This window comes from Mesorhizobium sp. M1334, assembly GCF_040317995.1.
Lineage (GTDB): Bacteria > Pseudomonadota > Alphaproteobacteria > Rhizobiales > Rhizobiaceae > Mesorhizobium.
Map to the genome: position 1 here is coordinate 394,320 of NZ_JAMYLM010000003.1, position 57,671 is coordinate 451,990.

At 63.2% G+C, this 57,671-nt stretch carries 44 protein-coding genes (1 of these 44 only partly in view); 16 read left to right on the top strand and 28 right to left on the bottom strand.

Annotated elements, in window-relative coordinates; translation table 11 throughout:
- Positions 1–299: 299 nt before the first annotated feature.
- Positions 300–1,091: an ABC transporter ATP-binding protein gene (locus NKH17_RS08960; protein WP_352453396.1), complete on the bottom strand. Its 792-nt coding sequence runs from the start codon at positions 1,089–1,091 to the stop codon at positions 300–302.
- 146 nt (positions 1,092–1,237) lie between these two features.
- On the opposite strand from NKH17_RS08960, the gene NKH17_RS08965 reads away from it, so the two are divergent.
- Entirely contained in the window at positions 1,238–1,642 is a 405-nt protein-coding gene (locus NKH17_RS08965) for a cupin domain-containing protein (protein ID WP_352505563.1), read from the top strand.
- Between the two features lie 35 nt (positions 1,643–1,677).
- Here NKH17_RS08965 and NKH17_RS08970 read toward each other — a convergent pair whose 3' ends face one another.
- The 5 genes from NKH17_RS08970 to aptA form a co-directional block, all read right to left on the bottom strand.
- Positions 1,678–2,019: a hypothetical protein gene (locus NKH17_RS08970; protein ID WP_352899982.1), complete on the bottom strand. Its 342-nt coding sequence runs from the start codon at positions 2,017–2,019 to the stop codon at positions 1,678–1,680.
- Positions 2,020–2,048: 29 nt separating this feature from the next.
- The gene (hydA, locus tag NKH17_RS08975; RefSeq protein WP_352475407.1) at positions 2,049–3,500 is read right to left on the bottom strand and encodes a dihydropyrimidinase; all 1,452 of its coding nucleotides are present in this window, start codon (positions 3,498–3,500) and stop codon (positions 2,049–2,051) included.
- An 88-nt stretch (positions 3,501–3,588) separates the two neighbouring features.
- Positions 3,589–3,954, bottom strand: coding sequence for an endonuclease domain-containing protein (locus tag NKH17_RS08980; RefSeq protein WP_352799464.1), 366 nt, complete (start codon positions 3,952–3,954; stop codon positions 3,589–3,591).
- 259 nt (positions 3,955–4,213) lie between these two features.
- Positions 4,214–5,464 (bottom strand): Zn-dependent hydrolase, encoded by a 1,251-nt coding sequence (locus tag NKH17_RS08985; RefSeq protein ID WP_352970593.1) that lies wholly within the window; start codon positions 5,462–5,464, stop codon positions 4,214–4,216.
- Between the two features lie 71 nt (positions 5,465–5,535).
- Complete coding sequence (aptA, locus tag NKH17_RS08990; RefSeq protein ID WP_352899976.1) at positions 5,536–6,864, bottom strand: omega-aminotransferase AptA; 1,329 nt, start codon at positions 6,862–6,864, stop codon at positions 5,536–5,538.
- 243 nt (positions 6,865–7,107) lie between these two features.
- On the opposite strand from aptA, the gene NKH17_RS08995 reads away from it, so the two are divergent.
- Positions 7,108–7,749 (top strand): TetR family transcriptional regulator C-terminal domain-containing protein, encoded by a 642-nt coding sequence (locus NKH17_RS08995; protein ID WP_254819042.1) that lies wholly within the window; start codon positions 7,108–7,110, stop codon positions 7,747–7,749.
- 22 nt (positions 7,750–7,771) lie between these two features.
- On the opposite strand, the gene NKH17_RS09000 is transcribed toward NKH17_RS08995, so the two are convergent.
- On the bottom strand, positions 7,772–8,644 hold the full coding sequence (locus tag NKH17_RS09000) for a helix-turn-helix transcriptional regulator (RefSeq protein WP_352899973.1): 873 nt from the start codon (positions 8,642–8,644) through the stop codon (positions 7,772–7,774).
- A gap of 105 nt (positions 8,645–8,749) precedes the next feature.
- Here NKH17_RS09000 and NKH17_RS09005 point away from each other — a divergent pair, with 105 nt between their 5' ends.
- Both NKH17_RS09005 and NKH17_RS09010 read left to right on the top strand, forming a co-directional pair.
- Entirely contained in the window at positions 8,750–9,601 is an 852-nt protein-coding gene (locus NKH17_RS09005) for an SDR family NAD(P)-dependent oxidoreductase (RefSeq protein ID WP_352899970.1), read from the top strand.
- Positions 9,598–10,320, top strand: a complete 723-nt coding sequence (locus tag NKH17_RS09010) for an SDR family oxidoreductase (RefSeq protein ID WP_352799456.1) — start codon at positions 9,598–9,600, stop codon at positions 10,318–10,320. The genes NKH17_RS09005 and NKH17_RS09010 overlap by 4 nt, the downstream gene beginning before the upstream one ends.
- Before the next feature lie 27 nt (positions 10,321–10,347).
- Here the strand turns inward: NKH17_RS09010 and NKH17_RS09015 are convergent, their stop codons facing one another.
- From NKH17_RS09015 to NKH17_RS09035, 5 genes are all read right to left on the bottom strand, one after another.
- Entirely contained in the window at positions 10,348–10,725 is a 378-nt protein-coding gene (locus tag NKH17_RS09015) for a DoxX family protein (RefSeq protein ID WP_352475415.1), read from the bottom strand.
- A 51-nt stretch (positions 10,726–10,776) separates the two neighbouring features.
- Complete coding sequence (locus tag NKH17_RS09020) at positions 10,777–11,235, bottom strand: carboxymuconolactone decarboxylase family protein (RefSeq protein WP_352899967.1); 459 nt, start codon at positions 11,233–11,235, stop codon at positions 10,777–10,779.
- A gap of 13 nt (positions 11,236–11,248) precedes the next feature.
- On the bottom strand, positions 11,249–11,767 hold the full coding sequence (locus NKH17_RS09025) for an RrF2 family transcriptional regulator (RefSeq protein ID WP_352644794.1): 519 nt from the start codon (positions 11,765–11,767) through the stop codon (positions 11,249–11,251).
- A 109-nt stretch (positions 11,768–11,876) separates the two neighbouring features.
- Positions 11,877–13,190 carry an NAD-dependent dihydropyrimidine dehydrogenase subunit PreA gene (preA, locus tag NKH17_RS09030; protein ID WP_352644796.1) on the bottom strand — a complete coding sequence of 438 codons (1,314 nt, stop codon included), beginning with the start codon at positions 13,188–13,190 and terminating at the stop codon, positions 11,877–11,879.
- 2 nt (positions 13,191–13,192) lie between these two features.
- A complete protein-coding gene (locus NKH17_RS09035) occupies positions 13,193–14,557 on the bottom strand; it encodes an NAD(P)-dependent oxidoreductase (protein ID WP_352740676.1) in 1,365 nt (454 codons plus the stop codon).
- Between the two features lie 471 nt (positions 14,558–15,028).
- Between NKH17_RS09035 and NKH17_RS09040 the strand changes: the two genes are divergently transcribed.
- Together NKH17_RS09040 and NKH17_RS09045 are read left to right on the top strand one after the other, a co-directional pair.
- The gene (locus tag NKH17_RS09040) at positions 15,029–15,805 is read left to right on the top strand and encodes a VOC family protein (RefSeq protein ID WP_352807350.1); all 777 of its coding nucleotides are present in this window, start codon (positions 15,029–15,031) and stop codon (positions 15,803–15,805) included.
- 156 nt (positions 15,806–15,961) lie between these two features.
- Positions 15,962–16,354 (top strand): DoxX family protein, encoded by a 393-nt coding sequence (locus NKH17_RS09045; RefSeq protein WP_352703416.1) that lies wholly within the window; start codon positions 15,962–15,964, stop codon positions 16,352–16,354.
- 105 nt (positions 16,355–16,459) lie between these two features.
- On the opposite strand, the gene NKH17_RS09050 is transcribed toward NKH17_RS09045, so the two are convergent.
- Positions 16,460–18,901, bottom strand: coding sequence for a GcvT family protein (locus tag NKH17_RS09050; protein WP_352807346.1), 2,442 nt, complete (start codon positions 18,899–18,901; stop codon positions 16,460–16,462).
- Positions 18,902–18,975: 74 nt separating this feature from the next.
- On the bottom strand, positions 18,976–20,514 hold the full coding sequence (locus NKH17_RS09055; RefSeq protein ID WP_352475422.1) for a trimethylamine methyltransferase family protein: 1,539 nt from the start codon (positions 20,512–20,514) through the stop codon (positions 18,976–18,978).
- 217 nt (positions 20,515–20,731) lie between these two features.
- On the opposite strand from NKH17_RS09055, the gene NKH17_RS09060 reads away from it, so the two are divergent.
- The gene (locus NKH17_RS09060; RefSeq protein WP_352475423.1) at positions 20,732–21,322 is read left to right on the top strand and encodes a transglycosylase SLT domain-containing protein; all 591 of its coding nucleotides are present in this window, start codon (positions 20,732–20,734) and stop codon (positions 21,320–21,322) included.
- 14 nt (positions 21,323–21,336) lie between these two features.
- On the opposite strand, the gene NKH17_RS09065 is transcribed toward NKH17_RS09060, so the two are convergent.
- The 6 genes from NKH17_RS09065 to NKH17_RS09090 all read right to left on the bottom strand — a co-directional run bounded on the left by NKH17_RS09065 (position 21,337) and on the right by NKH17_RS09090 (position 36,171).
- Complete coding sequence (locus NKH17_RS09065; protein WP_352475424.1) at positions 21,337–23,760, bottom strand: dipeptide ABC transporter ATP-binding protein; 2,424 nt, start codon at positions 23,758–23,760, stop codon at positions 21,337–21,339.
- A gap of 95 nt (positions 23,761–23,855) precedes the next feature.
- Positions 23,856–25,013: an ABC transporter permease gene (locus tag NKH17_RS09070; protein WP_352475425.1), complete on the bottom strand. Its 1,158-nt coding sequence runs from the start codon at positions 25,011–25,013 to the stop codon at positions 23,856–23,858.
- Positions 25,014–25,025: 12 nt separating this feature from the next.
- The gene (locus NKH17_RS09075) at positions 25,026–26,060 is read right to left on the bottom strand and encodes an ABC transporter permease (protein ID WP_352475426.1); all 1,035 of its coding nucleotides are present in this window, start codon (positions 26,058–26,060) and stop codon (positions 25,026–25,028) included.
- Positions 26,061–26,278: 218 nt separating this feature from the next.
- A complete protein-coding gene (locus NKH17_RS09080) occupies positions 26,279–27,931 on the bottom strand; it encodes an ABC transporter substrate-binding protein (RefSeq protein ID WP_352475427.1) in 1,653 nt (550 codons plus the stop codon).
- 261 nt (positions 27,932–28,192) lie between these two features.
- Positions 28,193–34,243 (bottom strand): translocation/assembly module TamB domain-containing protein, encoded by a 6,051-nt coding sequence (locus NKH17_RS09085; protein WP_352970598.1) that lies wholly within the window; start codon positions 34,241–34,243, stop codon positions 28,193–28,195.
- On the bottom strand, positions 34,243–36,171 hold the full coding sequence (locus NKH17_RS09090) for an autotransporter assembly complex protein TamA (protein WP_352644813.1): 1,929 nt from the start codon (positions 36,169–36,171) through the stop codon (positions 34,243–34,245). The genes NKH17_RS09085 and NKH17_RS09090 overlap by 1 nt, the downstream gene beginning before the upstream one ends.
- Positions 36,172–36,444: 273 nt before the next feature.
- Between NKH17_RS09090 and NKH17_RS09095 the strand changes: the two genes are divergently transcribed.
- The 7 genes from NKH17_RS09095 (at position 36,445) to NKH17_RS09125 (ending at position 49,099) form a co-directional block, all read left to right on the top strand.
- A complete protein-coding gene (locus NKH17_RS09095) occupies positions 36,445–41,925 on the top strand; it encodes an alpha-2-macroglobulin family protein (protein ID WP_352899955.1) in 5,481 nt (1,826 codons plus the stop codon).
- A gap of 213 nt (positions 41,926–42,138) precedes the next feature.
- The gene (gene pbpC, locus NKH17_RS09100; protein WP_352899952.1) at positions 42,139–44,229 is read left to right on the top strand and encodes a penicillin-binding protein 1C; all 2,091 of its coding nucleotides are present in this window, start codon (positions 42,139–42,141) and stop codon (positions 44,227–44,229) included.
- A 9-nt stretch (positions 44,230–44,238) separates the two neighbouring features.
- Positions 44,239–44,988 carry a M15 family metallopeptidase gene (locus NKH17_RS09105; RefSeq protein ID WP_352970601.1) on the top strand — a complete coding sequence of 250 codons (750 nt, stop codon included), beginning with the start codon at positions 44,239–44,241 and terminating at the stop codon, positions 44,986–44,988.
- 221 nt (positions 44,989–45,209) lie between these two features.
- Positions 45,210–46,238 (top strand): sulfate ABC transporter substrate-binding protein, encoded by a 1,029-nt coding sequence (locus NKH17_RS09110; RefSeq protein ID WP_352505538.1) that lies wholly within the window; start codon positions 45,210–45,212, stop codon positions 46,236–46,238.
- Positions 46,239–46,256: 18 nt separating this feature from the next.
- On the top strand, positions 46,257–47,108 hold the full coding sequence (gene cysT, locus NKH17_RS09115; protein ID WP_023720880.1) for a sulfate ABC transporter permease subunit CysT: 852 nt from the start codon (positions 46,257–46,259) through the stop codon (positions 47,106–47,108).
- On the top strand, positions 47,101–47,985 hold the full coding sequence (gene cysW / locus NKH17_RS09120) for a sulfate ABC transporter permease subunit CysW (RefSeq protein ID WP_254819066.1): 885 nt from the start codon (positions 47,101–47,103) through the stop codon (positions 47,983–47,985). Before cysT ends, cysW begins: the two co-directional genes overlap by 8 nt.
- Before the next feature lie 73 nt (positions 47,986–48,058).
- The gene (locus NKH17_RS09125) at positions 48,059–49,099 is read left to right on the top strand and encodes a sulfate/molybdate ABC transporter ATP-binding protein (RefSeq protein ID WP_254819067.1); all 1,041 of its coding nucleotides are present in this window, start codon (positions 48,059–48,061) and stop codon (positions 49,097–49,099) included.
- A 14-nt stretch (positions 49,100–49,113) separates the two neighbouring features.
- Here NKH17_RS09125 and NKH17_RS09130 read toward each other — a convergent pair whose 3' ends face one another.
- Positions 49,114–49,512, bottom strand: a complete 399-nt coding sequence (locus tag NKH17_RS09130) for a type II toxin-antitoxin system VapC family toxin (RefSeq protein WP_502910582.1) — start codon at positions 49,510–49,512, stop codon at positions 49,114–49,116.
- The gene (locus NKH17_RS09135) at positions 49,512–49,784 is read right to left on the bottom strand and encodes an antitoxin (RefSeq protein WP_352899943.1); all 273 of its coding nucleotides are present in this window, start codon (positions 49,782–49,784) and stop codon (positions 49,512–49,514) included. The genes NKH17_RS09130 and NKH17_RS09135 overlap by 1 nt, the downstream gene beginning before the upstream one ends.
- Positions 49,785–50,068: 284 nt before the next feature.
- Between NKH17_RS09135 and NKH17_RS09140 the strand changes: the two genes are divergently transcribed.
- A complete protein-coding gene (locus NKH17_RS09140) occupies positions 50,069–51,055 on the top strand; it encodes a sulfate ABC transporter substrate-binding protein (protein ID WP_254819070.1) in 987 nt (328 codons plus the stop codon).
- Positions 51,056–51,300: 245 nt separating this feature from the next.
- Positions 51,301–51,750 carry an RrF2 family transcriptional regulator gene (locus tag NKH17_RS09145; protein ID WP_006202816.1) on the top strand — a complete coding sequence of 150 codons (450 nt, stop codon included), beginning with the start codon at positions 51,301–51,303 and terminating at the stop codon, positions 51,748–51,750.
- Here the strand turns inward: NKH17_RS09145 and NKH17_RS09150 are convergent.
- The 6 genes from NKH17_RS09150 to gntR form a co-directional block, all read right to left on the bottom strand.
- Positions 51,747–52,226, bottom strand: a complete 480-nt coding sequence (locus NKH17_RS09150) for a gluconokinase (RefSeq protein WP_352970604.1) — start codon at positions 52,224–52,226, stop codon at positions 51,747–51,749. The genes NKH17_RS09145 and NKH17_RS09150 overlap by 4 nt on opposite strands.
- A gap of 71 nt (positions 52,227–52,297) precedes the next feature.
- Complete coding sequence (locus NKH17_RS09155; RefSeq protein WP_352899937.1) at positions 52,298–53,284, bottom strand: ABC transporter permease; 987 nt, start codon at positions 53,282–53,284, stop codon at positions 52,298–52,300.
- The gene (locus NKH17_RS09160) at positions 53,281–54,261 is read right to left on the bottom strand and encodes an ABC transporter permease (protein WP_352475436.1); all 981 of its coding nucleotides are present in this window, start codon (positions 54,259–54,261) and stop codon (positions 53,281–53,283) included. Before NKH17_RS09160 ends, NKH17_RS09155 begins: the two co-directional genes overlap by 4 nt.
- On the bottom strand, positions 54,258–55,799 hold the full coding sequence (locus tag NKH17_RS09165) for a sugar ABC transporter ATP-binding protein (protein WP_352899933.1): 1,542 nt from the start codon (positions 55,797–55,799) through the stop codon (positions 54,258–54,260). Before NKH17_RS09165 ends, NKH17_RS09160 begins: the two co-directional genes overlap by 4 nt.
- An 80-nt stretch (positions 55,800–55,879) precedes the next feature.
- Positions 55,880–57,004, bottom strand: a complete 1,125-nt coding sequence (locus NKH17_RS09170; RefSeq protein ID WP_352807309.1) for a sugar ABC transporter substrate-binding protein — start codon at positions 57,002–57,004, stop codon at positions 55,880–55,882.
- 296 nt (positions 57,005–57,300) lie between these two features.
- Positions 57,301–57,671: the 3' end of an HTH-type transcriptional regulator GntR gene (gntR, locus tag NKH17_RS09175; RefSeq protein ID WP_352900581.1), read on the bottom strand. Its footprint extends 658 nt past the window's final position; 371 of the gene's 1,029 nt are visible here — the last part of the coding sequence; its start codon lies off the right edge, out of view; the stop codon is at positions 57,301–57,303.

The window sequence follows — 57,671 nt, forward strand, 5'->3', positions numbered from 1 at the left end:
GGCGCAGCGAGGAGCGAAGCGACGCGGCGCAGACCCTAGGATCCATGCCGTTACCTTCCCGTTCCGAAGCGGTGCTGAAAATAGCTCCCTCTCTGGAAGGAACGGCGCTTGCGGTGGCTTGCCCGGCGCTTATTCTCGACCGCTTGCGCGTTTCGGCCGACGTCACGGCATGGATCCTAGGGTCTGCGCACGCCGCTTCGCGGCGGCTCCGCCCTAGGATGACGAATTCACGGTTAGCGCCTCCCTCGCGAGGGCGATGCACCTCCTGTGTCGAACGCGCAAGCCCGTTCCGCGCCGCCTCAATCATCATAGCTGTGCCCCGCCCTCAGCCCGTCCCGCACCCGCGCGGCGATGGCCAGGAACTCCGGCGTCTCGCGGATATCGAGCGGCCGCTTTTTCGGCAGCGTCGATTCTATGACGTCGCTGACACGCCCCGGGCGCGGCGACATGACGACGATGCGCGTCGACAGATACACCGCCTCGGGGATCGAATGCGTGACGAAGCAGATGGTCTTGTTGGTTCGTTCCCAAAGCTCCAGCAACTGTTCGTTGAGGTGATCGCGCACGATCTCGTCGAGCGCGCCGAACGGCTCGTCCATCAACAAAAGGTCGGCGTCGAAGGCGAGCGCCCGCGCGATCGAGGCGCGCTGCTGCATGCCGCCCGAGAGCTGCCAGGGGTATTTCTTCTCGAAGCCGCTGAGGTTGACGAGGTCGAGGGTTCGCTTGATACGCGCCGCCTGCTCCGCCCTGGACAGGCCCATGATCTCCAGCGGCAGCGCCACATTGCGCTCGATCGTGCGCCACGGATAAAGTGCGGCCGCCTGGAAGACATAGCCATAGGCGCGGCTCTGGCGCGCCTGCTCGGGCGTCATGCCGTTGACGGAGATGGCTCCCGATGTCGGCTTCTCCAGATCGGCGATCACGCGCAGCAAGGTTGTCTTGCCGCAGCCGGAGGGCCCGATGAAGGACACGAATTCGCCCTTGCCGATGGTCAGGTCGACATTAGACAGCGCCTGCACCGGACCATCGTTGGTCTGGAAGGTCAGGCCAAGCTTGCTTGCCGAAACAACGGCTGGCGATACTCCCGTCATCGGCCGTAGCCTGTCGCTTCCGGCCACTGCGGCGCCGGCCGGAATCCCATTGATTTTACCTCGATGTTGCTTTCCACTCGCCCAGTCCTACTCGCCCCAGATCGACGCGCCCTTGTCCCATCAGATAGACGCCCGGAGTTGCCCCGATGTCGCCCAAACCGACGTGCCATCTTATCCGCCCTGAAAGCTCTTATGAAGGCAAACAGGGCCTGAGTTATTTCGCCGGCATCGCCGCCGAAACAGTCGGCTCGTCCGGCATCTGCATGCATCTGCTGACCATGCCGCCGGGTGCCCGCGCCAAGGCGCATTTGCACGAAAACCATGAAACCGCGATCTATGTGCTCTCCGGCGAAGTCCATACCTGGTATGGCGACCGGCTTGAACAGCATATCGTGGTCAAGGCCGGCGATCTTTTCTACATTCCGGCCGGCGTGCCGCATCTGCCGGCCAATCTGAGCGACAGCCCCGCCTCGGCGGTCATTGCCCGCACCGATCCCAACGAACAGGAAAGCGTCGTCCTGCTGCCGGAACTGGACGGGTTGGTCGCCTGAAGCCGGCATCGAGGCGGCGGCCGTCATCGGCACCGTTACGAACATGATTTCAGCGGCCCAATCTCCTCAAGGCCGGGAATGGTCACGAAGAAACCGTCCCCTCCTTTGTTGACGACCTTGACGACATCGGTGGTCGTCCCCTCCTCGCCCTCGGCGAAACAGGTGGAGTTCAACAACTGGGTGCCGGGCATCGTCGTCAATCGCTGTGCGAACTCGCAGCCGCTGCCATAGGTTTCGACGCCGTCGGCGGTCAGCACGACATAATCGTCGCTGTCCTGATAACCGAGCCGTACGCCAGCGCAACCGACCTCATTGCCATAGGGACCGGCAAGGACGTCAGTCGCCGCCGGCCCGGCGGCAAGGATCACCGCAGCCATTGAGATAATCGCACCGTGTCTCGCCAAGCTCAGACGCCCGTCGCCGGGATGCCTGTACGTTCCACCTTGCGCGGCGCGGAAATCTCCTTCCAGGTCGACAGTGCCCGGTTGACCGCCGCGTTCGGCTCGCGAGCGACGAACTCGCCATGGCCGGGCTTTGCCTTCACCTCGTTTTCCTCGATCGACAGTTCGCCGCGCGAGAAGACGAAGCGCGGCAGGCCCGTCACCTCGAAACCTTCGAAGACGTTGTAGTCGATCACCGACTGCTGCTTCTTGGCCGTGATCTTCTTCTTGCGCTTCGGGTCCCAGACGAGGATGTCGGCGTCCGCGCCTTCGACGATGGCGCCCTTCTTCGGGTACATGTTGAGTATCTTGGCGATGTTGGTCGAGGTCACCGCGACGAACTCGTTCATCGTCAGACGGCCGGTGTTGACGCCGGTCGTCCACAGCACCGGCAAACGATCCTCGAGCCCGCCGGTGCCATTCGGAATCTTGGTGAAGTCGCCGACGCCGTTGCGCTTCTGTTTGGTGGTGAAGGCACAATGGTCGGTCGCCACCACTTGCAGGGACCCGGCCTGCAGGCCGGCCCACAGCGAATCCTGGTGCCATTTGTTGCGGAAGGGCGGGCTCATGACGCGGCGTGCCGCATGGTCCCAGTCCTTGTTGAAATACTCGCTCTCGTCCAGCGTCAGATGCTGGATCAGGGGCTCGCCGAACACCCGCATGCCTTTCTGCCGCGCGCGGCGGATGGCCTCGTGCGCCTGCTCGCAGGAGACATGCACGACATACAGCGGCACGCCAGCCATGTCGGCGATCATGATGGCGCGGTTGGTCGCCTCGCCTTCCACTTCCGGCGGGCGCGAATAGGCGTGCCCCTCCGGGCCATTGTTGCCCGCCGCCAGCAGCTTCTGCGACAGGGCGGCCACCACGTCGCCATTCTCGGCATGGACCAGCGGCAGCGCGCCAAGATCGGCGCAGCGCTGGAACGACGAATAGAGCTCGTCGTCGTCGACCATCAGCGCGCCCTTGTAGGCCATGAAATGCTTGAACGAGGTAATGCCCCTGTCGACGACGGTGGCCATTTCGTCGAACACCTGCTTGCCCCACCAGGTGATCGCCATGTGGAAGGAATAATCGCAGGACGCCTTCGAGGTCTTGTTGTCCCACATCTGCAGGGCCTCGAGCAGCGATTGCTGCGGCGACGGCAGGCAGAAATCGACGACCATCGTCGTGCCGCCGGCAAGGGCCGCGCGGGTGCCGGATTCGAAGTCATCGGCCGAATAGGTGCCCATGAACGGCATTTCGAGATGGGTATGCGGATCGATGCCGCCCGGCATCACATAGCAGCCGCTGGCGTCGAACTCATGGTCGCCATGCAGATCCGGTCCGATGCCGATGATCTTGCCGTGCTTGAACAGCACATCGGCCTTCCACGTCCGGTCGGCGGTGACGATGGTGCCATTCTTGATGACTTTGGTCATTTTCTTGTTCCCTTGTTCTCTCGCGCTTCTTGTGAGCGTCTTGTCGGTGTTACAGGTGGGTCAGGACCAACGGGGCTCTAAATGGCCTCTACATGACTCCAACTTCCCGCAGTATCTCTTCGATACACCCGTCGAAAGATTCCGCCAGATCTCCGGTCGAAAACCGCAGCACACGATAGCCCTGCCGGCCAAACCATGCATCGCGTATCCGATCCTTGTCCATTTGCTCCGGCGTGAAGTGATGCTCTCCGTCTACTTCGATGACGAGGTTCTTCTCATGCAGAACGAAGTCCGCAATGTAAGGCCCGATCGGCGCCTGCTTCCTGGCATGCAGGCCGTAGAGATGACGGAACTCTTTCAATTCCGACCAGAGCTTGCGTTCGCCGTCCGTCATGTTTCGGCGTAATGCCCTGGCACGTTTGATGGCGGCGGGGTCGATACCGGTCGGTGCCAAAACGAGTACCCCCACCCTCAATCTCTTCCCGCAAAGGCAAAGAAATCGCGTATGAATTTTTTGCGAAGAGGGACCCCCACCCTAACCCTCCCCACAAGGGGGAGGGAATGCTGCCGCGCAATCCGACTTACGACCTTGGCGTTGGAAACGTTGGTAATTTGCCGCAAATCAGCGCTGACAGGAGTTCCCTCCCCCTTGTGGGGAGGGTTAGGGTGGGGGTCCCTCTTCGCAAGAATCCGTCTGGTCCAGCCCAAACCTCTCACCCCACGATCTCCGCCGTGTCCACCACCGCGTGGAAAAGCACGTCGGCGCCGGCCGCTGCCCATTCCTTGGTGATTTCCTCGGCCTCGTTGTGGCTGAGACCGTCGACACAGGGGCACATCACCATTGCGGTGGGCGCAACACGGTTGATCCAGCAAGCGTCATGGCCGGCGCCCGAGACGATGTTGCGATGCGTATATCCCAGCCGCTCCGCCGCATCCCGCACAGCCTTGACGCAGCCCGCGTCGAAGGTGACCGGGTCGAAATGGCCGACCTGCTCGATTTGATATTTGATATCGAGCGCGTCACAGATCGTGTCGATTTCTTCGCGGATGCGCCCGTCCATGGCGTCCAGCACCTCCTTTTCCGGCGAGCGGATGTCGATGGTGAAGACGGTGCGCCCAGCAATGATGTTGCGCGAGTTCGGATAGACCTCCATATGGCCCACTGCGCCGACGGCGTCGGGTTGGTAGTCCATGGCGATCTCGTGCACCAATTCGATCACCCGCGCCATGCCGAGCCCGGCATTGCGCCGCTTCGGCATCGGCGTCGAGCCGGTGTGCGCCTCCTTGCCGGTCAGCGTCACCTGCAGCCATTTCAACCCTTGCCCATGGGTGACGACACCGATGTCGATGCCTTCATCCTCGAGGATCGGGCCCTGCTCGATATGCAGCTCGAAGAAAGCGTGGATCTTGCGCTCACCGACTTTCTCGGTGCCCTTCCAGCCTATGCGTTCGAGCTCCTCGCCAAATTTCTTGCCGTCCTTGTCGACATGTGAATAGACGTCGGCCTGGTCGAGCACGCCGGCGAATACCCCGGACGCCATCATCGCCGGCGCAAAGCGGGCGCCTTCCTCGTTAGTCCAGTTGGTGACGACGATCGGGTGCTTGGTCTTGATGCCGAGATCGTTGAGCGAGCGCACGACCTCCAGGCCGCCGAGCACGCCGAGCACGCCGTCATACTTGCCGCCGGTCGGCTGGGTGTCGAGATGGCTGCCGACATAGACCGGCGGCAGGCTGGGGTCGGTGCCTTCGCGGCGGGCAAACATCGTGCCCATCTCGTCGACGCCCATTTCGAGCCCCGCCTCATCGCACCAGCGCTTGAACAGGTGCCGCCCTTCGCCGTCCTCGTCGGTCACGGTCTGGCGATTGTTGCCGCCGGCGATGCCGGGGCCGATCTTCGCCATCTCCATTATCGAATCCCACAAACGGTCTGAATTGATTCGCAGATTCTCGCCGGGGGCGGCCATTCAAGTTCCTCTCATTTACTCTCATATTAGGACGACGGTTCCCGTCGTCGCCCCTACATGTTGGGGAGTATCTAGTCCACCGCCCTCAGCACTTCGCGCACATGGTCGATCAATTCGTTGATCTGGCCTTTGGTGATGATCAGCGGCGGTGACAGCGCGATGATGTCGCCGGTGGTTCGGATCAATGCACCGCGCTCGAACGCCTTCACAAAAGCCGAGAAGGCGCGTTTCGTCGGCTGGCCGGCGATCGGCGCCAGTTCGATCGCACCGATCAGGCCGATATTGCGGATGTCGATGACGTTCGGCTCGCCCTTCAGCGAATGCAGCGCGTCCTCCCAGTACGACGCCAGTTCCTCGCCGCGCGTCAGCAGCCCCTCTTCCTTGTAGGTGTCGAGCGTGCCCAGCGCCGCGGCGCAGGCGATCGGATTGCCCGAATAGGTGTAGCCGTGGAAGAACTCGATCATGTGCTCGGGCCCGGTCATGAAGGCGTCGTGGATTTCCTTCTTCACGAACACCGCGCCCATCGGGATGACGCCGTTGGAGACGCCTTTGGCGGTGGTCATGATATCGGGCGTGACGCCGAAATAGTCGGCGGCAAACGGCGTGCCGAGACGGCCGAAACCGGTGATGACCTCATCGAAAATCAGCAAGATGCCGTGCTTGGTGCAGATCTCGCGAAGCTTCTGCAAATAGCCCTTCGGCGGCAGGATGACGCCGGTGGAACCGGCAACCGGCTCGACGATGACGGCGGCGATTGTCGAGGCGTCGTGCAGGGCGACGATACGCTCCAATTCGTTCGCCAGTTCGGCGCCATGCTCGGGTACGCCCTTGGTGAAGGAGTTCTTTTCCGGCAGATGCGTGTGTGGCATGTGATCGACGCCGCCGAGCAGCGTGCCGAACATCTTGCGGTTTGTGACGATGCCGCCAACCGAAATGCCGCCGAAATTGACGCCGTGATAGCCGCGTTCGCGGCCGATCAGGCGGGTGCGCGAGCCCTCGCCTTTTGCGCGGTGATAGGCGATGGCCATCTTCAGCGCGGTCTCGACCGATTCCGATCCAGAATTGGTGAAGAACACATGGTCCATGCCCTTCGGCGCGATATCGACCAGCCGATTTGCAAGCTCGAACACGATCGGGTGACCCATCTGGAACGCCGGCGCATAATCGAGCTCTGCCGCCTGGCTCTGGATCGCCTCGGTGATTTTCGGACGGCAGTGGCCGGCATTGACGCACCACAGGCCGGCGGTGCCGTCGAGAACCTTGCGCCCGTCGCTGGTCGTGTAATGCATGTCCTTGGCGGACACAAACATGCGCGGCGCCTGCTTGAACTGCCGGTTTGCCGTGAACGGCATCCAGAATGCGCTGAGATCGTTCGGCGTGACTTTCAGCCGGTTGGACATGACCAACACTTCCCCTTGTAACCCGTTTCGGTGCGGCTAACGCCTGGTCTTTCCAACCCTTGGTCTTTGCTGCGTTTTCGTGCTACGCAAATTTTTGACCGGTTGGACAAACGTTAGCACCGCCTTATCAGCGGTCAAGGGATTACTAGCGGAAATGCGGCTTTCGAAGTGCGCTCCACAGGGCGGAGAAAAACTGGTCCAGAGAATTGGTCCAGACACGCCTCGCGACGAAGGTTTTTCGAGGTGACGGGGGCGGTCGAAAGCTCCGCTCCTCGCCGCACCCGCATCCAACTGGAAAAGCGCGAGCTCATCCTAGAGGCGGCGCTCGAAGTCTTCTCCACCAACGGTTTTCGCGGCTCGACCATCGACCAGATCGCCGAAGCCGCCGGCATGTCGAAGCCGAACTTGCTCTATTATTTCCGCCGCAAGGAGGACATCCACGAGACGCTGATGCAGCGGCTTCTCGACACCTGGCTGGCGCCGCTGCGCGAACTCGACGACATTGGCGATCCCTTGACCGAACTGCGCAGCTATATCAGGCGCAAGCTCGAAATGGCGCGCGATTTCCCGCGCGAGAGCCGGCTGTTCGCCAACGAGATCCTGCAGGGCGCGCCGCGCATCATGCCGATGCTGGAGGGCGAATTGAAGACACTGGTCGACGAGAAGGCCAACGTCATTAAGGGCTGGATGCGCGCCGGCAAGATTGCCCGCACCGACCCCTGGCACCTGATCTTCTCGATCTGGGCGACGACGCAGCACTATGCCGATTTCGACGTCCAGGTCCGCGCCGTGCTCGGCCCCGACCGCGGCGGCGACGGCCGCTTCGAGGATGCCGCAAGGTTCCTGGAACAGCTGTTCATTGACGGGCTGAAGCCGAAGGGCTGAGGCTTCAGCGAAGCGATGGGCATCACGCGCTGCGCCGCTCGGCCGGAAGCGTCTCCAGCAGTTGTTCGAGCTTGGCGATCGAGTTTTGCTCGGCGAGCGGCGTGTAGACGATCAGCTTCATGTCCGAGCCGTCGTCGATCGACAGGCTCATATGCTCGAACGCCATGGCGCCCGCTATCGGGTGCCGGACATGCTTCACACCCGATAGGTTGCGGGCCACGTCGCGTAGCGGCCACCAGGCGCGAAACTCCGGGCTCGAGCGCGTCATCAGCGCGATCAGCCGCTCGAAATCCGGATCGCCGACATATCTGGCGCTTTCTGCCCGGAATGACGCCAGCACGGCACGCGCCAGTTCCTCCCAGTCGACGAGCAGGCGCCGGTGCTGCGGGCTGGTGAACACCATATGGACAATGTTGCGGGCATCGCCCTCCAGCAGACGATAGTCGCCGAACACGGCTGCCGCGGCAGAGTTCCAGGCCAGCACGTCCCAGCGCCGCCCAAGGACATAGGCCGGCTGCAGGATCAGGCTCTGCAGCATGTGCAGTAACGGGCTATCGACTTTTTCCGGCGCGTCGAAGCGACGCTCCGGCTGCGGTCGGCCGGCAAGGATGAACAGATGCCGTTGCTCGGCCGCGTCCAGGCGCAGCGCCCGGCTGAGCGCGGTCAGCACCTCTGCCGACGGCCGAACGTCGCGGCCCTGCTCCAGCCAGGTGTACCAGGTCGTGCCGACGCCGGCGATCATCGCCACTTCCTCACGCCGCAGCCCGGGCGTGCGCCTGCGCAACCCTGTCGAGATGCCGGTGGCCGAAGGCGTAAGCCTTTCGCGCCGCGAGCGCAGGAAGGCGCCAAGCTCGCGGCGGCGGCTGTCTTCGGCGGAATGCGTGGTGGAATCCATCGGCGCTATTATAGCAGTACCGATACCAGGATAAAGTTTGAACTGTTTGGCAAGGGGCTGGTGCCCCATCTTTCCGCTCAAAGCTATGAGATGGAGGCTCCGAACATGGAACTGAAAGACAAGACAATCCTCATCACAGGGTCTACCGACGGCGTCGGCCGCGTCGTCGCGCAAAGGCTCGGCGCCGGCGGCGCGCGCATCCTGGTTCATGGCCGCGACGCGACAAGGGGCAAGGCGATCGTGGCCGAAATCGAAGCCGCCGGCGGCAAGGCCGAGCTGCTGGTCGCCGACCTCTCCTCCCTGGCGGAAGTCCGCCGCCTCGCCGAGGCCGTGCGCGCAAGGACCAAGCGGCTCGATGTCCTCATCAACAATGCCGGCGTCGGCACCGCCGGCCCAAACGCGAAACGGCAGGTCAGCGCCGACGGCTATGAGTTGCGCTTTGCCGTCAACTATCTCGCCGGCTTCCTGCTCACCACGGAGCTGCTGCCGCTGCTCAAGTCCAGCGCGCCGGCGCGCATCGTCAACGTCGCCTCGGCCGGCCAGCAGGCGATCGACTTCGACGACGTCATGCTGACCCGCTCCTATGACGGCGTCCGTGCCTACTGCCAGAGCAAGCTGGCGCAGATCATGTTCACCATCGATCTGGCGGAGCAGCTGAACGGCACCGGCGTCACGGTCAACAGCCTGCATCCGGCAAGCTACATGAACACTACGATGGTGCGGCAGGCGGGCATCACACCCAGGAGCTCCGTCGAAACAGGCGCAGAGGCCATCATCAACCTCGCCACATCGCCGGCGCTAGAGGGGCGAAGCGGCCTCTATTTCGACGGCCAAAGAGAATCCCGCGCCGATGCACAAGCCTATGAGGCGAAGGCGAGGCAGCAGCTGCGCGAATTGAGTCTCGGCCTTGTCGGGCTCGCACGCTCCTCCGCAACATCGAAGAAAGAAAATTCATGATCGAGAAAACCAATCACACCGTGGTCGTCGGCGGCTCCTCCGGCATCGGCCTCGCCACCGCGAAAAAGCTGCTCGGCCCGGGCATGAAGGTGACGATCACCGGGCGCAACCAGGAAAGGCTCGACAACGCATGGCAAAGCCTTGGCGGTGCGGTCGAAAAAGCTGCCTTCGACGCCGCGAAGCCGGACGAGGTTCGCCGGTTCTTCAGCGATCTCGGCCCTTTCGATCACCTGGTGCTGGCCGCTAGCGGCGGCAAGGGGCTCGGCCCGTTTGAAACACTTGACCTGACCGACATCGGCGGTGGCGTCGACGAGAAGGTCCGGCCACAACTCTCCTGCCTGCAGGCCGCCTTGCCGACGCTGAACAAGAGCGGTTCGGTGACTTTCATCTCGGCGGTGTCGGCGCAGTTGTCGGCGCCCGGCGTCGCCGGCATCGCCGCCGTCAACGGCATGCTACTGACCGTGGTTCCGATCCTGGCGATGGAGCTGAAGCCGTTACGCGTCAATGTCGTGGCACCGGGTGTCATCGACACGCCATGGTGGGATTTTTTGCCCGACGATCATCGGCAGGCGGTGTTTGCCGAATATGCCGGCAAGACGCCGGTCGGCCGCATCGGCCGCGCCGAGGACGTCGCCGAGGCAATTGCGTTCCTGGTTTCGAACAGCTTCGTCACCGGCCAGGTCCTGACCTGCGACGGAGGTTTGCGGTATGCGGCGTAAAGCGGCTGCCCCAGGCGACGGTCGTTGTCAAAGCGGTTGCGCGATCAGCGCCAGAAATCCTCCGGTCAACGCCACGTTGCCGACAAAGCCATTGATGCGGGACGCGCGCTCCGGGCCCTGATGATCCCAGAAGTTATGGAACATCGGCGTAGCGACAATCAGGAACAGGATCAGGCATGCCGCCGCCAGAGCGGTCCAGATGCCTGCGATCACCAGCGCTCCGGCGATGATCTGCAGGACGATCCCCAGCCACAGCACCAGCCGCGCCTGCGGCACGCCGCGCGTCGTCATCAATTGGCTCACCAACGCCGCGTTCTGAATGTTGCGTAGGCCGGCAAAGACAAAGGCGCCGCCAAGCAGCAGGCGGGCGGCGAATAGGATCTCATTATTAAAGCTTGAAAACATGCTGTCGGTCCTTGGAAAAGAGGCGCGCGGCGCAAGGCCGCGCGCCTGTCCTCAAGCGGCCTTGACCGCCGGCATCGGATGGATTGCATGGAACGGAACGCAAAGCCGGTTCCAGGTATTGATCATACCGAGCGCAACCGACAGCTTGACCAGTTCCTCTTCCGAGAAATGCTCGAGCGTCCTTGCATAGAGTTCGTCCGAAATATCGTTATCGGCGATCCTGGTCAGCGCGTCGGTCCAGGCGAATGCTGCGCGTTCACGCTCGGAAAACAGCGGCGACTCCTTCCAGGCGGAGACGAGATAGAGCCGTTGTTCGCTTTCGCCGTCGCGGCGCGCTTCGCGGCTGTGCATCTCGACGCAATACGAGCAGCCGTTGATCTGCGACGCCCTGAGCTTGATCAGATGCAACAGGCTTTTTTCGAGCCCGCATTCGTCGACTGCCTTGTTGAGCGCCGACACCGCCTTCATGATCTCCGGCGCCGCGCCGAAAAATTGCAGCCTCTGTTTCATCGTCTGTAGCCTTTCATGCTTGCTTGGTTGAACTTGATTTCTGCGGCCGCTGATGGCGCTCGACGAAGGCGCAGTTCGCGGCGATCGAACGGGGATCGGCATCGGCCGTGTATTCTGCAACGATGTCGGACAGCCGGGCGTCGGCGAGCGCGGCGCGATAGGCGCGCTCGGCCTTCAGCATGGCTACGTTGATGCCGCAAGGTTTGACATAGACCGAGGCATCGAGCTTCGCTGGGCCGCGCTGGCGGATTTCGGCGCAGCGGAAGGCCGGTTCGCGCCCCTCGACGGCCAGCACGATATCGAGCAGCGTTATGCGTTCCGCCGGCCGCGCCAGCCGGTAGCCGCCGTACGGCCCCGGCACCGATTCCAGAATGCCCGACGTTGTCAGCATGTTGAGATGCTTAAGCAGATAGCTCGGCGACAGCCCGAACGCTTCCGCCATGGCAGCACCCGGCATAGTCGCCGCGCCTTCCATGCCGGCTAGCATGGCGGCGCAGTGGATGGCCGCTTCGACGCCCTCGCCCAGCTTCATTTCGCTCTCCTATTCATGGATATATATTATCCTAGATAAGAAGCATCCGCAATATCTATTTGAAAAAAGCGGCGCCCGCAGGTGCCGCTTTCCCACAACGCGCTGGTCGCTACTCCGCCGCCACCTTGGCCATCGGATTGTTCGGATGCGTCGTCCAGTTGGCATAGATCGGCGACACCGGCCTGCCGGTGCGCTGGTCGATCACGCCGGCCGCCAGCGGCTCCATGGTGATGCAATTCTCGACCGGACAGACATTGACACAGAGATTGCAGCCGACACATTCGGCCTCGATCACCTCGAAATGCCTGACGCCGTCGACCATGCTGGTGATCGCCTGGTGCGAGGTGTCCTCGCAGGCGATGTGGCAGCGGCCGCATTTGATGCAGGCGTCCTGGTCGATATGCGCCTTGGCGACGTAGTTGAGGTTGAGATACTGCCAGTCGGTGACGTTGGGGGTGGCGCGGCCGACGAAGTCGTCCAGCGAGGCATGGCCCTTCTCGTCCATCCAGTTTTCCAAGCCGGCGATCATCTCCTGCACGATCTTGAAGCCATAGGTCATCGCCGCCGTGCACACCTGCACATTGCCGGCGCCGAGCGCCATGAATTCGGCGGCGTCACGCCAGGTGGTGATGCCGCCGATGCCGGAGATCGGCAGGCCCTTCGTTTCCGGATCGCGCGCGATCTCGGCCACCATGTTCATGGCGATCGGCTTCACCGCCGGGCCGCAATAGCCGCCATGCGAACCCTTGCCGTCGATCGTCGGCTCCGGCGCGAAACTATCGAGATTGACGCCGGTGATCGAGTTGATGGTGTTGATCAGTGACACCGCGTCGGTGCCGCCGGCAAGGGCAGCGCGTGCCGGCTTGCGTATGTCGGTGATGTTGGGCGTCAGCTTGGTGATGACAGGCATGCGGGTGTTGGCCTTGCACCAGCGCACCACCATTTCGATGTATTCCGGCACCTGGCCGACCGCCGCACCCATGCCGCGTTCCGACATGCCATGCGGGCAGCCGAAATTGAGTTCGATGCCGTCGGCGCCGGTCTCCTCGACCACCGGCAGGATCGCCTTCCAGGCATGCTCCTCGCACGGCACCATCAGCGAGACGACTATTGCCCGGTCGGGCCAGTCCATCTTGACCTGCTTGATCTCGCGCAGATTGACCTGCAGGTCGCGGTCGGTGATCAGCTCGATGTTGTTGAGGCCGAGCAGACGACGGTCGGCGCCCCAGATCGCGCCATAGCGTGGCCCGTTGACATTGACCACCGGTGGGCCCTCTTCCCCGAGCGTCTTCCACACCACGCCGCCCCAGCCCGCCTTGAAGGCGCGGATGACGTTGTAAGCCTTGTCGGTCGGCGGCGCCGAGGCCAGCCAGAACGGGTTCGGCGACTTGATGCCGACGAAATTGTTGCGGATGTCTGCCATGCTTATGCCCTCCCGTTCGAGGTCAGTGCCCGATGAATGCTCTCCGCCGCATCGCGGCCTTGCGCGACGGCTGAAACAGTCAGGTCGTCGCCGCCGAAAATGCAGTCGCCGCCAGCCCAGACATTGGCCAGCGAGGTGCGCCCTTCCGCGTCGACCTTGATGCGGCCGGCTTCCAGGGCAAGCAAGGCTCCGCTGCCGTTGAGCGCAGCCGGGACAAAGCTCTGGCCGATCGCCTTGAACACCTGATCGGCGACGAGCGTCAGCCGCTCGCCGGTGCCGACGAGCCGGTCGCCGTCCATCGCGGTGTATTCGAGCTCGATCGCCGACACCTTGCCGGCGTCGGCAATGACCCGCTTCGGCTGCAACCAGTGCCGGATGATGACGCCGTTGGCGGCAGCCAGATCCTGTTCGAATTCGGAGGCATTCATGTGCTCCGGGCCGCGCCGATAGCAGATCGTCACCTCTTCGGCACCGAGCAGCTTCGATTGCACCGCCGCGTCGATCGCCGTCATGCCGCCGCCGATGACAACAACACGCCGTCCGACCGGCAGGCTGGCCAGATCACTGGCCTGACGCAGCTCGGCAATGAACTCGACGGCATTGGTGACGCCTTGCGCCTCCTCGCCGTCCGCTCGCAAGGCATTGACGCCGGCAAGCCCCATGCCGAGGAACACCGCATCGTAATTCCTGATCAGGTCCGACAGCTGGTAATCGCGGCCGAGCGCCTTGCCGTTCTGGATGTCGATGCCGCCGATCGACGTGACATAGTCGACTTCGGCCTGAGCGAAATTGTCGACGCTCTTATAGGCCGCGATACCGTACTCATTGAGGCCGCCGGGCTTCGGGCGGGCTTCCAGGATGGTCACGTCGTGGCCATGACGGGCAAGCCGATGCGCGGCCGCAAGCCCGGCCGGTCCGGCGCCGACCACGGCGACCGTCTTGCCGGTCGGTTCGGAGCGTTTGTAGAACTGCTTGTTTTCGGCCATCGCGACATCGGTGGCGTAGCGCTGAAGGCGACCAATCTGCACCGGCTTGCCTTCTGCCACCTCGCGCACGCAGACCTCTTCGCACAGCGTCTCGGTCGGGCAGACGCGGGCGCACATGCCGCCCAAAATATTCTGGTCGAAGATCGTCTTGGCCGAGCCGATCGGATTGCCGGTCGCGATCTGGCGGATGAACAGCGGGATGTCGATCGAGGTCGGGCACGCATTCATGCACGGCGCGTCGTAGCAGAAATAGCAGCGGTCGGATTCGACCAACGCCTCGTGATGATCGAGCGGCGGATGCAGATCGGAAAAATTGTCGGCATATTGTTCCGGCGAAAGTCGCCCGCCGGCAATGCCTTGCTTGAACTGGCCTTCTGGCATCGTCAGTTCCCCATGTTCTTGTTTTGGGGAAGGCTAGCACGTTTTATTTTTTTATCAATTGGTCAATTTTCGGCGCAAGCCGCTGGAACGGTTCAACAAACATGATAATCAAACTCATATTTCGAGCTGCCTGATGGCTCTGTCGAAAGGCCGAAATGCCGCTTCGTCGGCGCTAGGCGCTTGCATAAGCTTGAGCACTTGATGCCATCCCCCGCGAACGAGGAAGAAACGCATAACAACCATGCGGATGCACGTCTCGCCGGCTAAGCCGCCACGAGCGATATAGGCCGCCGGCGTTCCAGCCGGGAGTATAGACCGAAGATCCTCCGCTGTGGGACAATCCAAACACAAAGCGCGCAGGCCACGGGCTGTGCGCCATAACTTTTTTTGGCCGCTGTCTGATTTTCGTCGCGAAGATCGTCCTAGAATGGATCGCGCATGATCGATGTACAAACCGCAAGGAGCACGACAATGCCACAGTCCCCGATGCCCTTCTTCTGGTACGAGCTGATGACCACCGATCTCGACGCCGCCGAGGCGTTCTACACCTCAGTGGTGGGCTGGAGGGGGCAGCCTTTCGAAGGGGCCTCGGGCATGCCGCGCTATATCGTCATGAATGTCGGCGAGCGCGGCGTCGGCGGGCTGATGACGCTGCCCGAGGACGCGCGCAAGATGGGCATGCCACCGGCCTGGATCGGCTATATCCTCACCAGGGACGTCGATGCCGCAACGGCGTCCCTCAAGAAGGCTGGTGGCGTGGTTCACCGCGAGCCCGACGACATTCCTGGCGTCGGCCGCTTCGCCGTCGTTGCCGACCCGCAAGGCGCGATATTCAACTTCCTGCAGCCCAGCGGCCCCGACCAGCCGCCGCTGCCATCGTCGACACCCGGCAACATCGGCTGGCATGAGCTCTACACGTCAGACTGGAAGGCGGCGTTCGATTTCTATTCCAGCCAGTTCGGCTGGGAGAAGGGCGACGCCATGGATATGGGTCCGATGGGCGTCTACCAGCTTTTCGCCTTCGGCGGCGAGCCCGTTGGCGGCATAATGAACAAGCCCGAGCAGATCCCGGCGCCGGCCTGGCAGTTCTATTTCAACGTGCCCGGCATCGACGCGGCAGCCAAGCGTGTCACCGACAATGGCGGCAAGATCCTCATGGGTCCGATGGAGGTTCCCGGCGGCAGCTGGATCGTGCAGTGCACGGACCCGCAAGGCGCCCATTTCGCGCTAATGGCACCGACGCGGTAACAGGCCGCGCCAATTGCGGGGCCGCCTTCGTGCGGCCCCAAGGCTGCAGCACTCCTCACGACTCTCTCACCGACAGTTGATGGCAGGCCGGATCATGTGAATGGTCCGGCCTTTGGCCATGACCTATGGCCGGGCGAGGTGAAAATGGAGTCGTAGATGAAGCTTTTCGAAGGCCTGGCCGGATATCAACCGTTCGCTCTTGCCGCCTTGCGCATCATGACAGCGCTGCAGTTCATCGAGCACGGCACTCAGAAACTTTTCAATTTCCCTGTCGGCGACCATGCCGGCACCCTGAGCGGGCTGTCGCTGACTGCGGCCATCCTGGAATTCGCCGGCGGCATCCTGCTGGTATTGGGGCTTTTCACCAGGCCGGTGGCATTCCTTCTCAGCGGCGAGATGGCGATCGCCTATTTCATGGCGCACATGCCGCGCGACTTCTTCCCGGTCAACAACGGCGGCGATGCGGCAATATCGTTCTGCTTCATCTTCCTCTATCTGGTGTTCGCCGGCGCCGGCGCCCTGGCGCTGGACAACCGCCGGGTTTCGTAATTGACCGTCTCCCGGCCGTGGGCCCGCTGCCTCCGGCAGCTCCCCGGCGTTCGGAACCTTTCGCCGTGCCACCGGCACGGCGAATTCGCTGTGCGAACCGGTTCCTCATCCTCTCATCCGTTCGAAATTCGCGTCGAACAGTGGGGTCGGCTGCATGCGCGCGGCGTGGCGTTTGCCCAGAAGCTCAATCTCGAAACCGTAGGCTTCGTCGGCAATCTCTTTCGGCACATAGCCGATGGCGACGGACTTTTTTGAATGATGCGCGTAGCCACCCGACGTGACCCAGCCGCGCACGGCACCGCCATACCAGATTGGCTCGTCGCCGATGACGTCGGCATCGGCAGCATCGACGACAAAGGCCCGCAGCCGCAGTCTGCCGCCTTGCTTGCGCTCGGCAAGCGCCGCCTGCTTGCCGATGAAATCGGCCTGCTTGCCGTAGGCGACGAAGCGGTCGAGGCCGGCCTCCAGCGGCCCATAGATCGGCCGGTATTCGCGCGCCCATGAGCCGTAATTCTTCTCGAGCCGCAGCGCATTGAGGGCGCGCGAGCCGAACAGGCCGATGCTGAATTCCTCGCCCGCCGCCATCAGCGCCTGATAGGCAGCACGCTGATATTCCGGCGCCACCCAGATTTCGTAGCCGAGGTCGCCGGTGTAGCTGACGCGCCCGACCAGGCACGGCGCCATGCCGATATCCATCCTGCTGATGGCCGTGAATGGAAAGGCCGTATTCGACACGTCAGATCGTGTGACCTTTTCAAGAAGCTTCCGCGCGCTCGGCCCGGCGATCGATAAGCCGGTGAGTTTTGCTCCCAGCGCCTCGATGCTGACAGAGCCGTCCTTCGGCAGATGCGCTTCGAACCAGCGCATGTGGTACTGCTCGGCGACACCGCTGCCGGCCAGGAACCAATCCTTACTTGCACAATTTGGACCGCCGAGATTGGCCAGCGTGAAATCACCGATCAGCCTGCCGTCTTCCTTCAGCATCGGCGCTAGCGTCATGCGTCTGGGCCTTGGCAGCTTGCAGGCCAGCAAGCGGTCGAGCCAGGCTGCAGCGCCCTCGCCGGTTACTTTGTATTTGGCGAATGACGAGATTTCCGACAGACCAACGCGTTGCCGAACCGTCTCCACTTCTTTCGCGACATGCTCGAAATCAGTCGAGCGGCGCCAGGAGAATTCGTCCTTGACGCCTTCGGGCGCATACCACAGCGGCACCTCCAGCCCGAAGGCGACGCCCCATTGCGAGCCCTTCGCCGACAACAGATCGTAGACCGGTGTCGTCTTGAGGGGCCGGCCGGCCGGTAATTCCTCGTTTGGGAAGCGGATCGAAAACCGCCGCGAATAGTTTTCGCGCACCTTGGCGTTGGTGTAGGCCATTGTGGCCCAGTCGCCGTAGCGCGAAACGTCCATCGCCCAGATATCCGCGCCGGGATCGCCTTCGATCATCCAGTTCGACAGCGCCAGCCCGACGCCGCCGCCCTGCGAGAACCCCGCCATGACACCACAGGCCACCCAGAACCCCGGCAGGCCGCGCACCGGCCCGACCAGCGGATTGCCGTCCGGCGCGAAGGTGAAGGGTCCGTTGATGATCTGCTTGATGCCGGTGTTCTGGAACGCCGGGAAATGCCGGAAGCCGACCTCCAGCGACGGTGCGATGCGGTCGATGTCGGGTTCGAGCAGTTCGTGGCCGAAATTCCATGGCGTCTGGAACTCGGACCATGGCTTGTTGGCCTTTTCGTAAGTGCCCATGAGCATGCCGCCGCGCTCCTGGCGCAGATACAGCTCGCCGTCGAAATCGACTGCATGGATGATCTCCGTACCGGTCTTCTGGTTCCAGGCGGCGACTTCCGGCATGTCCTCGGTGATCAGGTACATGTGCTCCATCGCCAGCACCGGCAGCTCCAGCCCGACCATGCGGCCGACCTCGCGCGCCCACAGGCCGCCCGCGTTGACCACATGCTCGGTCACCACCTCGCCCTTGTTGGTAATGACGCGCCACAGCCCGTCGGCGCGCCGCACGATGTCCTCGACCTTGGTGAAACGCTCGACCTCGGCACCGAGCTTGCGCGCGGCCTTGGCATAGGCGTGGGTCACGCCCGACGGATCGAGATGACCGTCCTCCTTGTTGCGGACCGCGCCGACGAACTGCTTGGGGTCGAGCAACGGCATCAGCTCGGCAGCCTCATCAGGCGATATCTCCTCGAGCTCGATGCCGAGATAGCGGCCCTTGGCGACGACGCCGCGCAACCAGTCGAGCCGCGCCTCCGTCGCGGCCAGCAAGACGCCGCCAGTCAAATGCACGCCGGTCGCCTGCCCCGACAGTTCCTCGATCTCCTTGTAGAGCGAGATCGTGTATTTCTGCAGTTTGGCGACGTTGGGATCGCCATTGATCGTGTGCATTCCGCCGGCCGCGTGCCAGGTCGAGCCGGAGGTCAGCTCGTCGCGCTCCAATAGAACGACGTCGGTCCAGCCATGGCGGGCGAGATGGAACAGCACGGAGCACCCGACAACGCCACCGCCGACAACCACGACCTTTGCATGTGATTTCATAGGATTCTCGTTATTTCAAAGAGTTGGATGGGTTTTATGATTCTGAAGGAGAAGAAATCCGAGAACAGTGGCGCTTAGGGCTCGCCCGCCCCGATCGCTTCCTTGCGCTTGACCAGGTACGCGTCCAGCGCCTCGCGCCTGGAGATTTCCATCACCGGCTCGACATAGTCCTCCAGCGCCTTCTTCCACAGCCTTGTCGCTCGCGCCGTGGCGTCTAGCCCACCAGCTTCCTGCCAAGCCTCGAAATTCTGCCAGTTGGACAGCATAGGCTGGTAGAAGGCCGTGGCGTAGCGTTCCAACGTGTGCGGCTCGCCGAAGAAGTGGCCGCCGGTCGGCACCGCACCCAGAGCTTCGACGGCGAGCTCGGCCTCGTTGACTTCGATTGGGCGCAAAAACTCCATCATGTGCTGGATCATCTCGACGTCGATGATGAACTTTTCGAACGACGCAGTCAGCCCGCCCTCCTGCCAGCCGGCGGCGTGGTAAATCAGGTTGCCGTGGCCGAGCACCGCGCCCCACAGCGCCATCAGCGTCTCATAGGCGCCTTGCGCGTCGGCGGCATTGGAAGCCGAGCCCGGCGTCGTGCGGTAAGGCAACTTGTAGCGCCGCGCCAACTGTCCGGACGCTATATTCGCCTTGGTGTTTTCAGGCGTACCGAAGGCCGGTGCACCCGACTTCATGTCGACATTGGAGGTGAAGGCGCCATACATCACCGGCGCGCCGGGGCGGACGAGCTGCGTCAGCACCACCCCGAACAGCGCCTCGGCATTCTGCTGGGCGAGCGCCCCGGCAAGCGTCACCGGGCTCATCGCTCCCATCAGCGTGAACGGCGTCACCGCCACCGACTGGCCGAATTCGGCCATGGTCATCAGTCCCTCGGCCATCATCTCGTCCAAGCGGCGCGGCGAGTTGACCGAAATGATCGTGGTGACGCCGGGATCGTCCCGCATCTCGTCAACCGTCAGTCCGCGCGCGATTGCCATCATTTCGATGCCGTCGAGCGCCCTGCCGCGGCCGATGGCCGAGACGTGAAAGCTTTTGTCGGTCAGTGTCAGATTGGCGAAATAGGTGTCGAGGTGACGGGAATTCGCCGGCAGCTCCACCGGCGCGCAGACCTGGTTGCCGAGCATGTGGATGCAGTTGAAATGCTGCGCCAGACGGACGAGATCGGAATAATCGCGCAAATTGCCGGCACGGCGGCCGCGCTCCATGTCGTGCACATTCGGCGGCCCGGCGACAAGCGTGAAGTTGATGGTATTGCCGCCGAGGTGGACGGCATGGGCGGGATTGCGCGGCGTAAGCGTATAGCTGGACTGTGTCGTCTTCAGCGCTTTGTCGATCATGCCACGATCGATGCGGACGTTCATCGAGGCATGATCGACCTTGGCCCCGGCCTTCTCGAATAGCCACAGGGCCCGCTGGCTCATCACCTCGATGCCGAAATTCTCCAAAATATGCATAGAGGCTTCATGTATCGCCTCGATCTGGTCGGCCGAGAGCATCGCCATCGGCGGATAAGGGTTTGTCACCCGCCTGTGCGGCAGTTGTGGGATGGCGGTCGGTCCCCTGTTGCTGGTTCGCTCGGCGCCGCGCTTGCGTCTTGGTTCGCTCATGCGGCGCATCAAAGCGCCGGCATGAGCATCGGGCTGTCAAGAATCCGCCACCTGCGGGCGTGATTTTAGCCAAGGCGCCATTGTGGGAATTTCACGTCGGTAAAAGCGACAGCAAACGTCGGAATGTTTATACCCGCTCAGTGTTGGCAAAGCGGCCGATGAGCCGTTAAGGAAGACAGCAAGATTCCTTTTATGTTTTCGGCCTAATGCTCTTCCAATGCGTAGGTCGAGTTTTGGTAAAATTGTAGCGATTGCCGTGCCGCTGACGCTTTCGGCCTGCGCGACGCCGCCGAACCACATCAACGATGTGTGCGCCGTTTTCGACCAGAATGACGGCTGGTTCGACAATTGGCAGGCGGCGGCACAACGCACCGAGCAGAAGTACGGTGTGCCGGTCCCCGTGCTGATGGCGACGGTGCGCAAGGAGTCCGGCTTCAAGAGCAATGCCAGGCCGCCGCGCACCAAGCTGCTGGGCTTCATTCCCTGGAAACATATCTCTAGCGCCACCGGCTTCTCGCAGGCGCTCGACGGGACCTGGGCGCAATACCAGAACGAGACCGGCAGCTGGGCAGCGCGCCGCACCAGGTTTGCCGATGCCGTCGATTTTGTCGGCTGGTATCATTCCAAGACCGCCGACACGCTCGGCGTCGCCCGCAACGACACATACAATCTGTATCTCGCCTACTATCTCGGCTGGAATGCCTACAAGCGCGGCAGTCGCGGCGACGCCGACGTGCAGCGCTATGCGCACGCCACCGAACAGATGGCGCAGGACTACGCCGCGCAGCTACGGCAATGCGCGCGCTAGCCTACCAACGGCTCTCAGCCGCCCTTGGGTTTGCGCGGCTTGCGCGTGGCGTCCTCGGCCTGGCGGCCGTCGCCGACAGTCGGCGGCATGATTGGTGCCACCGCGCTGTCGTCAGAGCTTGAGATGCCGCCGGTCTCTGAAACCTCGTCGCGGACCTCGTGACGGCGGGCTTTGGCGACCGCTTCTCCATTCTCCGCTGCCTGGCCCTCGGCATCGGCTTCCGCGCTGCCGGTCTTGCCGTGTGGACGCTTGGGCGGATCGCCGGCAAAGCCCGGACCAGTACCGTGCGGCGCATCGTCCGGCACGCCCTCATTCGCCGCGTGCTCCTTGTCGAATTTGATCACCGGCTCCATTTTCGCCAGCACGTCGTCGGCCAACCAGCACAGGCTCATATGGCCGTCGCCGAGATGTTTGACCGGCGGCACCTTGGTTTCGCAAAGATTGTCCGGCACCAGCTTCTTATAGCCGCAGCGCGTCTGGAACGGACAGCCCGAGGGCGGGTTCATCGCCGACGGAATGTCGCCTTCAAGCACGATGTGCCTCTTCACCACGCTGGTGTCGGCGATCGGGATCGCCGACAGCAGCGCCTCCGTGTAGGGGTGATAGGGCGGCGAAAAGATCTGGTCGGTCGTGCCTTGCTCGACGATATAGCCGAGATACATGACGACGACGCGGTCGGCGATGTAGCGCACCACCGACAGATCGTGGCTGATGAACAGCATCGTCGTCTTGTTCTTGCGCTGGATATCCATCAGCAGCTCGGTCACCGCCGCTTGCACTGACACATCCAATGCCGAGACCGGCTCGTCGGCCACCACCACCTTGGCGTCGCCTGCAAAAGCCCGCGCCACGCCGATGCGCTGTTTCTGACCGCCTGAAAGCTGGCGCGGCTTGCGCGACTCGAACGCCCTTGGCAGCTTCACCAGGTCGAGCAATTCCAGCATCCGCTTGCGGCGGTCGGCCACCGTGTTGCCGACATTGAACTTTTCCAGCGTACGGATGATCTGCGAACCGACCGAATGGCTCGGATTGAGCGTGTCGAACGGATTTTGGAACACCATCTGGATCGATGACACCGTGTCGACGCTGCGCTTCTCGATCCCGGTCGACTGGATCTCCTTGTTGCCGAGCTTAACGCGGCCGGAGCTCGCCGTTTCGAGGCCGAGCAGCACCTTGGCCAGGGTCGATTTTCCGCAGCCGGATTCGCCGACGATAGCGACGGTCTCGGATTCGCGGGCCATGAACGAGATCGTCTCGTTGGCCTTGACGACGCGGCCCTCGCTCGAGCCGAACACTTCGCTGCCGCCGACCTTGTAATACTTCCTGAGGTCTTCGATCTGGAGCACCGGCGCACCGGGCACCACCCGCTCGTTGACCTTCTTGGCGCCGGGCGGCAGCGCCTCCCAGTCGATCTCGTTGAAGCGCACGCAGCGCGAGAAATGCCCGTCATGGCCTTCGACCGCGATCATCGGAATTTCGGCGGCGTTGCAGACGCCCTCGACGAAATGGTGGCAGCGCGGGCCGAAATTGCAGCCCTTCGGCCGCTCGTGCGGCAGCGGCAACTGCCCCGGGATCGAGATCAGCGGCCGCGAATTCTTGTCGGCGCCGGGCAGCGGGATCGAGCGGAACAGGCCTTGCGTGTACGGATGGCGCATCCGGTCGAAGACGTCCTTGATCTTGCCGGTCTCCACCGCTTCGCCCGAATACATCACCGTAATGCGGTCGCAGGTCTCCAGGATCAGCCCGAGATTGTGCGACACGAAGATCATCGAGGTGCCGAACTTCTCGCCCAGCCCCTTGACCAGGTCGACGATGCCGGCTTCCACCGTCACGTCGAGCGCTGTCGTCGGCTCGTCGAGCAGGAGCAGCGCCGGCTTCGACAGCAGCGCCATGGCAATAACGATGCGCTGCTGCTGGCCGCCCGAAAGCTGGTGCGGATAGGAACGCATCATGCGTTCGGGATCCGGCAGCTTCACCGCGCGCACCATTTCCAAGGCGCGTTTATAAGCTTCGTCCTTCGACACCTTGTCGTGGATCAGTGGCACTTCCATCAGCTGCTGGCCGACCTTCATTGCCGGGTTCAGACTGGCCATCGGCTCCTGGTAGATCATCGCGATCTTGTTGCCGCGGATGGCGCGCAGTTCCTCGTCGGACAGTTCTCCCATGTCCTTGCCCTGGAACTTGATCTTTCCGCCGACGATCTTTCCGATGTTGGAGAGGTCGCGCATGATGCCGAGCGACACGGTCGACTTGCCGCAACCGGATTCGCCGACGATGCCCATTGCCTCGCCGGGCATGACGGTGCACGAAAAATCCATGACCGCCGGGATCTCGCCCTTACGGGTGAAGAAGGAGATCGACAGGTTCTCGATCTCGATGATCGGCTCATTGGTCGGCCCATTGGTCGGCTTGGCGGGATTTCGAACTGCCTCATTCATGGGTCGCTCCAATCCTTGTTCTTCAGGCACGTCGGGCCGAACCCGGCCTCGGTCTTCCCGCCGTCAATCTTTCCCGGCATCAATCTTTCCCGGCATCAATCTTTCATAGACTGTTCGCGCAGCGAATCCGCCAGGAGGTTGAGGCCGAGCACGAACGACATCAACGCGATCGTCGGCGGCAGCGCCGGGTGGATGAAGGAGCGCAGCAGCCGGCTTGCATCCTTGATCGCCGTGCCCCAGTCCGGGCTTTCCGGCGCCAGTCCCAGCCCGAAATAGCCGAGCGTGCCGAGCAGGATCGTAGTGTAGCCGATGCGCAGGCAGGCGTCGACGATCAGCGGCCCGCGCGCATTGGGCAATATCTCCCACAGCATGATGTACCAGGGCGATTCACCGCGCGTCTGCGCCGCCGCAACATAGTCACGCGTTTTGATGTCCATGACCAGGCCGCGCACGATGCGGAACACGCCCGGGCTGGAGGCGAACACCACCGCCACGAAGATGTTGAGCTGGTTGGGATCGATGTGGATGATCTTGAACGGATCGGCATCGAAGACAAGGCCGGCATAGATCCAGCCGCCAAGTACCAACGTCAGGCCAAGCAGGATATAGAGGCGGTCGGGACGGTTCTTGTAGCGCGTCCAGAACAGCACACTGAAGAAGATGATCGGAAACAGGAAGAACAGCCCTGCCATCGCGTAGGGGATCGGCGTGTCCATGATGCCCGGCGTCACCAGTAGGTAGAACAGCAAGATCACCGGGAAGGCCAGCACAAGGTTTGCGAGGAAGGACAGCACCGTATCGATCCTGCCGCCATAATAGCCGGCCGGCAGGCCGAGCGTAATACCGACCATCAGCGCAAAACCGGTCGCCGCCGGCGCGATGATCAGCACGATCTGGCTGCCATAGACCATGCGGGAGAACACGTCGCGGGCGAGCTTGTCGCCGCCGAAATAGTATATAAGTTTCGACGCCGGCTCGATCGCGCCCGGCAGCGCGTCCTTCATGATCGGCACCTGGGCAAGCGGATCGAAGGGCGAGATGGTCGACGCGAAGATCGCCGTAAACAGCCAGAACAGGCAGATGCCGACGCCGACAATGCCGACGCCGCTGTCGAAAAGCTGGCCGTAAAGGCCTAGTTTCTTCTTGTAGCCGAAGCTCGCTCCCATCACCAGGGCAAGAGCGATCCAGACCGGCCAGAAGCGGGCAAGCACGCCGAGTACGACGTTGAGGGCGCTGAGATATTCGACCTGCATCCGCCCGGTCTCCTATTGAACTCTGATGCGCGGATTGAGGAACGCGTAGCCGACATCGGAGATGAGCTGTGTGATCAGGACGATAAACACCGAGACCAATGAGCAGCCGAGCAGAAGATCGATGTCGTTGTTCCCGGCGGCCTCGACCAGCGTGTAGCCGAAACCCTGGTAGCGGAACATCACCTCGACGATAACGACACCGGTGAGCAGCCAGGGAAACTGCAGCATGATGACTGTGAACGGTGCGATCAGCGCGTTGCGCAGAGCGTGCTTTATCACCACGCTGCCGAAGGAGAGGCCCTTCAGCCGAGCGGTTCGGATATATTGCTGTGTCATCACCTCCACCATCGAGGCGCGGGTCATGCGGGCGATGTAGCCGATGCCGTAGATCGCCAGCGTCATCACCGGCAAGGTGAAATTGTAGAAGGTGATGCCCTGGCTGGCCGAGGCCGCCGAACCGTTCAGCACGCCGAGCCAGGAGGCGAAGATCACGGTGAAGATGACGCCCGAAACGTATTCGGGCGTCGCCGTCGAGGCGATCGAAGCCACCGACAATGTACGGTCGGTGCGTGAGCCCTCGCGCATGCCGGCGAGAATGCCGATCAAAAGCGAGACCGGCACCATCACGGCCAGCACGCAGAGCATCAGGATGCCGGTGGCGCTGAGCGCCGGGAAGAGTTTCGAAGCGACCGTCGTCTTGAACTTCGTCGAGCAACCGAAATCGCCTTGCAGGATGCCGGAGAATGTCGGCACGACCGGATCGTTGCAGAAGGAGAAACGCTGTGCGGGCTTGCCGGTCGCCGGGTCGGTCACCGGCTGCTTTGGCATGATGCCCAGCCATTGGCCGTAGCGGACAAAGAAATTCTGCCGATAGCCATGGTTGACCAGCCAGGCCTCAAGCTGCTCGGCGGATGTGTGCATTTCGGTCTGGCTGATCGCCAGCTTCTTCAGATTGGGCCCGAGATTGACCAGGAAGAAGACGATCATCGTCAGGCACAGCATCGTCAATGCCATGGTGCCGAGACGCCTGATAACGAAAGAAAGCATGGCGGTCCCCTGCCGGTCGGGTTGGGGGTTGGACCGGTTTGCAAGCCGCCCTGCCACCAGCGGCAGAACAAGCCTTCAGACCAGTCCCAGATGCAATACCCTTTTTATTGCAGACCCCGGCCGAAGAGTCCGCAACTTTTTGCTGCGCCGACTTCCGGTCCATGGATCATGCAAAGAGCGACGGAAAGGGGCGAGACGCCCCTTTCCGGATCGTCCGGTCAGGCCTGCTCGAGCCAGACCTTGCCATAGTCGCGCTCGAAGGTCGGGTGCATCTTGTAGTTCTGCACCGCCTTGACCGAATGGCTGTAGAGCTTGCGCCAATAAGGCTGGATGATAATGCCGGAATCCTGCAGGATCTGCTCGATATCCTTCATCATTTCCTTGCGCTTGGCGGCGTCGGCGACTGCGAGCGCAGCATTGAGCTTGGCATCCCACTCCGGATTCGACCAGGCCGTCTCGTTCCAGGCTTCACCTGTGCGATAGCCGATCGCCAGAACCTGGACGCCGAGCGGCCGCATGTTCCAGTTGGTCATCGACAGCGGATACTTCGTCCAGTCGTTCCAGAAGGTCGAACCCGGCAGCACCGTACGCTTCACCTTGATGCCGGCGTCGCGCATCTGCGCGGCGATCGCATCGCCTGTATTCTTGTGCCAGTCCTCGTCGACCGTGATCAGCTCGTGCTCGAAATCGGCCTGGCCGGCTTCCGCCATCAGCGCCTTCGCCTTGGCCGGGTCGCGAGCAATCTTCGGCAGTTCGTAGTATTCCGGATGGATCGGGGCGACATGGTGGTTTTCGGCAACCGTGCCGGCATTGCCGTAGCCGAGCTGGAGGACGACATTGTTGTCGACCGCGAGCTGCAGGGCGTTGCGAACCTTCTGGTCGCCGTAAGGCTTGTTGGTCACATTGGTGCGGCAGACGATCGTCGAGGCGGTGACGATCTCCGACTTCACCAGGTCCATGCCGTCGAGGATCGACACATAGTCGGCCGACGTCTCGAAGTTGGTGTGCACCTCGCCTGCTTCGAAGGCGCTGACCATGGCCGCCGGATCGGTGCCGTAGTCGATGAACTCGATGCCGTCGAGGAAGACGTCACCATCCCACCATTTGTTGTCTTCGCGGCGCTTGTAGACCACTTTCTGGCCGACATCGTAGGAGACCAGCTCGAACGGCCCAGTGCCGATCGGGCAGGACTTGAAGTCGCCGCCTTTTTCATCGAACGTCTTGTGGACGATGAGGCCGGGATAGTCGCACACGTTGGGAATGAGCGCGATATCCGGCTTGCTGAGCGTCAGCTTGATCGTGTGGTCGTCGACCTTGGTCACCGCGCTCTCATCCAGCTTGTCGTCCTTGACCAGCGAACCGAGGCGACCCGGCATGGAATTGCCTTCGGCCTTCTTGTCGGCCCAACGCTTGAGGTTGAAGATGACGTCGTCTGCGGTGAACGGATCGCCGTTGTTCCAGGTGACGCCTTTGCGCACATGCAGCGTGTATTCGGTAGCGTCGTCATTCACGTCCCAGCTCTCCAGCAGATAGGGGCGGAATGTGTATTCGGTGGTATATTTGACCAGCGGCTCGAGCGCCTGGCGCTCGGCATTGGCGATTTCCGACCAGTCGGACTTGCGCGGATCCTTCGGATCCTTGATCCATTGCGCGACCTTCAACACGCCGCCTTTCTTGCCCTGGACCTCTTCCGCCTTGGCCGGCGTCGGGTCTGCAAGGCCAAGCATGCCATAGGCCATCGCCGTCGAGGCGCCGAAGACGCTGGCGAGAGCCAGAAATTCGCGACGATCCATCTTGCCTGCCTTGGCGTCTTCGGCCATGGCCAGGATGTGATCGGGAACGCGGTCGCCGTTACTCTTGTAGATCGTCATGACTAACTCCCATTGTTGGCTTTCTGCCTTTTAACATTCCGCATCCGCGCCATGATGTCAAAGACGGCACGGATTGGGAACATGCCAAGGAATGTGCAACTTTGAAAGCAGGCCGGTTCGCGCGATAGCGACAGTCTTGGCGCAAATTTGCTACTGCGCCAGGGATTTCGTCCGAAATCTCCACGGGCAATTAAACCGGGACATTCGCTGCTGCGCCGCTCGTTCTTCGGGCAACCAGTTGTTCTGCGCGAACGCCCGGTTTCAATATTCGCGTTCGTAGAAAACACCGCCTTTGGCTTCGCCGGCGTCGGTTGCCTCGCCACGCAGCTTGACGCCGCGCCCAACGTCGAGATCGACGGTTGCCTTGCCCGAGCCCGGCCTGTCGCCCTTCTGGATCGTCACGTAGGTGCGGTCGTTGAGATACTTGCCCGCCGAGACGGCGGTGCCGCCCTCTTCGTCGGTGATCACGTCGAGATCGTCGATGCCGATCGCGCTGCGCAGGTTCTGCAGCAGGGAGGTCGAGCCGCCGACGCCGGCCAGTTGTCCGGCAGCCTCGGCAAGCTGAGCGATCTGCAGCGGCGACAGGTTCGACATCGAACGGCCGAAGATCAGCTGCGCCAGCACCTCGTCCTCCGGGAGCGCCGGTACCGAGGAGAAGGTGAATTTCGGGTTGGTCGCCTCGCCCGACACCACGATGGTCACGGTGGCGCTGGTCGTCTTCGATTGCGCCGTGAGATTGAGGTAGGGCACCAGAGAGCCGGAAAAGCCGACCGTGCCTTCGGTGAAGGTCAGCCGCTTGGCAAGGATCGTCAGCCGCCCGCGCCGCAAGGTGAAGGTGCCGACCGCCTGGGGTGACGATGCCGGGCCGGTCAGCCGCAGCGACCCGCCGAATTCGGCGTCGACGCCCCTGCCCTGGATGAAGATCTGGCTCGGCGCATTGACCGTGACGTCGAGAATGAGGCCGCTGCCGCCGCCACCGCTGCTTGCAGCGGCCGGGCGCAACGCCTTGTCCTGCGCACGCACGGCGGCGGGCGCATTCTTGTGCTTGACGTTGAGCTCGGCCAGCGAGCCGGGCAGTTTTTCGGGTACGGTGATGACGGTCTTGGCCAGGTTGACGGTACCGGAAATCACCGGCGCGGAGGTGAGTGGTCCCTTGACGGTCAGGTCGCCGCCAAGATTGGCGGTGACCACCTTGCCGTCGGTATAGCGGCCGTCGACGAGCTTGATCGACAGATCGGCCGGAAAACCCTTAGCCGGATCGATGCCGACGGTGCCGCTGGCCGAAAGGCTGCCGCGCGTCGACAGCGTGCCGGTCAGTCGATTGATCCTTGCCACGCCGCCACCGACGGCGACATCGGCAGTGATGTCGTTGATCGCAAGCCCCGAACGCGCGTCGAGCAGGCGGGCGCCTGACGTGCGGACCGTGCCTGAGATCACCGGCGACGTTGCCGGGCCGCGTACCTGTATATCGACGTCGGCCGTGCCGCTCAAGGACAAGCCTTGCGCGGCGAGTGTCCTGGTGAGGAAGGCGAACGGCACCTTGCCGGAAAAGTTGAGATCAAGCGTGGGCGCGCCTGATGTCGTCATCGTGCCGCCGCCCTTGAGACCGAGGCCGGCGGCATCGCTCATGTTGGCGTCGAAGGTCAGTCTGTTGCCCGAATACGTACCTGAGGATGAAACGCCCATGGCGCCGAAGCCTGCACCGCGGGTCTGCGACGTCTGAACGCCTGCTGCATCGATCTTGAAGGCAACGGCCGGATTGGCCGGCGCACCCGTCACCTTCACCGTGCCCGAGATGGAACCGGCGGCATCGAGGCCCGGCGAAAAACTGTTGGCTATCGAGATCGGGACGCGGGCCAGCGTCGCGTTGAGGTCGAGCGCCTGCCCAGCTTTGCCCGTGACCGTCGCCGTGCCGCCGCCGAGGTTGAGCACCAGCCTGTCGAGGCTGGGCACTCCATTGGCGATGTTGATGGTCGAGGCCTGGGCGATAGCCGCCTTGATGCCGCGGATGGTCGCCTCGCCGGAGGCAAGTTCGACCGTCGTCGTGCCCTTGACCGCCTTGACCCGCCCACCGGCTTTCAGCGGAATATCCTTGACGGTGGCGCCACCGGAAAAACCGGTCCATTCGCCGTCGCGCTTCAGATCGACGTCGACGCCACGGATAACCGTGCCGCCGGAGGTCACGCTGTCGGCACGGATTTTTCCCGAGATCACTGGTGCCGCCAGATAGTTGGCGATCAGCGCATCGATGGTCACGGCCTTGGCCGAGACATCGCCGCGCGAGATCGAGCCCGTCATCGCCTTGACGGCGACCTGCGGCACGGCGCCCGACTTGGAGAAGGCGATCGTGCCGCGCACATCGCCATCGGCCTTTTCCAGTGCCAGGGCAGCAAGCGGACCGATATCGGGCAGGTCGAGTGCCACCGTGCCGACCGGGACGAAGGCATCGTCAAGCGCCAGGTCGCCGGAAATACGGTTCTTGCCCAGCGACAGCAAAAGCCCGTTGATGGCGCGTTTGCCGTCGGATGTCGCCAGCACGGCGCTGCCCTGCAGCGATTGCCCCGCGACGTTTCCGGTGAGTTGCACATTCGCAGCCGGGTTGGCGGCATCAGCCTTGCCTGTGGCAGTGAGCTTCAGGCCAGTGATCTCGCGCGCCACCACCGAAAGCCTGTCGCTGTTGACAGTCAGCGACAGATCCGGCGCGGTACTGGCGCCTTGCGCATTCAGCGCGAAAGAGATGGCGCCTTTGGCGTCCTTGGATACCAGCGAGACGTCGTCCAGCGCGCCTTTGACGTCGGCGCTGAGCTTGTTGTCGGCAAGGCTCGCCTGCCCGTCCGCGGTCAGCGCACCGGACGACAGCCTGACGGCGTTGGCGGTGACATTGCCGTTGGCGTCTCGCTTCAGCGCGGCACTGAGTTGTGTTCGCTCGGCGAGCACGCCACGTACCGCCGCCGGCATCGCCGCCGACGCGGCATCCGCCTTGAGATTTAGATCGATGGCGCCGTCGGCCAGCGAGACCCGCCCGTTGAAGCCGCTGTTCAACGCGTCGCTGGTCACGGTGCCGCTATCGATGATGACAGCGTCGGCGGCAAGGCTGCCGGCGAGTTTGGCAGTGACCTGGCCGGCGATCAGCGGTGCGACGGTCGGATTGTCGAGGCCGATTTTTTCGGCGGTCACGGTGCCGGCGATCGGCCCGGTCCGGGCTTTCACGTCGAAGCGATCGGAGTGCAGCGCCAGCGTGATGCCCTCGATCCTAGCTAGATTGGTGGCCGCCGATGGCAGCGTCGCGGAGATGTCGAGCTTCGGCTGCGTGCCCTGCCCGGCCGCCTTGAGCGATATCGCCTGCAGCTCGAGCTTGATCGGGCTTGCCTTGCTGCCAAGCGACAGCGGCAGGCTCGGACCGGTCGAGGCGAGGTCGAGCGAGAAATCGCTGGCGCCGTTCGGATTGATGGTGCCGGCTGCCTTGCCGGAGATTTTCTCGCCGGCAAGCGTCGCCTGCTCGATGGCCAGGCCGCTGACCGACGAGAAGCGGCCTGCCGCATCGAGATCGAGCGGCCCGAGCCCGGCCCGCCGGGTCTGGTTGGTTTCGGCGCCGCTGAGCCGTGCCTTAAAACGGATGTCGGGGGCAGCCGACGATCCCGTGACCTGCGCGGTGCCGCTGAGCGCGCCCACGGCATCGAGACCCGGTGAGAAATCATTGGCAAGCGCTGCCGGCACCGCCGACAAGGTGGCAGCGAGATCGAGCGTCTGGCCAGCCGTACCCGACACGGCAACCGAACCGCCGCCGACACCGAGCGCCAGGTTCTCTATGCTCACGATGCCATTGGCGATTGTCAGCGCCGACGGCTGTGCGATCGCTGCCTTGATGCCGCGGATGATTGCCTCGCCCGAGGCAAGCTCGATGCTGGTGATGCCGTTCGCGATCCTGACCCGCCCGGCCGCGCTGGCCGGAATGCCGGCGACCGTGGCGGCGCCGCTAAAGCCGGTCCAGTCGCCGTCGCGCTTCAAGTCGACATCGATGCCGCTGATCACCGTGGTTCCCGAGGTGATCGTGTCGGCCTTGACCTTGCCGGCGATCGCCGGGGCTTTGAGATAATTGGCGACCAGCGCGTTGACGGCGATTGTCTTGGCCGCCAGTTCGCCGCGCGAAATCGCGGTGCTCGTCGCATCGATCGCGACCGTCGGTGCTCCATTGTCGTTGGCGAAGCGGATCGTGCCACGCACGTCGCCGGCTAGCATTTGGCCGGCAAGTCTGGCCAGCGGGGCAATATCGGCGGCATCGAGGGCCAACGTGCCGAGCGGCAGCAGGTTGTCGTCGAGCCCGAGGTCGCCGGAGACCTTGTTGTCGGCCAGCGAGACGGCAAGTCCATTGATGGAGCGCTTGCCGTCGGTTGTGACCAGCGATGCCTTGAGGTCGAGCGGCTGGTCGTCGACCGAGCCGGTCAGCGAGACATCGGCGGCGGGACTGGCGATATCGGCCTTGCCGCGCGCGCTCAGCTTGATCTGCTTTACCGCATGGCCGGACGCCGTCAGGCTGTCGCTGCTGGCCGAAACCGAGAAGTCCGGCGCGGTGCGCGCACCGCTTGCGGTCAGCGCGAAATCGACTGCGCCGCCGACCTTCGCGCCAACCAGCGGCGACAGCACCGACACGTCGCCGACCGTTCCTTTGATATCGGCTCGGATATCGGTGCCCTGCGCGCTGGCGGTGCCGCTGGCGTTGAGCGTGCCAGAGGTGAGCTGCAATGCATTGGCGGCAAACGCACCGTCCGGGTCGCGGGTCGCGGTCGCGGAAAACTGCACGCGTTGGCCGAGAACCGAACTGACCTGCGGCGGCAGCGCCGTCGAAGCCGCGTCGGCATTCATCTTGAGCGTCATCGACAGATCGGCCAGCACCACGGTGGCCGTTACGGACGCATTGAGCGCGTCGCTGCGCAGCGTGCCTTGGTCGACGACGACCTGGTCCTTGCTGACGGAGCCGGCGAGACCGGCGCTGACCCTGCCCGTTATCAGCGGCGCCAACGTCGCAACGTCGGTGTTCAGGCCGGCCGCCGTCAGCTTGATGGTGACAGGCCCGCTACGGTTCTGGATGTCGAAACCATCCGAATGCACTTGCCCGATCAGGTCGTCCACCCGCGTGCCGCCCGCCACCACCGAGACCAGCGACGCGCCGATATCGACCATCGGCGCCTTGCCATCGCCGAAAGCGCGGGCCGTGGCGTCCTTGATCGCCACGGTTATCGGCTGCGCCTCGCTGCCGAGACTAAGCACGATCGGCGGCCCCTTTGCGGCGAGCTTAACGGAAAGATCGCTGGCACCGTTCGGATCGACAGTGCCGGCGGCCGTCGCGTGCACGGCATCGCTGTCGATATTGGCGCGCTCCACGTCGACGCCGCCGGCCGCGGTCGCTGTGCCGGCGAGGTCGAAGCTGGTCTTGCCGGCAAACAGCGGCTTCAGATTTTCGGGCAGGAAGCGCTCGAACTCGCCGTCACCCTTGGCCTCGACATAATGACCCTTGTCCGTGAGCTGATGACGACCGGTAAGCTGGGTGACGATCCGGCGATCGACGACAAAGGTCCCGATGCCATTCCAGTTGGCGAGCGGTCCGGTGCCGGAAACGACAATCTCGACCGGCGGCGCGCCCGGCAGCTTGAGCAGGTTGGCGATGATGCCGCCGGCCGGCTCGGATGCCCTCAAGTCGAGGTCGAGCTTGTTGTCGGCCGGCGCGAATTGGGCTTTGGCGTCGACCGTGCCTTGCTTGCCGTCATGGCGAACGATGTTGAGGTTGGTCTCGATCGCCAACGGCGAGGCATCCGCCTTGAGCGCTCCCTTGGCTGCGAGCTCGGCAACACCGCTGCCGGCCAGAGCCTGCCCGAGTGCGATTTCGGGAAGGTCGAGCTGCTTGACATCGATGGAAACCGGCAGCGTGGTCGCCCCGCTTTGGCGCGGCTGTGTATTGGCCACCGGCAGCCTTGCCAGCTCGATACGCTCGGCCCCAATGCGATCGGCGCTGAAGCTCTTCGACAGAAGTGCCAGCGGCGACCAATCGACGGCCACCTTGCGCGCCACCATCCAGGCGCCTTCGCGATCCTCCAGAACGACATGATCGACCCTCAGCGCGCCCGACCAGATACCGTCGATGCCGACGACAGTGACCTTGCGATCACCGGTCGAGGCCATGGTCGAGATGATGCCGGCAAGGTTTTCGCGGCCGCGCTCGGTTTTGGTCAGCACGACGAGCGCCCCCACCGCCGCTGCCACGCCGATGAGCAGCGTGTAGAAAAGGATACGAAGGATGCGCCTGAATATTGCCATCAGAATGCCTGGCCGATGCCGGCATAAATGCCGAAATGAGGATCGTCGGGGCCGCGGTTGAGCGGCACTGCCGCGTCGATGCGCAGCGGCCCGAACGCCGTCAGATAGCGCAAGCCTACACCCGCGCCGACCTTCATGTCCGAAAAATCGGGAACCTGCCTCGTCGACACCGTGCCGGCATCGACGAACGGCACGACGCCGATCTTGTCGGTGACGGCGATGCGCATCTCGACCGAGGTCTCGAAGAAGGAAAGCCCGCCGATCGGCTCTCCATTGCTGTCCTTCGGGCCGATGCCTTGATAGGCATAGCCGCGCACCGAACCGCCGCCGCCTGAGTAGAAGCGTCGATCTGCCGGAACATCTTGAAGACTGGCGCCGATGATAGAGCCGATGGCGGCACGTTCGGCGAAAACGAATTTCGAGGCCGAATCGAGCGACTGGTAGGCCGACCCCTCGCCCTTCAGCTTGACGAAGGCAGCCCCGCTCAAAATGTCGTAGCTCGGCTCGGCATAGGCCAGCACCCTGAAGCCCCGGGTCGGATTGAGCTTGCTGTCGCGATTGTCGTAGACATATTGCAGTGGAATGCTGGCGATCAGATAGGTGTGTTTGCCGAAAGCGTCGTGGATCCTCGAATAATCCAGCGCGACTTGCGCGGAAACCGTCTGCTTCTTGTCGAGTTCGTAGGATAGGCCGGTACTGCCCTTGACCGAGAAATGGTCATAGGCGTCGGGGTGCTCCAGCACAGCATTGACGCTGGCAATGAATTTCGACGCCGGCCCGACCACGCCCGGCTTTTCGAACATGACGCCGGCATTGTAATTGAGCTGGGTCAAGTCGTTGCTGCCGATGCCGCTGATCTTGCCGTCGATGCGCAGCTTTTCGGCGCGGCCAAACAGATTGCGATGCCCCCAATAGCCTTCGAGGCCCAGCCCTTCGGTGTTTGAGAAGCTGCCGCCAATGCCGAAATAGCGCGGCTTGCGTTCGCTGACCTGGACACCGATCGGGACGTTGCCCTCGGCGTCGAGGGCGTCGGCTTCCTTCACCGTCACGCTGTTGAAGACCTCGAGGCCGAGCAGCCGGTCGCGTGCATCGTCGATCTCATCGGGCGAATACTGGCGGCCACGCTTCAGGCCGGTCATATATTCGGTGAAGTCGCGGTCGACCTTTTCGGTGCCCTCGACAGTGGTGTCGCCATAGCCGGCGACCGGGCCGGCCGCGACGGTGAGCGTCACGTCGAGCGTCGAACCGGCGTGCTCCGCGACGATCTCGCGGCCCGTCACCTTGGCCAGCGGCCTGCCTTCTTGCTTGAGTGCCCGCACGATCGCCGCCTCGGCCTTGAGCACGGCGCCCGAACTGGCGTCACCGCCGGCGATCAGACCGAAATCGGCACTTGCCAGCCCCGCTGCATCGCCTTTCAGTCTGATGTTGCCAAGCGTGAATTTCGGCCCGGCCGCTATGCTTATCACCACCGGAATCGGCTGCGGGCCGGAAAACTCGGCATCGGGCGGCAGATCGTCGAGCGGCTTGCCTTGAATGGTGATGGTGACGACACCCTCGTAGCGCGCGTCCGCGTAGAGCGCGGCGACAAGTTGCTCACGGTCGCTGCGCGCCTTGGCCAAAAGACCCAGCGAACCTGATACCGGGTGTTCCTCGTCGGCTTTCAGCGCCGAGGCGTTTTCGAGCTTCTCGGCGAGATCCTTGTCGGCGTCGGGCGTCTCGATCGTCACGGCATAGCGCAGCGGGTCGACGATCTCGGCATCTTCGTCCTTCGACGATCCCCATAGCTTGATGCCGAAAATCTCGAAGGCTGCCGCATTTCCGGTCTCGACAATAAGTGCCGCCGAGCACAGCAAGGCGAAAAGCAGGGCGCGCGAAAGCGCGCGCCGTGGCGCGGTTCCTCCCGACATCTGCCTTTCATACGCCGGCATTACGCTCCTAGCCTAGCTCGCAAACCTAAAATTGGAATGAAGTTCTGAAGCACTCGTAAAGGGGCCACAATCCAATTGCTGAAATAGACAGGGCTTGGAACTCACACCTTCTGCGTCGCCGCAAGAAAGCGTGATCCCCTGTCCTATGGAGCTACTACCGGTCATCGGCCGGAAAGCAAACCGTTGGCAGGCGGATCCTGCCGCGTCCTGATGTTGACAAGCGCGACTGAAGCTTGAAGATTTCTGGACGTCAGCACTTGTCTGGAGGGGTTTATGGCAATGCGCGCGGCTCGTGGTCTATCGATTCTTTTCCTTCTCTTTTTTGCCTGGAGCGGTGTCGCGCAAGCCGCCGAAGCCCGGCGGGTGGTGACATCGGACAATTCCGACTATTTTGGTTTCGATCTCAGATCCGACCAGAATGTCAGCCTCGACCAGTGCAAGACCACCTGCCTCGGCGACCCGGCCTGCCGCGCCTTCACCTACAATCTCAAGGCCAAATGGTGCTTCCTTAAATCCGATTACAACTCGTTGAAACCCTTCAGCGGCGCCGTCGCCGGCAAGGTCGTCAACATCGATGGCGATCCCGACATCGGCGCGCCACCCGAACTGGCCTTCTTCCCGAACTGGATGGCAGACCAGGCCCAGCAATACCGCAACAAGCTCACTGGCCCGACCTACACCAAGCCGACCGAGGGGCTGACGGCGCTGAGGGCCGCCGCCGAACAGTCGGCGCTGACGGGCGATCATCGCTCGGCCATGCACAAATACGAGGCGGCGGTTTCGGTGTTGCCTGATGATGGCCAACTCTGGCTCGAGCTGGCGCGCGAAACGCTTGCCGTTCATCCGACTGCCAACAGTTCGGAGCCGTCGACGCTGCCGGCGAACGCCACTTCCGCCGCCTTCAATGCCTACAAATTGCTGCGCACCACCAAGACGCGCGCCGACGTCCTGGCGCTGCTCGGGGACGGCCTTGATCGCCGCGATCTCTACAGGCCGGCCCTGCAGGCCTACGAGGCGAGCCTCGCTCTCGTCAATTCGCCGGCAGTCAGGGCCGCCTACCAGGATCTCAAGGCCCGCAAGGGCTTCCGCGTCATCGATCATACGGTCGATGCCGACACCAGCGCGCCACGCATCTGCGCTCAGTTCTCCGAGGAGCTGGTCAAGACCGGTGTCGACTACTCGCAGTTCGTTACTGTCGACAACGCCGCTCCCAAGGGCGTCGAAGCCAAGGACAAGCAGATCTGCGTCGAAGGGCTCGAGCACGGCCAACATTATGACGTGACCTTCCGCGCCGGCCTGCCGGCCGCCATTGGCGAGGTCACCGCGGCACCGGTGGTTCTGTCGATCTACGTGCAGGACCGCGCGCCTTCGGCCCGCTTCACCGGCGACAGCTTCGTGCTGCCCGCCGGCGCACGCCGCGGCATACCGGTCGTCACGGTCAACATGAATGCCGCCGAAATGAAGCTCTTCCGCATCGGCGACCGCTCGCTGGCCCAGCTTCTGTCGGGATATCAGTTCCTGCGCCAGCTTGACGGCTACGACATTTCGAACATCTCCGAACAGATGGGCGAGCCGGTCTGGCAAGGCCAGCTCGACATCGCCAACGACCTCAACAAGGAAGTCACCACCTCCTTCCCAATCGACGAGGCGTTGCCGAAGCGCAAGCCCGGCGTCTATGTGCTGACCGCACAAGCCGTCGACGATCGCAGCGATGACTATGATTCGCACGCCACGCAATGGTTCGTCGTCTCCGATATCGGCCTGTCGACCTATACCGGACAGGATGGACTGAACGTCTTTGCGCGTTCGCTCGCAACCGCCAAGCCGATTGCCGGCGCCGAGCTGACGCTGCTGGCCAGGAACAATGAAGTCCTCGGCACCGCGACCACTGACGCGGAAGGGCGGGCGGTGTTCAATCCCGGCCTGACGCGCGGCGACAGCGGCATGGCGCCGGCCGTGCTGATGGCCAAACAGGGCGACGACGATTTCGTCTTCCTCGATATGGGCCGCGCCGGCTTCGACCTGTCCGACCGTGGCGTCGCCGGACGGCCGGCACCTGGCGCGCTCGACGTCTATGCCTGGACGGAGCGCGGCATCTACCGCGCCGGCGAAGATGTCCATGTCGCGGCGCTTGCCCGCGATAGTGCCGCCAGGGCGGTCGAGAACCTGCCGCTGACCTTCATCTTCTCGCGGCCCGACGGCGTCGAGGACCGCCGCATCGTCAGCGACGGTGCGTCGGCCGGCGGTCACGCGGTCGACCTGCCGCTGGAACCCAACGCCATGCGCGGCACCTGGACGGTGGCGATCCATACCGATCCCAAGCAGGCGGCGGTCGCCAGCCAGATGTTCCTGGTCGAGGACTTCGTACCGGACCGCATCGAGTTCGACCTGTCCTCCGACAAGCAGGAGATCGCCCAGGGCGAGACCGCCAACATTACCGTCGACGGCCGCTTTCTCTACGGCGCGCCGGCCGCGGGCCTCGCGCTCGAAGGCGAATTGACGCTGTCGACCGCCCGCGATTGGGACCGCTTCAAAGGCTATTCCTTCGGTCTGGCCGACGAACAGTCGGCTGAACCGACAGTGACGCCCTTCACCGGCCTGCCGGTGGTCGGCGAGGACGGCAAGGCGACCTTCCCGGTCTCCGTCGATCAATTGCCATCCACCACCAAGCTGGTCGATGCCAAGATCACTGTCAGGATGCGTGAAACCGGCGGCCGTGCCGTCGAGCGCTCGCTGAATATCGGCATCCGCCCGCAGGGCCACATGATCGGCATCCGCCCGGATTTCGACGGAGACGAGGTGCCGCAAGGCGGCACGGCCAAGTTCAGCCTGATCGCCGTCGACCCAGACGGCAAGCGTGAGGCGCTGAAGGGCGCACAGTGGTCGCTGGTCAAGGTCGAGCGGAGCTACCAGTGGTATCGCTCGAGCAACTCCTGGAACTATGAGCCGGTCACCTTCACCAAGGCGGTGGCCAACGGCCAGGTCGACCTGAGCGCCGATGGCGAGGCTACGGTGTCGCTGCCGGTCGACTGGGGCCGCTACCGGCTCGAGATCGAGACAGCGGATCCAGAAGGCCCGGCCACCAGCTACGAGTTCGACGCCGGCTGGTATGTCAGTTCCACCACCACCGAAACGCCCGACGGCCTCGAGATCGCCCTCGACAAGGATACCTATGCGGCGGGTGAAGTGGCCAAGCTCAAAGTGTCGCCGCACTTTGCCGGCGAGCTGCTCGTCACCATCGGCGCCGACAAGCTCCTGAAGACCGTCACCGCCAGCGTGCCGGCCGGCGGCAGCACTGTCGACATCCCAGTCGGCGACGACTGGGGTGCCGGCGCCTACGTCACGGCAACGCTATTCAGGCCGGGCGATGCGCAAGAGACACGCATGCCGGCGCGCGCCATCGGGGTCAAATGGCTGAAGCTCGATCCCGGCTCGCGGAAGCTTGCCGTCAGCTTGGCGACGCCGGACAAGACCATGCCGCGCCAGCAGCTGTCGATCCCGGTCGCCGTTGCCGGCGTGCGGCCCGGCACCAACGCCTATGTCATGGTCGCGGCCGTCGACGTCGGCATCCTCAACCTGACCAACTACAAGGTACCGGATCCGGAGAACTGGTTCTTCGGGCAGCGCATGCTTGGTCTCGAGGTTCGCGACATCTATGGCCGGCTGATCGACGGCTCGCTGGGCACAACGGGTAAGCTGCGCACCGGCGGCGACGGCGCCAACATGCAATCGCAAGGCAGTCCGCCGACCGAAAAGCTGGTCGCCTTCTTCTCCGGCCCGGTCCAGCTCGACGCCGACGGCAAGGCGCGGATCGACTTCGACATTCCGCAGTTCAACGGCACCGTGCGCGTCATGACCGTCGCCTGGACCAAGGAAGCGGTCGGCCATGCCCAGTCCGACGTCATCGTGCGTGATCCGGTGGTAATCACCGCCGGCCTGCCGCGCTTCCTGGCGCCCGGCGATTCCGCCGTCATGCGGCTCGACGTCGCCGACACCGACGGCCCCGCAGGCGACTACAAGCTGACCGTCAACACGACAGGCGACCTGTCAACCGGCAATGCCGCCTTGCCTGAAAAGCTGACGCTCGCCAAAGGCAAGCGGCAGACACTAACCGTGCCGTTGATTGCGCAGACCGCAGGCAACGCCTCGATCACCATCAGGCTTGCGCATGCCGACGGCACCGCCGTCGAGCAGACGCTCTATATGCCGGTGCGCCCGGCGCAACTGCCGGTGACCACCCGCATGGTCGTCGACCTCAAGGGCAATGGCGGCGCGCTGCGCGTCGACAAGGAACTGCTGGCGGCAAGCCTGCTCGATGGCGCTTCGGTCAGCGTCGGCGTTTCGCAGGCGGCTGCCTTCGACGTGCCGTCGCTGCTGATGACGCTCGACCGCTATCCCTATGGTTGCGCCGAACAGACCACCAGCCGCGCCATGCCGCTTCTCTACGTCAACGACATGGCTTCCGGCATCGGCATGGCCAGCGACCCCGATCTGCATGGCCGCGTCCAGGACGCCATCTACAAGGTGCTGAGCTACCAGGCATCGGCCGGCAGCTTCGGCCTGTGGGGTCCGGGTTCCGGCGATCTGTGGCTCGACGCCTATGTCACCGATTTCCTGACCCGGGCGCGCGAGCAGAAATATGACGTGCCGGCCTTGGCGATGAACCAGGCGCTGAGCAATCTGCAGAACGCGATCGGCTACGATCAGGACGTCCAGGATCGCGGCAGCGAGATCGCCTACGCGCTCTATGTGCTTGCCCGCAACAAGAAGGCCTCGGTCGGCGATCTGCGTTATTATGCCGACACCCAGCTCGAGGCCTTTACCAGCCCGATGGCTGTCGCCCAGCTGGCGGCGTCTCTCGCGCTCTACGGTGACACGCAGCGCTCGGAGGCGACCTTCCAGGCCGCGCTGCAACTGGCCAAGTCGACACCCGAATATGACTATTACCGATCCGACTATGGCTCGCCGCTGCGTGACGGCGCGGCGATCCTGGCGCTTGCCGCGGAAAGCAAGCCGGTTCCGACCATCGTGCCGGCGCTGATCCAGTTGGTGACCAGGGAACGCGCCGACGCCAGGTGGACCAGCACACAGGATGAGTCCTGGATGCTGCTGGCGGCCCGGGCGTTGAAGGCCGGCAATGATTCGATCGCGCTGACCGTCAACGGCGCACCGCATGCCGGCGGCTATTCGGACCAGATCGCCGGTGGCGACCTGGCCGACAGTCCGCTGACCATCGTTAATACCGGCAGAAATCCGCTGCAGGCGGTCGTCACCACTGTGGCCTCGCCGATCCAGCCTCTGCCGGCCGGCGGCAACGGCTTTACCATCAGCCGTACCTACTACAAGCTCGATGGCACAGAGGCCAACGTGACGGAGGTCAAGCAGAACGAACGCTATGTCGTCGTGCTCAAGGTTTACGAGCAGAACACCTGGCCTTCGCGGCTGCTGATCACCGACCTCTTGCCGGCCGGCTTCGAGATCGACAATCCGGGCCTGGTCTCCAGCGCTCAGTTGACGAACTTCTCCTGGCTGGCTCAGACCGATGCCGCCCATCTGGAATTCCGCGACGACCGTTTCGTCGCGGCGTTCAATCCCAACGACGGCGACGGCGACCGCAACATCACGCTCGCCTACGTCGTGCGCGCGGTGACGCCGGGCACCTATGCCCACCCGGCGGCAACGATCGAGGACATGTACCGGCCGCAATATTCGGCCCGCACCGCCACCGGCATGATGGAGGTCAAGGCGCCGTAAGGCAAAAAAGGCCGATAGGAATATGGCGATGGCGCTGCCCCTCATTGCCTTGCCGGGCATTTCTCCCCGTATAGAGACGGGGAGAAAGAGCCATGCGCCGAAGTTTTCGCCGAACCTTAACGCCGCAGAGAAGGCGCCAAGGGTCGCGACAGCCCCCTTCTCCCCGTCACTAAACGGGGAGAAAGTGCCGGCAGGCGGATGAGGGGCGGCGCCATGCTCTCCAGAAAATTCCTGCGCCGAGCGGCCATAGCGGGCATTTCCTTGGCCGGTCTCGCTGCAATCACCGCCGTCGCCCTCTGGCAGCTCGACCGCGCATTTCCGCCGCCGCTGCCGGCTGCTTTGACGGTCTCGACCGAGGTGCAGGACCGAGACGGCCAACTGCTGCGCGCCTTCGCCACGCCGGACGGCTACTGGCGGCTCGCTACCAGCCTGGACCAGATCGACAAGCAGTTCGTCGACATGCTCGTCACCTATGAGGACAAGCGTTTCTGGGGGCACCAAGGCATCGACGTGCTGGCACTGGCGCGTGCCGCCGGCCAGTTCGCGACCAGCGGCCATATCGTCTCCGGCGGTTCGACGCTCTCGATGCAGCTCGCCCGCCTGATCGAACCACGCGACAGCCGCAGCCTCGGCTCGAAGATCAAGCAGATGCTGCGCGCCCTGCAAATCGAACGGCGGCTTTCCAAGCGCGAGATCCTCGAACGCTATCTGACGCTGGCGCCCTATGGCGGCAATCTCGAAGGTGTGCGCGCCGCTTCGCTCGCCTATTTCGGCAAGGAGCCGAAGCGGCTGACGGTTTCGGAGGCCGCCCTGCTCGTCGCCTTGCCGCAATTGCCGGAAAAGCGACGCCCTGATCGCAATCTCGAGATTGCCCACGCTGCCCGCGACAGGGTGCTGACCCGCATGGTCTCGGCAGGCCTGCTCGGCGAACGTGAGGCCGCGCGTGCCGCGCTCGACGATGTGTCGGGGCTGCGGCGCACCTTGCCGGCGCTCGCTGCCCATGCGGCCTATGCAATGCTGCCCAAGGCCATCACCGGCCAGAAGCTGCAACTGACGATCCGCAAGAGTGTCCAGGAAGGGTTGGAGCAGGTGGCGAAAGATGCAGCCGCCAGGCTCGGCCCTCACCTCTCGGTGGCCATGGTGCTGGCCGATGCCCGCACCGGCGATATCCTTGGCGAGGTCGGCTCTGCCGATTTCTTCGATGCCACCCGTTCGGGCTGGATCGACATGACCAAAGTCGTCCGCTCGCCTGGCTCGACGCTGAAGCCGTTCATCTACGGCCTCGCCTTCGAACAAGGCCTGGTGGCGCAGGAGATGCTGATCGAGGACAGCCCAGCCGATTTCTCCGGCTACCGGCCGAAGAACTTCGACATGGGCTATCAGGGCGATGTCAGCATCAGGCAGGCGCTGCAATTGTCGCTCAACGTTCCGGCGATCCGCGTGCTCGACGCGGTCGGCCCGGCCCGGCTGATGGCGCGCTTTCGCCAGGCCGATGTGACCCCTGTACTGCCCGTCAACGAGGCGCCTGGCCTGGCAATCGGCCTCGGTGGCGTCGGGATGACACTGCGCGACCTGGTTCAGCTCTATGCCGGCCTTGCCAATGGCGGCAAGGCACACACGCTGCGTGACGGTACGGAGCCGGCGAATGCCGAACGCTCGACCACCACCATCCTCGACGGGCAGGCGACCTGGCAGATCACCGACATCCTGTCAGGCGTCAAGCCGCCTCAGGGTGCCGCCCAACGCGGCATCGCTTACAAGACCGGCACCTCCTACGGCTATCGCGACGCCTGGTCGGTCGGCTTTGACGGCCGCTATGTGCTCGGCGTATGGGTCGGCCGCCCCGACGCCGGCGCGGTGCCCGGCCTGTCCGGCTACATCTCGGCGGCGCCCATCCTGTTCGAAGGCTTTGTCCGTTCCGGCCTGGCCGCCGTACCACTGCCAAGCCAGCCGTCCGGCGTCCGGCGTCCCAAACGCGAGGAGCTGCCGGTGACGCTGACGCGCTTCGGCGCAGGCACCGATGGGCTGGTGCAGGCGACGCCGACCGAACCTGCGCCAACCATCATCTTTCCGCCCGACGGCGCCCGCGTCGATCTCGGCACTTCCTCGGCCGACGCCTCGCCGCTGGTCCTCAAGCTGCAGGGCGGCCGCGCACCATTCCGCTGGCTGGCCAACGGCAAGCCGCTGGTCGGCATCGACCGGCGGCGCACCGCGACCTGGCAGCCGGACGGCGCCGGCTATTCGACCCTGACCGTGATCGACGCGGCGGGACGCGCGGCCAGCGTGAAGGTTTTTGTCGAGTGAAAATTTCCCTTGAATAGATTCCGGCAGGTGATTCAGGGGATTGGGGTTTACGCCTTGCTTTCGGCCGCCGGTATTTCCTCGGCCTTTGCCGACACCCTCCCCGCCGGCTTTGTTCGGCTGGCCGACATCGATCCCAGTATCCGGCAGGATATCCGCTATGCCGGCCTCGAAAATTTCCTGCATCGCAAGGTAAGCGGCTACGACGCGCCGGTATGCGTCCTCACCAGGCAAGCGGCGCAAGCGCTTTCGGCAGTGCAGAAAGCGATTGCTGCCGAAGGGCTGACGCTGGTCGTGTTCGACTGCTACCGCCCTGCGCGGGCTGTCTCCGACATGAGTGAATGGACAAAAACGGGCGGGCCACCGGACCCGCAATGGTATCCAAAGGTCAAGCGCAAGGATCTCATCGCCAAGGGCTATATCGGCGAACTGTCCACCCATTCGCGCGGATCGACGGTCGATGTCGCGATCGCCCGGGTCGACCATAAAAAACGGGCCGGCCGCACGAGCGCTCCGAAACCGGCCTGCGGCGCGACCGATGCCGACACGCTCGATTTCGGCACCGGTTTCGACTGTTTCGATCCGGCGAGCGAAACGGCTCACCGAGCGATAGACAATGAAGCCGCGGCTAACCGCAAAAGACTTGTCGAGGCGATGCGCGCCGGCGGCTTCAAGAATTACCCACGCGAATGGTGGCACTTCACGCTGGAAAACGAGCCGTTTCCAAGAGAGCGCTTCAACTTTCCCGTTGCCGGCGAATAAGCTGCCGAAACCTCGTTCGGACGAGACGCAGCCATTGCCGAAGAGCTGGCCGTCTCTAGTTAATCGCGTCGGGAGCGCGATCATGGTCCATGCGGGAAAATAGTTCCTCGCATCGCCGAAACCAGGCGAAAAATTGCTTCAATGAGCCAAAAAAGGCAACATTGATTGCATCTAAATTCTATCAATTCGGTAGATTTGGCGCGAGTTCAACGGAGGCGGAAATGACCAAACCTCATTTCAGGAAACTGCTCGGCGCACTGGTCGCCACATCCGTCCAGTTCGGCACGCTCGGTTTCGCGTTTGCCGACACCACCATTCTCAACGTGTCCTATGATCCGACGCGTGAGCTCTATAAGCAATTCGATGAGGCCTTCATTGCCCACTGGAAGGCAGAGACAGGCGAGACGGTCACCGTCCAGCAGTCACATGGCGGATCCGGCGCGCAGGCTCGCGCCGTGATCGACGGCCTCGACGCCGACGTGGTGACGCTGGCGCTCGAAGGCGATATCAACGCCATCGTTTCGAAAGCGAAGAAGATCAATCCAGACTGGCGGACGAAATTCGAAAACAATTCGGCGCCCTACACCTCGACCATCATCTTTCTCGTCCGCAAGGGAAACCCCAAGGGCATCCATGACTGGGGCGATCTGGTCAAGGACGACGTCCAAGTGATCACGCCGAATCCCAAGACCTCCGGTGGCGCGCGCTGGAACTACCTCGCCGCCTGGGCCTATGCCAGCTCCAAGGATGGCGGCGACGAGGCCAAGACCAAGGAATTCGTCGGCAATCTCTATGCGCATGTCCCGGTTCTCGACACCGGTGCGCGCGGCGCCACCGTGACCTTCGCGCAAAAAGGGCTGGGCGACGTGCTGCTCGCCTGGGAAAACGAGGCCTATCTGGCGCTCGATGAGTTCGGCGCCGACAATTTCGATATCGTCTACCCGCCGACCTCGATCCTGGCCGAGCCGCCGGTCGCCGTGGTCGACGCCAATGTCGACGCCAAAGGCACACGCAAAGTTGCCGAAGCCTATCTGAGCTATCTCTATTCCAAGGAAGGCCAGACGCTCATCGCCAAGAACCATTATCGCCCTTCGAAGCCCGACCTGGTGCCGGCGGAGGACTTGGCCAAGCTGCCTGAGATCAAGCTGATCACCATCGACGACCCGCTTTTTGGCGGCTGGAAGAAGGCACAGCCTTATCATTTCGGCGATGGTGGTATATTCGACCAGATCTACAAGCCGGCCCAGTAGCATTTAGATCAGGACGACATGACCACAGCACCCGCCAAGGCGGGGTGGCGATTCAGGCAGCCGAGCGTCATTCCGGGTTTCGGGTTGACGCTCGGCTTCTCGCTTGCCTACCTCACCCTCATCATCCTCATTCCCCTGTCCGGGCTGATCTGGCGCTCGGCGGCGCTCGGCTGGACCGACTTCTGGGCGATCGTCACCGACCGCCGCACCATTAACGCGCTTGAGATCAGCTTCGGCACCGCCTTCATTGCCGCCGCTGTCAACGTCGTCTTCGGCACGATCGTCGCGTGGGTACTGGTGCGCTACAGCTTTCCCGGCCGCCGCATCGTCGATGCCATGGTCGACCTGCCCTTCGCGCTGCCGACAGCGGTCGCCGGCATTGCGCTGACCACGCTCTACGCACCGAACGGCTGGATCGGAAGCCTTCTGACGCCGCTCGGCATCAAGGTCGCCTACACGCCGCTTGGCATCGTAATTGCGCTGATCTTCATCGGCCTGCCCTTCGTCGTCCGCACCGTGCAGCCGATCATGGAGGAGATCGACAAGGAGGTAGAGGAAGTGGCCGCCACGCTCGGCGCCAATCGCTTCCAGATCATCAGCCGCGTTCTGCTTCCCGGACTGGCGCCGGCCATCGTCACCGGTTTCGCGCTGGCCTTCGCGCGCGGCGTCGGCGAGTACGGTTCCGTCATCTTCATCGCCGGCAATCTGCCCTATAAATCCGAAATCGCACCGCTTCTGATCGTCATCCGGCTGGAGGAATATAATTACGCGGCGGCGACCGCGATCGCGGCGATCATGCTGGCACTGTCCTTCGTCATGCTGCTGGTCATCAACCTGGTGCAGACCTGGAGCCGCAAGCGCTATGGCTGACCCGGAGATCAAATCCTACGCGCCGCACCATGAAAGCCAGTCGCCGGCGGTGACCGAAAGCCGCACGGCGAGAACCGTGCTGATGGCCGTAACGTTTGCGTTCCTTGCCATCTTCCTGCTCTTGCCGCTGATCATCGTCTTCAAGGAAGCTTTCGCCAAGGGCATCGAGGCCTACACACAGGCGCTAGGCGAACCGGACACGCGCTCGGCGATCCGCCTGACGCTTCTGGTCGCGGCGATCTCGGTGCCGCTCAACATCGTCTTCGGCATTTCCGCCGCCTGGGCCATCGCCAAGTTCGAATTCAAGGGCAAGGCTTTCCTGACCACGCTGATCGACCTGCCCTTTTCCGTCTCGCCGGTCATTTCGGGGCTTGTCTACGTGCTCTTGTTCGGCGCGCAAGGCCTGCTCGGCGCCTGGCTCAAGGCGCATGGCATCGTCATCCTGTTTGCGGTGCCGGGCATCGTGCTGGCCACGATCTTCGTCACCTTCCCCTTCGTCGCCCGCGAGTTGATCCCGCTGATGCAGGAGCAGGGCAATGGCGACGAGGAGGCGGCCCTGTCGCTCGGGGCCAATGGCTGGCAGGCGTTCTGGTACGTGACGTTGCCCAACGTCAAATGGGGATTGCTCTACGGCGTGTTGCTGTGCAATGCCCGCGCAATGGGTGAGTTCGGCGCGGTCTCGGTCGTTTCGGGCCACATACGCGGATTGACCAACACCATGCCGCTGCATGTCGAAATCCTTTATAACGAGTACAATGCCGCCGCCGCCTTTGCCGTCGCTTCGCTGCTTGCCGGCCTGGCGCTCGTCACGCTGGTCTTGAAAACACTTCTCGAGATGCGCTACGGCGCCGAGATCGCCGCGACGCGCGGACACTGACAAAATGCATGTCGCCCAAAAGTGGGAACCGGTTTTGGGATAACGACATGCATCAACTACAAAAGGGATTTGCATGGAAGTTCGCGTTGCCAACGTGCGCAAGGAGTTTGAGCGGTTTCCGGCCCTCCGCGACGTTTCGCTCGACATCAAGTCGGGAGAACTGATCGCTCTGCTGGGACCGTCCGGTTCCGGCAAGACGACGCTGCTCAGGCTGATTGCCGGATTGGAGCGGCCGACCCGCGGAAAGATCTTCTTCGGCGAAGAGGATGCCTCGCAAAAGTCGATCCAGGAGCGCAATGTCGGCTTCGTCTTCCAGCACTACGCGCTGTTTCGCCATATGACGGTCGCCGACAATATCGGCTTCGGACTCAAGGTCCGGCACGGGCCGTCGCGCCCGTCGGCGAAGGAAATCCGCCGCCGCGCCTCGGAACTCCTCAACCTCGTTCAGCTCTCCGGTCTGGAAAAACGCTATCCGGCACAGCTTTCGGGCGGCCAGCGCCAGCGCGTGGCGCTGGCCCGCGCCATGGCGATCGAACCGGCCGTGCTTTTGCTCGACGAGCCGTTCGGCGCGCTCGATGCCCAGGTGCGCCGCGAACTGCGCCGCTGGCTGCGCGACATCCACGACGCCACCGGCCACACGACGGTCTTCGTCACCCATGACCAGGAAGAGGCGCTGGAGCTTGCCGACCGCGTCGTGGTGATGAGCCAGGGCCGCATCGAGCAGGTCGGCACCGCCGACGAGATCTACGACACGCCGAACTCGCCCTTCGTCTACGGCTTCATCGGCGAATCGAGCTCGATCCCGGTCAAGGTCGAGGACGGCCAGGTCTGGATCGCCGACCGGCCGATCGGGCTTTCCGCGCCGCACGCACCGCAAGGCGAAGCGACGCTGTTCTTCCGCCCGCACGACGTCGATCTGGTGGAAGAATGCAACGGCTGCATCGCCGGCACGGTCGCCGCCAGCCGCCGCGTCGCCGGCACCCGAAGGGTAGAACTCGAAATCGGCGGCGAGCGCCAGCGGGTCGAGATCGAATTGCCCGTCGACCATCCTGCGGCGCAGAAAAGTCGCGTGGCTTTTCGGCCGCGGCGCTGGAAGCTTTTTCCGGCTGCTTGATCATCTATCAGGCGCTACACCAGCCAGTTCTCGACCTCCAGGCCTTTGATCCGGTTGAACTCCCCGGTGTTGGCCGTCACCAGGGTAGTTCCCAGCGCACGGGCGTGAGCAGCAATAAAAAGGTCGTTTTGGCCGATGGTCTGGCCCCTGCCTTCCAGTTCTGCGCGAATCGCGCCGTACTCGGCATCCACCGGCACATCGAGCGGCAAGACGGGAATCTCAGCCAGCAATTCCTCGACCTTCTTGTGCAACTTGGCTGATCTTTTCTTGACGCAGCCATATCGCAGTTCCGACGCGACCACGATGCTGGTACACACGGCGGCGTCTCCCACGCGCAGGACAGCGCTTGCGGCCTTCCCGGACGGATTTCGGATCATGTCGCTGACAATGTTCGTGTCCAGCATGAACCGCATCAAAAAAATTCCTCGGATTTGACAGGCATATCCTCGACATCGGGAAAGTCTTCCTCGGCACCGGGCGGCGGCTCTTTCGCCCATTGCGCGAGCAGTGCGGCGAGGCCAGGCTTGCGGACCGGCTCGATGATCAGGCGGTCGCCTTCACGGCTGATCAAGACCTTTTCGCCGGGAAGTTCGAACTCGACAGGAATGCGCACCGCCTGGCTGCGATTGTTGCGAAACAGCTTTGCCTCTTTCGGCGGGGTTGTTGAATGGCGGTGTTGAGGCATGACGACAGCTCTTTGTATATACTATTTGTATATGCCAGACAGCGCGGAGATGCAATCACATTGCACCGCGTTGGCCGGCCGGGAACCGTCGTGTACGCGGGCGAAAGCGGTACCCCTTCCAGGCTGCGCGGAAGGCCTTCTTGAAAGAAAAAACTAGAAATCGCCCACAACGGGACTACTTTTTCTCGCGATAACGTCGAGGGGCCGCTCTGCGTGCCTCGTCGCGCACGAGGCCTTACCGCTATGGTCCGGCAATAAGCGTACCGCATTGGAGCCCTGTTTTCATGAAGCGATTTTTGCTTGGCGTCGCCACATTGGCCGGCCTGGTCCTCGCATCCTCCCAAGCCTGGTCGGCCGACAGATTGCTGAACGCCTCTTACGATGTCGGTCGCGAACTGTTTGCGCAGGTCAACAAGGCGTTCGTTGCCGGCCACCCCGGCGTCACCATCGATCAGTCGCATGCCGGAACCTCGGCACAAGCACGCGCCATCGCCGAAGGCCTCGGCGCCGACGTGGTCACGTTCAACCAGGTCATCGACATCGATTTCCTGGTCAAGAAGGGCCTCATCTCCGCCGACTGGCAGAAGGACTTTCCCGACAACGCCTCGCCTTTCTATTCGCTGCCCTCCTTCCTGGTGCGCGCCGGCAATCCGAAGCACATCAAGGATTGGAACGACCTCGTGCGTGACGACGTCCAGGTGATCTTCCCCAATCCGAAAACATCGGGCAATGCGCGCTACACCTATCTCGCGGCCACCGCCTACGCCAAGGAAGCCTTCAAGGGCGACGATGCCAAGGTGAAGGAGTTTGTGACGAAGCTGTTTGACAACGTGCCGATCTTCGACACCGGCGGACGCGCCGCGACCACCACTTTCGTGCAGCGCGAAATCGGCGATGTGCTGATCACCTTCGAGTCTGAAACGCGCGGCGTCCGCAAGGAGTATGGCGAGGACAAATTCGAGCAGGTGACGCCTTCGGTCAGCCTGTTGGCGGAATTTCCGGTGGCGATCGTCGATACGGTCGCAGACGAGCATGGCACGCGCGATCTTGCCAAGACTTATCTCGACTTCCTCTATACGCCGGAGGGCCAGGACATCGCCGCCCGCAACGGCCTGCGGGCCCGCGACCCGGCGGTCGCCGCCAAATACAAGGCTGAGTTTCCCGACGTCCGGCTGCTGACGGTGGAGGAGGTCTTCGGCGGCTGGGCCAAGGTCCAGGCCGAGCATTTTGCAGCGGGCGGCCTGCTCGACCAGACCTACGGCAGCCGCTGAGGTCGCCAACTCGTTGAAAGCTGGCCCTTGCCGGCTTTTCCTCCATTTTGCCCGCCGAAATTGCAGCTTCCGCACCTTCGGGACCGCCCGCCCGCCAAAACGTTACGAAGAATCAACGCGTTTGCGCGCAATATGTCGTCGGGCGGCCTGTCTGCGCGAACAGCATCGCACGGCCAAACCGTCATTATTTGCACACAAACAGCCGCCAGATGCGGGTGGTTGGGGCTTTATGGGTTGGTTCGGGCATGCTTACCAAAAAAGGCAAATACGGCCTCAAGGCCCTCGTGCATCTGTCGGGCCTGCCGGTCGGCCAGCTCGCATTCGTCAATGACATCGCGGTCGCCAACAACATCCCGAAGAAATTCCTCGATGCCATCCTGGGCGAGTTGCGCAACGCCGGCTTCGTCCAGAGCCGCAAGGGCAAGGAAGGCGGTTACCGTCTCGCCCGGCCGGCTTCCGAGATCAAGATCGGCCATGTCGTGCGCGTCCTCGACGGGCCGCTGGCGCCGATCCCCTGCGCCAGCCGCACGCAATACCAGCGTTGCGAGGATTGCGACGAGGCGACCTGCCAGGTCCGGCATATGATGCTGGAGGTGCGTCAGGCGATCGCCGAGGTGCTCGACAACCGCAGCCTCGCCGCCATGCGCGACGCCGACAATGACGATTTCCCGGTCGAGCTGACGTCGCAGATCTAGCGCGCGAGCAGGCTCAAGGCGGTCGCGACGGTGTCGGCGACCGAACGCGTGCCATCCAAGGTCATTGCCGCCTCGTCCGCCGCTGGCGGCTCGAGCGTGGCGAACTGGCTGTCGACCAGGCTTGCCGGCATGAAATGACCCTTGCGACTGCCTACGCGCTGTTTCGCCGTTGCCGGGTCGATCTCAAGGTAAACGAAAATGATATCCGCGCAAAAGCCGCGCAGGCGATCACGATAACTGCGCTTCAGCGCCGAGCAGGCGGCGACCACACCTCGCCCGCTTGCGACCGACGCGGCTATGCGCTGGCCGATCGCGTCGAGCCAGCCTTCACGTAGCGCGTCGGTGAGCGGCTGCCCGCTCGCCATGCGCGCGAGGTTTTCGGGCGGATGCAGCCTGTCGCCTTCGATAAAGAGCGCGCCCAATGCCGCTGCAAGCGCTTCGCCGACGACCGACTTGCCGCAGCCGGCAACGCCCATCACCACGATGGCAGGCAACATTCGAACAGTGCTCGCCGGTCTATATGCCACGTCCTTCCCGGTCATGCAGGTCAGCGGCTTGCCGGCGCGCGGCCATAGAGCAGCAGCATGGCGACGATGACGACGCCGTAGATGATCTGCCGTCCCGCCTCCGGCATCTGCATGACGGAAAGAATGGATTGCAAAAGCGTGATCAGGATCACGCCGGCGACGGTGCCGAGATAGGAACCGCGCCCACCGAGGATCGAGGTGCCGCCGAGCACCACCGCTGCTATCGACGGCAGAAGATAGGCGTCGCCCATCGACTGTGCCGCCTTGGAGGCATAGCCGGCCAAAAGCACGCCGCCGAAGGCGGAGAGCCCGCCCGAAACCGCAAAGGCGATCATCACCACGCGCCTTGTGTCGATGCCGGAAAGATAGGCGGCACGCTCGCGGTTGCCGATGCCATAGACGGCGCGGCCGAAGCCGGTGCGGGTCAGCACGAACACCATTGCGGCGCCGATCAGTGCCCAGATGAGCACGGCGTTGGGCACGCCAGGAACGGCAAAGCCGGTCGCCAGATAGCGCATCGCACCGGTCGCCGAATCCTGCGGCGAGAAACCGCCCGTGTAGACCACCATCAGCCCCTGCGCGACGGCGTTGGTGGCAAGCGTGATGATCATCGAGGGAATGCGCAGATAGGCGACGCCGATGCCGTTGACGACGCCGATCAGAACACCGCAGAAGATGCCGAACGGAATGGCAAGCGCCACACCGACCGGCCCATAAGCGGCCGCGGCGCAGGCCATCATCGCGCCGGCCGCCACCGACCAGGGTACCGACAGGTCGATCTGGCCGAGCAGGATGACCAGCATCATGCCGGTGGCGATGACGCCGAGGAACGACGCCACCTTGAGCTGCTGCAAAAGGTATTCAGGCGACAGGAAGCTGCGCGAATAGAGGCTGCCGAGGAACAGCAGCAGCACGATACAAGCGAACGCCGTCAGCACCGCAGGGTCGGCGCGGCGGAGGAATTTCGGCATGCGGCCGGCGAGACCGCTCACAGTCGTTTCGCTCACAGGAACCACTCCAGCCGGTTGCGGACCCGAAACAGGGCGAAGGCGCCGAGGCTGACCGCGATCAGCAGGATGACGCCCTGGAACAGGGGCTGCCAGAGCGGATCGAAATCGAAGACGAACAGCAGGTCACCGATGGTGCGGAAGGCAAGCGCGCCGAAGATCGCGCCGATGGCGCTGCCCTTGCCGCCGAACAGCGACACGCCGCCAAGCACGACCGCGGCAATCGAAAACAGCGTATAGGCATTGCCGCTGGCATAGGCCGCATCGCCGGTATAGGTGAAGAACGTCAGGAACAGCCCGCCGATCGCGGCCAGCAGCCCGGCAAGCGTATAGGCGGCGAACTTTCCACGCCGGATCGGCACGCCGGACATGTAGGCCGCCATCTCCGAGGAGCCGGCCGCATAAGCGGCGCGGCCGAGCACCGACCGGCTGAACGGCACCCAGACAACGAGCACGACCGCCAGCAGCGTCACCAGGCTCGCCGGCACAATACCAAATAGGCGCCCGGTCAGCGCATCGGCGAGCCCTTCATTGACCGAGCCGCCCGGAAACGGCCGAAGCAGCAGGGCGATGCCGAAATAGACCGCACCGGTGGCAATGGTGGCGACGATCGGCTGCAGGCGTCCATAGATGACGATGGCGCCGTTGATTGCCCCGCACAGCAGCCCGGTGCCGAGCACGGCGATGACGCCGAAGGCGGTCTCGAGGCCGGTGCCGACGACCAGCCACGAGGCCAGGCAATTGGTCAGGGTGAAGATCATGCCGACGGAGAGGTCGATGCCGGCGGTGATCACCACCAGCGTCTGCGCCATCGCGACGAAGGCGAGCAGCACGCCCTTGTTCGACGCCGTCTGCACGACATTGGCGGTGAAGCCCGCCGGATGGTTCGAGGTGTAAATGATGAACATGACAACGAAGATGCCGAACGCCAGCAGCGTTCCGCGCTGTTCGGCGAGCCAATAGCGCCAATCCTTCACGCGTCCGCTCCTTGCCTTGGCATCTCTTCGTGAATGTTGAGCGCGCTGGCAATCAGGGCCCTCTCGGTGATTTCGGCGCCGACCAGTTCGCGCTTGACCGCGCCGTCATAGAGCACCAGCACTCGGTCGCAGCAACCGATCAGCTCGTCATAGTCGGTCGAATAAAACAGGATCGCCGCACCCTGGTCGGCAAGCTTGCGCATCAACTGGTACAGCTCCTGCTTGGTGCCGACATCGATGCCGCGCGTCGGGTCGTTGAGCAGGATGATGCGCGGCTGCCGCATCAGCCATTTGGCGATGACGACCTTCTGCTGGTTGCCGCCGGATAGCGCGCCGACCGGAATATCGAGGCCGGCCGTCTTGATCGCCAGGAGACCGACCATGTCGTCGATCAGCCGCTGCTCGGCGGGGCGATCGATGATGCCGGCCCTGGACAGCCGGTCGAGGGCGGCGAAGGAGAGATTTTCGCGCACCGTCATCGGCAGCATCAACCCTTCCGTCTTGCGATCCTCCGGGATCAGCGCCATGCCGATCCGGTCGTCACGCGCCGCGGCCGGACTGGCGATCGCCACCGGCCTGCCGTCGATCAGGATCTGGCCCGACAGGCCACGCAGCACACCGAAGAAGGCGAGCAGCAATTCGCGCTGGCCTTGGCCGTCGAGGCCGCCGAGCCCGACCACCTCGCCCGCCCCGACCGATAGCGAGACATCGTGCAGCCGATCCGTCCAGGACAGGCTGCGCGCCTCCAGAACCGGCGTGGCTGCGGCAGCCGCCCGCGCGGGTTTGGGCGGAAAGATGTGGCTGTATTCGCGCCCGATCATCAGTTCGACGACCTCGTTGTCGCTTTTGGTGCCGGCCGCGTAGCTGGCGACATTGCGGCCATTGCGGAACACCGTGCACTGGTCGGCCAGCTCGGCGATCTCGTTCATGCGGTGCGAGATGTAGAGCAGCGCCAGCCCTTCCGAACGCAGCCGCTTCAACACGGCGAAAACCCTGGCGACGTCGGCCGCGGTCAGCGCCGAGGTCGCCTCGTCGAGGATCAGGATGCGTGGCTTGCGCGCCAGTGCCTTGGCGATCTCGACCATCTGCCTTCGTGAAAGAGGAAGATCCTTGACCAGCGCCAGCGGATGGATATCGGAAGCGCCGGCGCGAGCCAGGGCTTCTTCGGCGACGCGGCGCTGCGCCTTGCGGTCGATCATGCCGAAACGCTTCGGCGGATCGGAAATGACGATGTTGTCGGCAACGCTGAGTTCGGGGACGAGCGACAGTTCCTGGAAGATGCAGACGATGCCGGCCTGGTTGGCAGCGGCCGGCGAAGCGAAGCTCACTTCGTTCCCGTCCAACATCATGCGGCCCTCGTCGGCCGCGACGACCCCCGCCATGACCTTGATCAGCGTCGATTTGCCGGCGCCGTTCTCGCCGAGGATGGCGTGGATGCTGCCTGGAGTGACCGACAGTTCGGCCTTCTCCAGCGCGCGCACGCCGCCATAGCGCTTGGATATGCCTTCCATGCGGAAGAGCGGAACCGCACCGTCCATCGGCCCTCCCCAGGCGCTTGGCAATCAGGATGTCGAGCGCCGGCGCCGCGGGATCTCCCGCGGCGCTGGGCTCTCGGAGTTTACTGGTTTTCCTTGCTCTGGCCCATGATTTCCTGCGCCGTGAAATTGATGCCGCAGGTCGGGAAGGAATTGCCGACGAAGAAATTGTCGGATTGGTCGGGGAAGTAGTCCTGGCCTTCCTTGAAGTTCGGATCCTCGACGATCGCCAGCGGCAGCTTGATCGATTGCGGCACGACCTGCCCTTCAAGTGCTGCAATCGCCGTCTTGATGGCAACCGCCACCTGAGCCGGGCCGGTGCCGGCCGACGAGCATTTCAGGCCTTCTGCGGCGAACTTGGCGCAGAATTTGCGGAAGCCGTTCTCGGTCTCGCCGCCGAACGGCACGAACGGATGCTTGGCATCGATCATCGCCTGCACGATGCCGGTATCGCCGCCCTGTCCGGTAATGCCGTCGAAAGGGCCGTTGGTGGCAATGGCATCGGCCGTAGCCTTTTGCGCAACGCCGTCATCCCACTTGCCGACGACCTCGGTGACATCCCATTTCTTGCCGGAGGCGTCGAGAACCTCGTGGATGCCGTTATGGCGGTCGGTATCGACGGACGTGCCGGCTACGCCGCGCACTTCCAGCACCTTGCCGCCATTCGGCACGTGCTTGACCAGCCAGTTGCCCCACAATTCGCCAAGGCCTTTCTGGTCCACATTGACGTTGATTGCATCCTTGGTGTCGAGGATGTTGTCGAAAGCGACCAGCACCACGCCGGCTTCCTTGGCCCGCTTGATGACAGGGCCGAATGCGGTCGGGTTCTGGGCGTTGACGACGATCGCATCATAGCCGGAATCGATGAAATTATTGATTGCCGAAATCTGGGCCGGCACGTCTTCGCCGGTCGAGACCACCTTGAATTCCTTGAGCTTGGCCGCGACCTCCGGCTGCGCTGCATAGGCTTTTGCCGTCTGCACCATCTGGATGCGCCACGTGTTGGCGATATAGCCGTTGGCCAGAGCGATGCGGTACGGGCCGTCTTTCTTGGGGAACTTGAAGAACTGCGTATCGGCCGACCAGGGCGCGAAGCAGTCAGGCTCGGCCGATGGCCCCTTGACGATTTCAGGCTCGGCGATCGCCGACGAGCTCAGCATGACAAAAGCAGTGGCGGCAACGATACCGCCAACGAGTGACTTGATCATCGATATTCCTCCCATTTGCAGTTTTGTTTGTTCTTACGTCGATGAAATTGCGCTTTTCCGGTCCGGCACCTCCCGCCGTATCCGCTGTGCGTTCAGGTGGCCGAATGCCGACCCGATCCCCTCCTTCGTTGCCCGGTTAGTCCCGCAAAAACTATCATATTATACATAATAAACAAGCATGAGCTGTCGCTTATGTATAATAAACAGCCTCCCATCTTCTGAGCGATGTACCACCCGGCAATAACTGGTAGCGCTACCATGACGTAGTGTAAAGCGCCATTGCGTTGAAGCTCGCTTCAGCGCGCCGTGCTTTCACGTCGCTTGAGTTCGAAGCCGAGATCGACAACGCGCGACTCCGGCCTGTTGCCCTCGATCGCCGCAAGCGCCATGGCGACAGCCCGCCGGCCGATCTCGTAACGATAGGTCCGAACGCTGGTGACCGACGGAAATGCCACTTCCATCATGTCGAGATCGTTGAAGCCGACGATGCCGATCGTCTTCGGCACGGCGATCGAAGCGCGATGGCATTCGAACAGCACCCCGAGGGCTATGTCGTCATTGTTGCAGAATACGCCGTCCAGGCTCGGCACCTTGGCCAGCGCGTCGCGGAACAATTCGCGGCCGAGGGTGACGCTGGAGGGCACCGGCGTGGTGGTGGTAAGCCGCG

Bases quoted from the DNA above. Each gene is read 5' to 3' on its own strand.
- NKH17_RS08960 (WP_352453396.1), bottom strand. From the start codon at position 1,091: ATGACGGGAGTATCGCCAGCCGTTGTTTCGGCAAGCAAGCTTGGCCTG.
- NKH17_RS08965 (WP_352505563.1), top strand. From the start codon at position 1,238: ATGTCGCCCAAACCGACGTGCCATCTTATCCGCCCTGAAAGCTCTTAT.
- NKH17_RS08970 (WP_352899982.1), bottom strand. From the start codon at position 2,019: ATGGCTGCGGTGATCCTTGCCGCCGGGCCGGCGGCGACTGACGTCCTT.
- hydA (WP_352475407.1), bottom strand. From the start codon at position 3,500: ATGACCAAAGTCATCAAGAATGGCACCATCGTCACCGCCGACCGGACG.
- NKH17_RS08985 (WP_352970593.1), bottom strand. From the start codon at position 5,464: ATGGCCGCCCCCGGCGAGAATCTGCGAATCAATTCAGACCGTTTGTGG.
- aptA (WP_352899976.1), bottom strand. From the start codon at position 6,864: ATGTCCAACCGGCTGAAAGTCACGCCGAACGATCTCAGCGCATTCTGG.
- NKH17_RS09000 (WP_352899973.1), bottom strand. From the start codon at position 8,644: ATGGATTCCACCACGCATTCCGCCGAAGACAGCCGCCGCCGCGAGCTT.
- NKH17_RS09005 (WP_352899970.1), top strand. From the start codon at position 8,750: ATGGAACTGAAAGACAAGACAATCCTCATCACAGGGTCTACCGACGGC.
- NKH17_RS09010 (WP_352799456.1), top strand. From the start codon at position 9,598: ATGATCGAGAAAACCAATCACACCGTGGTCGTCGGCGGCTCCTCCGGC.
- NKH17_RS09015 (WP_352475415.1), bottom strand. From the start codon at position 10,725: ATGTTTTCAAGCTTTAATAATGAGATCCTATTCGCCGCCCGCCTGCTG.
- NKH17_RS09020 (WP_352899967.1), bottom strand. From the start codon at position 11,235: ATGAAACAGAGGCTGCAATTTTTCGGCGCGGCGCCGGAGATCATGAAG.
- NKH17_RS09025 (WP_352644794.1), bottom strand. From the start codon at position 11,767: ATGAAGCTGGGCGAGGGCGTCGAAGCGGCCATCCACTGCGCCGCCATG.
- preA (WP_352644796.1), bottom strand. From the start codon at position 13,190: ATGGCAGACATCCGCAACAATTTCGTCGGCATCAAGTCGCCGAACCCG.
- NKH17_RS09035 (WP_352740676.1), bottom strand. From the start codon at position 14,557: ATGCCAGAAGGCCAGTTCAAGCAAGGCATTGCCGGCGGGCGACTTTCG.
- NKH17_RS09040 (WP_352807350.1), top strand. From the start codon at position 15,029: ATGCCACAGTCCCCGATGCCCTTCTTCTGGTACGAGCTGATGACCACC.
- NKH17_RS09045 (WP_352703416.1), top strand. From the start codon at position 15,962: ATGAAGCTTTTCGAAGGCCTGGCCGGATATCAACCGTTCGCTCTTGCC.
- NKH17_RS09050 (WP_352807346.1), bottom strand. From the start codon at position 18,901: ATGAAATCACATGCAAAGGTCGTGGTTGTCGGCGGTGGCGTTGTCGGG.
- NKH17_RS09055 (WP_352475422.1), bottom strand. From the start codon at position 20,514: ATGAGCGAACCAAGACGCAAGCGCGGCGCCGAGCGAACCAGCAACAGG.
- NKH17_RS09060 (WP_352475423.1), top strand. From the start codon at position 20,732: ATGCGTAGGTCGAGTTTTGGTAAAATTGTAGCGATTGCCGTGCCGCTG.
- NKH17_RS09065 (WP_352475424.1), bottom strand. From the start codon at position 23,760: ATGAATGAGGCAGTTCGAAATCCCGCCAAGCCGACCAATGGGCCGACC.
- NKH17_RS09070 (WP_352475425.1), bottom strand. From the start codon at position 25,013: ATGCAGGTCGAATATCTCAGCGCCCTCAACGTCGTACTCGGCGTGCTT.
- NKH17_RS09075 (WP_352475426.1), bottom strand. From the start codon at position 26,060: ATGCTTTCTTTCGTTATCAGGCGTCTCGGCACCATGGCATTGACGATG.
- NKH17_RS09080 (WP_352475427.1), bottom strand. From the start codon at position 27,931: ATGACGATCTACAAGAGTAACGGCGACCGCGTTCCCGATCACATCCTG.
- NKH17_RS09085 (WP_352970598.1), bottom strand. From the start codon at position 34,243: ATGGCAATATTCAGGCGCATCCTTCGTATCCTTTTCTACACGCTGCTC.
- NKH17_RS09090 (WP_352644813.1), bottom strand. From the start codon at position 36,171: ATGCCGGCGTATGAAAGGCAGATGTCGGGAGGAACCGCGCCACGGCGC.
- NKH17_RS09095 (WP_352899955.1), top strand. From the start codon at position 36,445: ATGGCAATGCGCGCGGCTCGTGGTCTATCGATTCTTTTCCTTCTCTTT.
- pbpC (WP_352899952.1), top strand. From the start codon at position 42,139: ATGCTCTCCAGAAAATTCCTGCGCCGAGCGGCCATAGCGGGCATTTCC.
- NKH17_RS09110 (WP_352505538.1), top strand. From the start codon at position 45,210: ATGACCAAACCTCATTTCAGGAAACTGCTCGGCGCACTGGTCGCCACA.
- cysT (WP_023720880.1), top strand. From the start codon at position 46,257: ATGACCACAGCACCCGCCAAGGCGGGGTGGCGATTCAGGCAGCCGAGC.
- cysW (WP_254819066.1), top strand. From the start codon at position 47,101: ATGGCTGACCCGGAGATCAAATCCTACGCGCCGCACCATGAAAGCCAG.
- NKH17_RS09125 (WP_254819067.1), top strand. From the start codon at position 48,059: ATGGAAGTTCGCGTTGCCAACGTGCGCAAGGAGTTTGAGCGGTTTCCG.
- NKH17_RS09130 (WP_502910582.1), bottom strand. From the start codon at position 49,512: ATGCGGTTCATGCTGGACACGAACATTGTCAGCGACATGATCCGAAAT.
- NKH17_RS09135 (WP_352899943.1), bottom strand. From the start codon at position 49,784: ATGCCTCAACACCGCCATTCAACAACCCCGCCGAAAGAGGCAAAGCTG.
- NKH17_RS09140 (WP_254819070.1), top strand. From the start codon at position 50,069: ATGAAGCGATTTTTGCTTGGCGTCGCCACATTGGCCGGCCTGGTCCTC.
- NKH17_RS09145 (WP_006202816.1), top strand. From the start codon at position 51,301: ATGCTTACCAAAAAAGGCAAATACGGCCTCAAGGCCCTCGTGCATCTG.
- NKH17_RS09150 (WP_352970604.1), bottom strand. From the start codon at position 52,226: ATGGGCGTTGCCGGCTGCGGCAAGTCGGTCGTCGGCGAAGCGCTTGCA.
- NKH17_RS09165 (WP_352899933.1), bottom strand. From the start codon at position 55,799: ATGGACGGTGCGGTTCCGCTCTTCCGCATGGAAGGCATATCCAAGCGC.
- NKH17_RS09170 (WP_352807309.1), bottom strand. From the start codon at position 57,004: ATGATCAAGTCACTCGTTGGCGGTATCGTTGCCGCCACTGCTTTTGTC.